Here is a 57,671-nt window from a genome sequence, read left to right as displayed (position 1 = left end):
GGCGCAGGGCGGGCAATACGCCGATCCGCTGGCGATGGCCACGCTGGGCAAGCTTTCCGAGGGCCAGCAAGTGACGCTGGGCGCCTATAACCGACCATGGAAATGACCGATATGTCGCTACCGTTGCAACTGGTGCTGGGGCCGCTGCTGTACTTCTGGCCGCGCGAGCAGGTGATGAACTTCTATGCCGAGGCCAGCAGCTGGCCGCTGCAAAGGCTGTATCTGGGTGAGGTGGTGTGCTCCCGCCGCCAGCAGCTGCGTACCCAGGACTGGATCGCGCTGGCCGCCGACATTGCCGCAACTGGCAAGCAGGCGGTGCTGTCCACTCAGGCGTTGCTGGAAAGCGAGTCCGACCTCAAGCGGCTGCGCAAGCTGATCGACAACGGCGCGGCGCTGGTCGAGGCCAACGATGCCGGCGCCGTGCATTTGCTACAGCAACGCGGCCTGCCGTTCGTCGCCGGCCCGTATCTGAACATCTACAACAGCGACACGCTGCGGCTGTACCGTCGCCTGGGGGCGCAACGCTGGGTGCCGCCGGTGGAAATGCCGGGCGATACCGTGCGACTGATTGCGGTGGCCAACCCGGACATCGAAACCGAAGTCTTTGCCTGGGGCCGGCTGCCGCTGGCGCTGTCCTCGCGCTGCTTCACCGCGCGTCACTACCAGCTCAACAAGGATGACTGCCAGTTCCGCTGCCTGGAACATCCGGACGGCCTGACGCTGGCGACGCGCGAATCGCAGGATTTCCTCGCCATCAACGGCATCCAGACCATGTCTGCCGGCTGCCACAGCTTGCTGGACGAGATCGCACAACTGCCGGCGCGCGGCGTGCAGGCGTTGCGCATCAGCCCGCAAAACCAGCACCTGGCCGCCGTGGTACAGGCCTTTGCCGCTGCCATCGCCGGCGAACAGCCGGTGGCGGATTTGTCCGCACTGGCGCCGGGGCCGCTGGTCAACGGCTACTGGCACGGCGAAGCCGGCATCGTTCTGAAGGAGGCCGCCCATGCCCGTGCCTGAACTGAAAGTACCGGCCACGCTGGCGCGCGTGCTGGGCAAGCTGCCGGCTACCCCGCCGGTGTGGGGCATGGTGCGCATGCTCAACCTGTTGGCCGCCCGCGGCATCCTGCCGGTCGATCACGGCCTGCTGGCCGGGCGCCAGTTCTGCATCCGCGTGCTGGATGCCGGTATCAGTCTGCACTTTGCCAGTGACGGCAGCCGCTTTGTCGCCAGCCACGCGGACACGCCGCCCGATCTGCTGCTGGCGGCCGATTTGGCCGACTTCGCCCGCCTGATGCTGCGCGAGGAAGATCCGGACACGCTGTTCTTCAACCGCCGCCTGCGCATCGAAGGCGACACCGAGCTGGGGCTGACGGTGAAAAACCTGCTCGACAGTGTGGACTGGCAGCACACCCCGCTGGCGCGATTCATGGCGGTGTAGGACTAGGGTGGGCAGACAGAAAAAGGTTGGCCGCAGTGATGCGGCCAACTTGGTCTGTGTGTGCGGATTAGCGCATTTTCAGGATGATTGCTACTCGCAGTATTTGAGATGGTTGATAAATTGATAAAGTTATTTGATTAATATGTTTTATATTGCGGATGCTGTTTTAGTGTTGACTCTGCTAGGGAGTTATTAAGATCAGTCTGGGTTTTTACTGTTTTTTAGGAGTGATATTTATTCCCTCGCAATCATCCCAGGAAATTTTGCAGTCCATTTTTTCATTGGGAAGAACCTCAAAGGTGTAGTAGATGTTTTTTCTACTGCCATCTAACTTCCCGCTCCATTTGAATGAGTAGTTTTTACCATTTTTGGTTAATGTTGGAACTTTGGAATTTCCATTTTCAGGATGGTTACCTCTGAAGTAGAATAGCTCAATCAATGTTTTGTATTTTTTATCAAATACATAAAAACTATAGTGGGTGCTGGTCTGGTCGTATTTGTCAGGAATATTTTCCGTTGTGTATTTCATGTAAATATAATCTTTGTTGCTGAAGAGTATTTCTATGAAGTTATTGTTTTTGTTCTTTGGTATTCCACTAACATCAAATCGATATGGTTTTCCGTTTTCGTTAATTTGTAGTTCAGCATCTTCGGAATATTCTTTGTCAGCAATGTTTATATATTTTTTCTCCTCTGGTGTGTATTTTCTCTTTGTTGAGACTAGTCTTCCTGTTATGTTTTCTTTTGAGTCAATCAGGACAGAATAGTCGCTATCAAGTGAAAATATTCTACTGCGCTCATTGTCGGCTTTTTTTTCATTGCTCTTTGCATATTCGTATGCTCGGCATGCTTGAGGCTCCTGGATTTTTTCGCATTCTTGCCGATAGTAACGTGTTTTCTCTGTTTCGGCTAATGTTGAATGCGGAAAAAATAATGTAAATGATACCAAGTAAATTAAGTTTTTCATATATTCCTAACGATTGTTGCAGTTATCAATAAGTGGAAGAGGGTCGAAACGGCCTGCTAGACCAAGGCCAGGAGCAATTTCTTTTCTAGCTTCAAAAGACTTTGTTGCACAAATCAGCCACAGGTCGAACTACCCCAATCCCCAGACGGACTTAGCCCATACGGACCGTTTGTGGCGTGCCCAAGGCAGTAAAGCAATTCAGAATCGCTGCACAGATTTGAAGTTCTGCAACGTGCCTATCAAAGTCTCGTGACTTGACGTGGTCCGCCAGTAATTTAAAGCAATGCATCTTCGTTTCGACCAAGCTACGCCGATGGTAGCCACTCCACTTTTTCCAGAGCGTGCGCCCCAGATACTTCACCGAGCGTAGTGACTCATTGCGAGCCTGATTGCCCCGTGAACGCCCTTTCCAGAATTGACCGTTTCGGCGAGGGGGAATGATGGCCGCAGCCCCACGCTCTGCGATCGCTGCGTGACACAGGCGTGTGTTATAAGCCGCGTCCGTCGTTACTGTCGCCAATTCCTCTGCCTCCAGAATCTGGGACAGCAGCTCCGGCAACATTGTGGCATCGCCGGTACGATAATCGGTCACTTCCATTGCCCGGATTTCCAGCGTTTGCGCATCAATCCCCAGATGCAACTTGTGCCACTGGCGGCGGTAATCAGCACCATGCTTTTTCACCTGCCACTCGCCTTCGCCCATCATCTTGATGCCGGTACTATCCACCAGGAGATGCAGGCAACCCTCCTTTTTCTGTACTGGAATGCGAACCAGCAGGTCTATTTGGCGGCGAGAAAGCGCACTGAAGTCAGGTGCCACCCAGTCGAGCCCGGCCAAACGCAGCAAGCTTTCGACCATGCCGGTGGTTTGGCGTAACGCGAGGCCCAAACTGCATTTGATGGTGAGACAGAACTAAATGGAGGCGTTTGAAAATGTTGGCAGGCGCCCCCGTTTAGCAGTGGTAGCCGCTAGCCAGTTCATAGCCTTGTCGAGTCAGAGAAGGAGTTGCCAGCGCTGCTTGAGGGACTGATTGTAGGTTTGCCAGTTGGTGGTTTGGTACCTGGGAGGGAGGGGGTTGCTCATGCCGTCATTCTACCGGATGGCCGCAAGCCCTGATTTGTGCAACAAAGCCGCAACAAAGCCGAGTGCGACGTGATTTTTCGAGGTACCCTTTATTGATTTCTAATCCGGACACTTTTGGTCAATCAACTTTGCGGTGTTATTGCCATCCTTGTTCAAATAGCTCAACTTGAGCCTTCCAACGGTTTGGAAATTACCCTTGATGGTAGAAAATATCACTGCGGACTGAGTGTAAAAACCGAATTTTGGATCGCTATATCTGGCCCGCCAATAATATTCGGCACCACCCTTATAGAAAATTGGTGCTAATGCAATACCCTTACCATCGTCTGTCGGCTTTAACACGCAGTATCTCTGTGCATCCAGCGCCAGCACGTCGTGGGTAGGCTTCGAGACACCATTTCCTTTCTGATAAAAAAAGCTGATGTTACATGGGCTACCACATGAAAAAGACACTTCGGCCAACCTAGTAGAGTGCCACTTGGCTCTGACAGTACAGGTCGGGATACCATTGAACAGGCTGATCTTGCCTATTTCAGTGTCAATCCAAGCAGAGCAACCATCATCTGTGCAAATATAACTTATGCTTTCTGTCTTGTCAGGTGAGCTAAGAATTACTTTCTCCGCAAAACATGATGCAGATATAGCATACAATACAAAAATAAAAATTGCCCTCATGACTTTTACGGCTCCTCATTTTCTTCTGCGTGAGCTTGAATAAGAGTGTTTTTATCTTTCTTTATAATCTCAATTTCCAGGCTGACATTCTTGCTGCTAGAGAGAGGGATAGTCCATCCGTTGATCTTGTAGGATACCCCGGACTCATCTATCTTATAACCCTTTCCATTTTTATCTTGAATTTTACTGAAAATTCTAGAGTACAACTCTTCTGGAGCTAAAAGGGCAAAGTATTCGGTCGTCCCAGTTTTTTTCTGGAGATTAATGCCGGCCATGACATCTTTTTCGTCCAGTTTGCACTTGTAAATTTCGCTGTAGTTGCCTCTTGGCTTGCCCCCATCAGATTTCACTGGCTTGCAGTTTTTTTCTGGATTAAGGGCAGCGACTTGCTGTTACTACCCACAAGGCTCTTTGGATTAGAAAGGAATGAATAAAGATTAACTTGGTGATCTGCTGCGACAACAAAATTTAGAGTAGTTGATGTAATGAACAAAATAAATTGCATCGCTTTTTTAATAATCTGCTGCATCCAGTGTGGCTGTTGGGTTAATAAAATCATCACGTCTCTTGAATGGCGGCGGATTTGTTGCACAAATAAGTTAAAGGCCGAACAACCCCAAACCCCAGGCGGGCTTATCCCGTACGGACCGTGTTCGCTGCTGAGCTTTGCTCTGACTTCGCCCGGCATGTCGTCGAACAGCAGCTCGTTGAACTGCCCGCCGTGGTGTTCCTTCGACTTGATGCCGGACAGCGTCTTGTTGCCCGGCAGCTTGCCGGCCCCGCTGAGGTCCGGCGTCGGGTGACTGCCGTTGTACAGCACGCCGGTAATCACCGGCCGGTCGATATCGCCTTCGATGAAGTCGACCAGCACTTCCTGGCCGATACGCGGGATGAACTGGTGGCCCCAGGCGGCACCGGCGCTGGGCGTCGAACTCGCTGCGGAACGGCGCATCGCTACTCTCGTCGCTGGCGGCCAACGTTGGCCGCAATGCCGCCGGCAGGTTGCGGCTCAGCTCGGCCGGCAGGTTGTTGCGCACCGCCAGCGTCTGGCGGGTGAGCACGAACTCGCGCTGCTCAGCATGCCTGACAGATGCCATCCTGATCGTCAGGGCTGGAGGCGAATTCTCTCAATAACCAATCCCACGGGCGCGATAAAGTTGCCGTTGTTAGCCGGCTCGAACTGTCCGATGATCATTACCCGCTTGCCGGTCATGCGGCCAACCAACTTTTCCAATTTTTCTGGCACGATTAACTGAGCGCTTTTTATCGGATCAACATCCGATGCTTCGATACCGTGATAATCGAGGACACAGGATTTTTTGTCCGGATAGAACAACCAGGCGGAAAGTCTGGCATCACCATCAGCGATGCTGTTGAAGTTAGGGGGGCCTGGATAGAACTTTTCCTTTATCACTCCCGTTAAGGGGGGGAGTGGACGCTGATAATCTTCACATGGTTTTTTTGCAGCCAAAACATGGGGGGTTTGAGTTGTTAAAATTAATACTATTGTGAAATGTTTTTTTAATTTATTTGAATGCATTTTAATGTCTTTGTTTGGTTGTGTGCGATCTATATTATCCATGATTTTGTAATGTTGCTATTTTGCGCTTGTTAATGGTTTTTTTGTTAATTCAATGGCGCAATCTAAATCGGTTGTTGAAATGTCGATATTTCTTATTAGTTTGTCATTTTTCTTGTAGAATTCTATTAGAACAGGTGAAGAGCCGCAGGCATCTTGAATGTGCTTAGGCAAAAGGAATATTATTTTTTGTACTTCTGTATTTGATTTTGGCCAAGCGCTGTATTCTATTTCTCTATTTTTCTTGCTTGTTATAAATTGTGGGGTTGAACTCATTGAAATGAGACAGAGTATATTTTTATTGGTTGATTTTTCTAGTATTTGCAAACCGTCGTCAATGGTGAATTTTTTTGATACTTTTAATGATTTTGATGAATTAATTAGTTGATTTATGTTGCAATTATTTTCTTGTGGAAACATTGTTTTTTGTATTAATTCAAAATCTTGCTTGCTTATGTTGTTGCTTGCTTTGGCATAAGTGGCGATGCTAATAATTAATGCTATTGTAAATAATGTGTGTTTTCTTGACATATAGGCTCAGGCTATCTGGTAGATGTTGAAGCTTTGAACATATCAATGCTGATGTTGTTGCAAAGCACGTCTAGTTTTATTTTTTCCCCTAGAGATTTAGCATTCTCTATTTCCTTTATGGCAAAATTATAATAGCTGGCAGGTACGAAATAACCTACTAGCTCATATCCTAAGCTATTTATATAAGTACCAAGGTGTTTATTTAAGGTGATGGAGTCGCCCTGATTTCCACCTAGCACCGCAAAATCGTTTTCTATGCCGTTGATGTTATGATAGGCAAGGCATACATGGCCTTGCCCTTTTTTCTTTGGGTTTGCATAAACAACTAATGCACCATAAATTGGCTTGTCTATTTTTTTGAATTTTTTACTCCATTTTGGAAACTGGGAAGATGCCGATTTCTCAAATTCATATTTGGATGATTTCAGACAAAAATTTACAAACGATGCGCACCATGCAGTTTCCAGGCTTGGAAAGTTAAGGCCTATCTCTTTGTGGTAATTGGTTTCTATAATGCCATTTACTTTTTTGTGGCGAGCTTTTTTGCTTTTTAATGCTTGTTGACTTTCAACATATCCGCCCCATTTTTTTGCTTCATCAATTGCTATCTCCATCCAGGGGGCGCATCTACTATCTGATGAAAGTAAAACAATGGGGGACCCAAGGCCATCTTTGCTTCTGGTGGGTTTGGTTTCTGTATTGGTTGTAGTACGTTTTTCAGTATTGGCGGGCTGTTGTGTCGTCTGTGGGGCTGAAGTTTTCTCCGTATCAGTTTGAGCGTTGTTTTTTGCAGGGATGTGTAATCGTAACCCTGGGTAAATACGGTTAGGATTTTTGATGTTATTGGCTTGTTGAATTGTAGGTACGCTGGATTTGAAGATTTTGGCAATATTGCTCAGTGTATCTCCCGGTTGTACTACATACTGGGCACTTGGTCGTGAGGTTTTTTGGCTGCTATTGTTAGGTTGGTGTGAGGCACTGCTGCCGTGAATTACCCATTGTTCCAATACCGCCAAGTAGTGTTTGGCTTCGGCTGTTGGATCGATGCTAAGGACTTTTTCCAAAGTTCCTTTGGTATTTTTCACCAGAATATCAATGGGGCCTGCTTCAGGTTTGTGTACAATCGGAGGAAGTCGACCGCTAGCCGTGGTTTTAGTTTCTTTTTGCTGGCCACCTTGCTGAATAATTGCTGGCTGGTTAGCAATAGGGCGCGAGCCATCAGAAAAGGTGACATTGGAAGCTGCAACTAGCCTCTCCTGTCTTGGCCCTTTGGATTGGTCGTTGTAGCCTTCGATACGAATAATGGCCTGCACCAAGCGCTCAAATTCACCGGCTTGTAGTGTGTTGATGACTTGATTTCGACTAAGTCCGCTAAACAGTTCAACTTGCTCAATATAGCGATTGGTGTTGTTCTCTTTTCGTGGGGCGTAAGCCTCTATAGCTTCGCTGATTCTCTTGTTGGAGTGTAAGCGATGTAGGTTATTTCTCAGCTCATTTACTCCGGTTTCGTAGTCCGGAAATATTAAGAAATAGCTGAGTGCGCCATCTTTGTTTTTGGCCTGTGCGAAACCTATATGTGTTTTTACTTTTTTTGGGGCCGGTAAACCTTGCGGGCTAATTGCAGGTCGTAGATTGCCTGGGTTGTTAAGTCTCCATGGCAAACTGCCGCCTGAGCGTATGAGAAAGTTACCTTGTTGGTCTGTGTAACTGGCAATTTTATTTTCTGTATCGTATTTTGCTTTCAACCATTTTGGCATTGTTATATCCTTATGGCTGTTTGAAAAATTCAATGACAACATCGTCTGGCAGAAAGTCGTCATCCGTTTCTGACGAGTTAGCGATGTCTAGTTCATCACTAAATAATTCGTCTTCTTGTTCCATTGTGAACTCATTATGGAGTATCGCTAGTTCTGAGACTTGCCATTTTCCATCACCAATAATCAGCTGGAGTTTGTCAGGCTCATCCAGCGTGATGCGCGGTAGTTTGCCATTTTTCGGAATCTTACCTGTGGCTACTACTTGGCCAAGAGTGTTGCGGATTTCGTAAGGTTTACCGACTACTCCCTGTACTTGTGCCATTTCATCAGAATGTTCGAATGCAAAGCGCAAACTGTGCTTGTTAGCGAACTCACTTGACGGAAGTAAGGGGGGGCTGATCGACAAGCTGTCTGGCCCACTCAGCTGATGCTCCACCCCCTTCACACTCACCGTACCCGGGCAGTGCACTTCGATATTGCCTCCGGCCAAGCGGATGTAGGCGCCGCCGCCGACGTTGAGCAGGATTTCCTCTTTCGCGGCGATGGTGATGCTGTCTTTACATGAGGTGACTGTCACATCCTTATCCGCCGTCAGCTCCATCGCATCGCTCTGCGCCTGCAACTGCACCTTGCCCTTGGCGGCGATCAGTTTGAGGCTGACCTTGTCCTTCACCCCGGCCACGAACAGGCTGATGTGCTGGCCGACGTTGTGCAGCCAGCGCCGGCCGCTGGTCTGGTTGAGGTCGCGCTGCGCCACCTGGTCGATATTGCTGCCTGCGGCCAACGTTAAGGAGTTGTCAGTGCTGGCGGCCAGACCGGCCGGCGCGGACAGGATCATCAGTGGTTGCCGCCCGGCCTGGGCTGATCCATTTCCCTGGGCCGCCGTTTTGCCGTCTTGGTCGGTATTGCTGCCGGCTTCCCACGCTTTCAGCGCCGCAACTTGGTGCTGCAGGTGGCCGTCGGCTTTGTTGCCGCCTTTGGCGTTGTCCGGCTTGATCTCGTCCGGGCCGGTTTCCAGCGTGTCGGCCAGTTGCGCCGTGGCGGTGTCGGCTAGACTTTGGGCGAGGCTGAGGGCGGCGTCGAGCTGGCTCTGCGCGCCGTCGCGCGCCAGTTGTTTGCCGCCTGCCGCAGCCTGCGTTTCGGTCGTCAGCAGCAGGCCGTGGCCGGCGCGGATCGCGCCGTGGCGGTCGGTGCGCAGCTCGAAGCCGTCGCCGCGCGGCGTGGCTTTGCCGTCCTGCCGCGGGTGGGCGAGGTAGCCCTGATTGAGCTGGGTGCTGCCGTGTTCGCTGCTGAGTTTGGCTCTGACTTCGTTTGGCGTGTCGTCGAACAGCAGCTCGTTGTACTGCCCGCCGTGGTGTTCCTTCGACTTGATGCCGGACAGCGTCTTGTTGCCCGGCAGCTTGCCGGCCCCGCTGAAGTCCGGCGTCGGGTGACTGCCGTTGTACAGCACGCCGGTAATCACCGGCCGGTCGATATCGCCTTCGATGAAGTCGACCAGCACTTCCTGGCCGATGCGCGGGATGAACTGGTGACCCCAGGCGGCACCGGCGCTGGGCATCGCCACCCGCAGCCAGCAGCTGGAGCGCTCGTCCAGATTCGCCCCGCTGTCCGGATGCTCGTCCGGCCGCTGCCAGTGGAACTGCACCTTGATGCGGCCGTTGGCATCGGTATGGACTTCTTCTCCCTCCGGCCCGACCACGGTGGCGGTCTGCGCGCCGCGGGCGGTGGGTTTGGCGTGGGTCGCGTCGGCATAGACCGGGGTCAGCGGGATGCCGCGGCGCTGGGCGTCGAACTCGCTGCGGAACGGCGCAGCGCTACTCTCGCCGCTGGCGGCCAACGTTGGCCGCAACGCCGCCGGCAGGTTGCGCGCCAGCTCGGCCGGCAGGTTGTTGCGCACCGCCAGTGTCTGGCGGGTGAGCACGAATTCGCGCTGCTCGGCGCCGTCGCCGTCATGTGCCGGGTGGCCGTCGAGACGGAACCATTGCCCGGCGGTGAGGCCGCGTACCACTCCGGCACCGGAGAAGGTCTTGGCCTGGGCATCGTGCGCCTGCTGGCGCAGCCGCGCGTAGTGGCCGAGCTGGTCGGCATCGCTGGCGTAGTAGGCGCCGGGGGCATCATAGCTTTGCAGGCTGGACTGCAGCCGGGCGCCATCCTGGCCCTGGTCGACGGCGCTGTCGTCAGCACTGTGGCCGGTAGCCACCGGCTGGTAGTCGTAAGTCGCCAGCGCCACGCTGCCGCTGACCACCTGGCGGCGGCCCTCCCAGCGGGTGAGGCCATCCTCTTCCTCGGTGGCATCGCTGCGATGGAAGCGCACGCGTTCGACGTTGGCCGCCGGCAGCGCATACGGATCGTCAAAGGCCAGCAGCTTGACCTGCGGCGTCTCGCCGTCGAGGTGCTCGTAGCGCCAGCTCAGCCCTTCCTCGCGCAGCAGGCGGGTGATGAAGGCGTAATCAGATTCGCGGTATTGCAGGCAGTAGCTGCGCACCGGCAGCGGGCAGGACAGCACGAAGTCCAGGCTCTGCACCGCAGCGAACACCGGGTTGGCCGCCGCGTGCTCGGCAAAGATCTGCCGCACGATGGCATCGACCGACAGGTCCTGGAACACGCGCGAGGTCTGGCGCAGGCGCAGCAGCGCGAACGGCGGCTCGATGCTCAGCGCGTATTTGGCGAAACCACCATCGCTGCCCAGGGTATCGGCAGCACTGACCACGCCGCAGCGCAGGCTCTCGCTGCCATCGGCGCCGGCAATGCCCAGCCGCACCGGCAGGCCGAGCAGCGACTTCAGTTCGATGCTGTCACTGGCGGACAGGCACTCTATCCGGAAGCGATAGCTGTCGGCCAACGCCTCTTCGCCGGACAGCGCCAGCGGCAGCAGTGCCTCGCCCCAGCGGCTGCCATCGCCCAGCTGCAGGGTGAGCAGACGCTGGTCCTGGTTGAAGGCGGCGGCGAAGCTGGCGAGCAGGTCGGGAAAGGACATGGCAATTCGCAACGCATAAATGACGGGCGCGTATTGTATGTCAATGGGCTAGTCTGGCAAAGCACAATGCTATTGGCAAATTGTAACTGCCGGTAAGGCTACAGCTTCTAGCTGGCGAATCATTGGACGGGGAGAACGATGCTCACTTCCAGCCCGCCACCATCACGCGGCCGGGCGCTGATTTGGCCGCCGTGCGACTCTATTGCGCGGCGGGCGATGGCGAGGCCAAGGCCGAAGCCGCTGCTGTCGTGGCCATCCTCGTCGATACGCAGGAACGGCTCGAACATGTCCTGCAGCGCATGCTGCGGCACGCCGGGGCCGCGATCGGCGACGGTAATCTGCAGAGCAGCGGCACTGCTGTGGGCCCGGATGTCTACCCGCGTGCCCTCGGCGGTGTATTTCACCGCGTTGCGGATTACGTTCTCGAAGGCGCGGTACAGCAGTTCGGCGCCGACCTCGGCGACGAATTCGCCGTCACTACTGAAGCTGACATCGCGGCCCAGCGCCTGCGCCTCGAACTGCGCGTCGTCGGCGATGGCGGCCAGCAGCTCCACTAGGTCAACCCGCTCGCGCGAGACGCTGCCGGAGCCGGCCTCCAACCGCGCCAGCGTCAGCAGCTCGCCGACCAGCGTGTCCACCCGTTCCACTTCGCGCTCGATGCGTTCCAGCGTGCTGTCCAGTCGTGCCGGATCCGGTCGCTGCCGCGCCAGGCCGATGGCGGCCTGCAGCCGCGCCAGCGGCGAGCGCAGCTCGTGCGATACGTCGTGCAGCAGGCGGCGCTGGGCACCGACCAGTTGCTGCAGCTGCTGCGCCATGCCGTCGAACTCGCCGGCAAGGTCGTTGATTTCGTCGTGGCCGCGCCCCAACCGCCGGCCGAGGCGGGTGTCCAGCCGGCCAGCGGCCAGTTCGCGAAACGCCCAGCGTAGCTGGCGTATCGGCTTGGCGGCACGCCACGCCAGCAGCGCACTGCACAGCAGGCTGATCAGCAGGGCGGTGGTAATCGGCAGCAGCGCCGGAGGCGGTTTGATGTGGGCATCGCGCAGCATGTTTGCCAGATCGTCGCTGCGCACGAACAGCAGGTAGCTGCTTCCGTTGGCCGCCTGGATGCGGCGGCTGAACGGCTGGCCGCTGGCGGCACGCTGTTTGGCGTCGCCGATGATGGCGGCGGGCAGCGCGCGGCCCAGCAGCTCGCTGTCACTGGCATCGAGTACATAAGTCGCGGGCAGCGGGTCATGCTGCGGCCAAGCTTGCAGCAGCTGGCGCGCGCTGCGGCTGTCCTGCTTGGCCAGCGCGGTGGCAAGGCCGCCGAAGACCAGCTCCAGTTTTTCGGCTTCGAAGCTGCGCTCGGCCTGCGGCATCGCCCAGCGCCACAGCGAGGTGGCGCCGATGATGCTGCCCACCGTCACGGCGATGAACAGCAGCAGGATCAGGAAACACTTCCAGAACAGGCGGCCCATGTTCAATCCCCGTCGCGGATCAGCTGGTAGCCCTGGCCGCGCACCGTCTGGATCCAGCTGCGGCCATCGCTGCCGGCGGCCAGCTTCTGGCGGATGCTGCTGATGTGCACGTCGATGCTGCGGTCAAAGCGCGCCAGTGGTCGGCCCAGTGCCAGTTCGGATAGTTGCTGTTTGCTGACGATCTGGCCGGCGTGGCGTGCCAGCAGTTCCAGCAGGCGGAATTCGCTGCCGGTTAGTTCCAGCGGCTGGCCGTAGCAGTGTGCGGCCAACCTTGCCGGCCACAGCTGCAGCGCGCCCACCTGCAGGCTGCTGTCGCCGCTTGCCGGCCCGGCCGGCGTGTCGGCGGCCTGGCCGCGGCGCAGGATGGCGCGCAGCCGCGCCACCAGCTCGCGCGGGGTGCAGGGTTTCGGCACGTAATCGTCGGCGCCCAGTTCCAGCCCCAGAATGCGGTCGATGTCGTCACCGCGCGCTGTCAGCATCAGCACCGGCAGCCGGCTGTGGGCGCGGATCTGGCGCAGCGCTTCCACGCCATTCAGCCGCGGCATCATCACGTCCAGCACCACGATGTCGTAGTCGCCGCTGAGTGCTTCCTGCACGCCGCTGGCGCCGTCGTGTACCCGGCGGGTGGCAAAGCCTTCCTGCTCCAGGTACTCGGCCAGCATGGCGCTGAGCTCCACATCGTCGTCTACCAGTAATACCTTGTTCATGCTGCCTGTCTTCCCGCCATCAACGCCGTGATGATAGCCGCTGCCAGCGGCGCTGTCGGGCGGCTTTACACGTCTTTACCTGACGGCGGCTTCTTTACTTATCTTTACCTTGGCTTAACCGCGCTTTACCCGCCAGGCAGCGAACATTCTGGCTATCTGTTTCGCGTGGGGATTCCTCGCATGTCATTCCGACTTTCCCTCTTGCCGGTGTTGCTGGGGCTGGCGCTGAGCGGTTGTGCCACCGTGGGGCCGGACTACCAGACTCCAGCCGTGCGCATGGATGCCCAGTGGCAGGCGGCCTTGCCGCACGGCGGCAGCACCACGGCGCTGCTGGACTGGTGGCAGAGCTTTAACGACCCGACGCTATCGAGCCTGCTAAAGGCGGCCGAGGCCGATAGCCCGACGCTGGACAAGGCGCTGGCGGCAATTGCCAGCGCCCGCGCCAGCGATAGCGAGGCCAACCTGTCCGGTCTGCCGACGCTGACTGCCAGCGCCAGCGATAGCCGCAGTGGCAGCAAGGGCGGCAGCGTGTCGCGTGTCAGCAGTGCCGCACTGGATGCCAGCTGGGAGATCGACCTGTTCGGCGGCGTGCGCCGCAGCCAGCAGGCTAGCGCCGCCAGCCTGGCCGCCAGCGAGGCGGACTGGCATGACGCGCGGGTGTCGCTGGCTGCCGAAGTGGCGACCGAGTACGTGAGCTACCGCGCCTGCCAGCTGCAGCTGGCCGATTATCAAGACAGCTACCGCTCGCAGCAGCAGACCGCCAGCGCCACCGCCGCCTCGTTGCAGGCCGGCTTCAGCGCGCCGGCGGACGGCGCGCTGATCGATGCCGGTCTGGCCAGCGCCCACAGCACCCTGCTGGCGCAGCAGGCGGAGTGCGCTATCGGCATCAAGTCGCTGGTGGCGCTGACCGGGCTGTCCGAACCGCAGCTGCGCAACACGCTGGCCGCCACCCCGGCGACGATCCCGCAGCCGGCCAGCCTGCAGGTGAGCACCTTGCCGGTGCAATTGCTGAGCCAGCGCCCGGATCTGGTGTCTGCCGAGCGCAGCCTGGCCGCCGCCAGCGCCAAGATCGGCGTGGCCGAGGCCAACCGTTATCCGCGGCTGTCGCTGAGCGGCAGCCTGAGCAGCAGCATGAGCCGAGGCAGCGGCAACAGCCAGGGCTGGTCGTTCGGCCCGTCGCTGAGCCTGCCGCTTTTCGATGGCGGCGCCACCCGCGCCGCGGTGGATACCGCCCGCGCCAACTACCAGAGCGCACTGGCCAGCTACCGGAGCGCGGTGCGCAGCGCGGTGCAGGAAACCGAGCAGGCGCTGGTGCGGCTGGAGAGCGCCACGCAGCGCGAAAGCAGCGTGGCGGCCAGTGCGGCCAACTACCGGCGCTATTTTGCCGCTACCGAACAGCAGTGGCAGGCCGGCAGCGTCAGCCTGCTGGACCTGGAAACGGCACGCCGTAACGCGCTGTCGGCCGAGCAGTCATTGATTACCGTGCAGCGCGACCGCGTGCTGTACGGCATTTCGCTTTACAAGGCGCTGGGGGGCGGCTGGCAAGCCGGCAGCTCCGTGGCCGCCAAGGGAGGATCCGCATGACCCGCAAACAGACCCTGACTCTGGCCGTGGCCGTTGCCCTGGCGCTGGCCGCTGGCGGCTGGCTGCTATGGCCGGCCAAGCCGGCAGCGGCAGCCAGCCAGCCGGCAGCCGCCGATCGCGCCGCGCTGACTGTCACGGTAGTAACGCCGCAGCAGCAACGTTGGCCGCAACGGCTGCAGCTGAACGGCGCACTGGCAGCGTGGCAGGAGGCCACCATCAGCGCCGAAACCGGCGGCCTGCGCATCACCGCGCTGCATGCCGATGTCGGCAGCCAGGTGAAGCGCGGCCAACTACTGGCCGAGCTGTTCAGCGCCGGCGTGGCCGCCGATGTGCGTCAGGCCGAAGCGGCCCTGGCCGAGGCGCAGGTGACGCTGGCCGGTGCCCGCTCCGACCTGGCGCGTGCCCGCGCGGTGAAAGACAGCGGTGCGCTGTCGGCACAGAAAATCGAGCAATACGCGCTGGCGGTGGATACCGCCGTGGCCGGGGTGAAATCGGCCGAGGCCAAGCTGGCCAGCGCCCGCATCACCCTGGCGCAGACCCGCATCGTGGCGGTAGACGATGGCGTGATCACCAAACGCACTGCCACGCTGGGCAGCGTGGTGTCGTCCGGTAGCGAACTGTTCAGCCTGCAGCGCCAGAGCCGGGTGGAGTGGCGCGCCGAAGTGGCGGCGCAGCAGCTGGCGCTGGTCAAAGCAGGGCAGCAGGCCGTGCTGACGCTGAGCGACGGCCGCGAGGTCACGGGCAAGGTCCGCCAGCTGGCGCCGGCACTGGACAGCAGCACGCGGCTGGCGCTGGCCTATGTCGATGTGGCGGCGGGCAGTCCGGCACGCGCCGGCATGTATGCCAGCGGCAGCATCCTGCTGGGTGACACCGCGGCACTGACGGTGCCGGCCAGTGCGGTGGTGGTGCGCGACGGCCACAGCTATGTGTTCGTGGTGGATAGCCACGCGGTGGTGACCCAGCGCGAGGTCAAGGTTGGCCGCAGACAGGCGCAGCGGGTAGAGCTGCTATCCGGGGTGAAAACCGGCGAGCAGCTGGTGCAAAGCGGCGGCGGCTTCCTGAATGACGGCGACAGCGTGCGTGTGGTCAGCAGCAAGGAGGCGGCATGAATTTCTCCGCCTGGTCAATCCGCAACCCGGTGCCGGCCATCCTGCTGTTCGTGGTGCTGAGCGCCGCCGGCCTGTTTGGCCTGCACAAGCTGGGCATCCAGAACTTTCCGGACATGGATTTCCCCACCATTACCATCAGCGCTTCGCTGGAGGGCGCGGCGCCGTCGCAGCTGGAAACCGAGGTCGCCCGCAAGATCGAGGACGAGGTGGCCACGCTGGGCGGTATCGAGCACATCACCACCACCATTACCGATGGTAGCGTCAGCATCAGCGTGGAATTCGCGCTGGAGAAAAACAGCGAGGAAGCGCTGAACCAGGTGCGCAACGCAGTGGACAGCGTCAAGGGCGAGCTGCCGGCGGACATGGAAACGCCGACGGTGTCCAAGGTGACCACCAGCGGCAGCGCCATCATCACCTATAGCGTGGCGGCGCCGAGCATGAGCGAGGAGTCGCTGTCGTGGTTTGTCGATAACGAGGTCAACAAGGCGCTGCTGTCCACCAGCGGCGTCGGCAAGGTGGAGCGTGTCGGCGGTGTGGACCGTGAGGTGCTGGTAGCGCTGGACCCGGTGCGGCTGAATGCGCTGGGGGTGAGTGTGTCCACTGTCGCCAGCCAGCTGACTGCGGTGCAGAAAGATGCCTCTGGTGGCCAGGGGCGGCTGTCCGGTGCCAACCAGTCGCTGCGCACGCTGGGCGCGGTGGGCAGCGTGGACGAGATTGCCGCGCTGTCGATTCCGCTGGGCGACGGCCGCCACGTGCGGCTGGACCAGCTGGCGACCGTCAGCGATGCCCATGCCGAACGCACTACCTATGCCATGCTGGATGGCAAGCCGGTGATCGGCTTCCAGGTCACCCGCGCCAAGGGCGAGAGCGAAGTGGCGGTGGTGGAGCGGGTGCGTGCTACCGTGGCGCAGCTGCAGGCGCGCTATCCGCGCGTGCAGTTCACCGAGGCTTACAACACCGTGGAGTCGATCGCCGACAACTACCAGGGCTCGATGCACCTGCTGCTGGAAGGCGCGGTGCTGGCGGTGCTGGTGGTGTGGTGGTTCCTGCGTGACACCCGCGCCACGCTGGTGTCGGCGACCGCCTTGCCGCTGTCCATCATTCCCACCTTCGGCATGATGTACTACTGGGATTTCAGCCTGAACACGCTGACGCTGCTGTCACTGGCGCTGGTGATCGGCATCCTGGTGGACGATGCCATCGTCGAGGTGGAAAACATCGTGCGCCACCTGCGCATGGGCAAGACGCCGAAGCAGGCGGCGACGGAGGCGGCCGACGAGATCGGCCTGGCGGTGGTGGCTACTACGCTGACGCTGGTGGCGGTGTTCCTGCCCACCGCCTTCATGAGCGGCATCACCGGGCGCTTCTTCCGCCAGTTCGGCATGACCGCCGCCGTGGCAGTGTTGGCCTCGCTGCTGGTGGCACGGCTGCTGACGCCGATGATGGCGGCCTACCTGCTGAAAGCGCATCCGGAGCGGGCCGAGGACGGCAAGCTGATGACCCGCTATCTGGGCTGGGTGCGCTGGTGTCTGGCGCACCGCAAGACCACGGTAGCGGCGGCGACGGTGTTCTTTATCGCCTCGCTGAGCCTGGTGCCGCTGTTGCCGACCGGCTTCGTGCCGGCCAGCGATCTGGCGCGTACCAGCGTGACCATCACTCTGCCGCCGGGCAGCACACTACAGCAGACGCGTGCCATCTCCGCCGCCGCCCAGCAGCGCATGGCCGGGGTGCAGGGCGTGCGCCATGTATTCAGCTCGGTCGGTACCGCCACCAGCGGTGGTGGCCCCGGTGCCACCAGCAGCAACGACAGCAATACCGCCACCCTGACTGTGACGCTGACGCCGCGCGGCGAGCGCCGCGAGAAGCAGGCGGCGATCGAAGGCCGTATCCGCGCGGCGCTGAAAACCTTGCCGGGGGCGCGTATCAGCGTCGGCGGCGGCAACACCGGCGAGAAACTGGAGGTGACGCTGGTGGGCGACGATGCCACGGTGCTGACCAGTGCCGCGCAGGCGGTAGAACGGCAGATCCGCGGCCTGAAGGGCATTGGCTCGGTGGTGTCCGATGCCAGCCAGCAGCAGCAGGAAATCCAGATTACGCCGGACAACGCCCGCGCCGCCGAGCTGGGGGTGACCAGCAGCGAACTGGCCTCCACCGTGCGCATGGCAACCTACGGTGACTACTCCAGCAGCCTCGCCAAGCTCAATCTGCCGCAGCGGCAGGTGGACGTGCGGGTGCGGCTGGACGATGCCAGCCGCCAGAACCTGGACGCCATCAGCCAGCTGCGGGTGGCGGGCAGCAACGGTAACGTGCCGCTGTCCAGTGTCGCCAGCATCGGCATGGGTAGCGGCCCCAGCCAGATCAACCGGCTGGATCGCATGCGGCAGGTCACCATCGACGTGGAGCTGGGCGGGCGCAGCATGGGCGAAGTGCAGCAGGAAGTGAATGCCTTGCCGGCGCTGAAAGCCCTGCCGGCAGGGGTGAAGCAGCGTGCCGCCGGCGACGCCGAACGCATGGCCGAGCTGTTCGGCAGCTTCGGCGGCGCCATGGCGGTGGGCGTGCTGTGCATCTACGTGGTGCTGGTGCTGCTGTTCCATGACTTCCTGCAGCCGGTCACCATTCTGGCGGCGCTGCCGCTGAGCGTCGGCGGTGCCTTCCTGGCACTGCTGCTGACCGGCAACAGCTTCTCGATGCCGTCGATCATCGGCCTGCTGATGCTGATGGGGGTGGTGACCAAGAACTCCATCCTGCTGGTGGAATATGCGGTGATGGCGCGGCGCGAACACGACATGAGCCGTTTCGAGGCGCTGATCGATGCCTGCCACAAGCGGGCGCGGCCGATCCTGATGACCACCATTGCCATGGGCGCTGGCATGCTGCCGATCGCGCTGGGGCTGGGCGCCGACCCGAGCTTTCGCGCACCGATGGCGATCGCGGTGATCGGCGGGCTGCTGACCTCCACCACGCTGAGCCTGCTGGTGGTGCCGGTGGTGTTCACCTATATCGACGATCTGCTGCAGTGGTTCAAGCACCAGCTGCGTCGTCGTGTGCAGTCGCATTAAATCGGGCCGGCACCAAGTGCCGGCTGGCATGCTGCGGCCAACCCTGTCGGCCATCATCACATTGGACTGTCCCGGATTCTGGATGAAGGAGCTGGACACCAAGCAATAGTCAACGGGTGCCGCTGACAAGCCTAGAACTGTTGGTGATTGTAAACAGGGCACCGGCAGTTCTTGGAAGGATGTTTTCGTAGCAATGCCAACGCTAACAACTAGTGGGGCAGTCCAATCATAGGGCAGGATTGCCTACAGGAGCCGGGGCAGTCCAAACCCAATAAGGATTGCTACCGCGAGGATGGGATACACCAGCAGTGCGCTGTGTTCGTACAAATGCAACCTGGCCAGACAGTAGAAAAGATGCGCGAGCTGATTGAAGCTTGTGCAAATTCACTACGTGGAAGTTCGATCTTAGACCATAAAAACGCGGTAAAAGTTACTGGTGGACACCGGCTTCAGCGCTCCAGAATAGAACTACTTCGGGGCTTGAAGCACCTGTGCGGATACCTGACGAAATGTTCCCAGAAGCCGAGCCCCAAGCTGTTGGACAGGCTGGTGAAGGAATACGGCCTGTCTCATCGCCCCCGCCGTTTCGGTGGAACCCGTGTCGAAGACTTGGAGCACTACCGCACAGCAATGACTGCAAGCCATTGTCCGTGGAACTGGGGAAGTGGCCTACACACTTATTTATCCCTGCGGGCAGAAAAGCCCCTTGGAGGAAAGGAAATGGTATGGTCGAGTACATTAGCCACTATGGCGCAGGGTACCAACCTAGCGTTGGTGTCCTGCTGTTGGTAGCAGGGCCGACTCTCTACGTCGTTTTAATCCTGTAAGCCTACTCCCCGTGAAAACGGGGAGTGCCGGCTGCTTCGATGCATAGTGGTCGGTAGCCATGAGGGCATGGTGACCAACTAGCGGCTTTTTTATTTCACTATTCGATTCGACAAAGCTCACCGTTGATATTTTTCGAATGGTTAACTACCTGGGCGAAGTTCTTTGGCTGTAGGTCTGCTATAGCTAGCGTTCATTCTTTCCAGCCAAAATGGTAGCTTCGAGAGGTTAAGCAGACTTCGCCATGACTACGAACCCCGAAGCAATTCAGTGTCAGGGGTGACTCAAGACCAGAGGGGCATTGAGGAAAAATTTATATCAATCTTACAATGGTCTTACAGCACGGCACCGCGAAAAAACCACCTGGAAATTAAGTGCCTTAAGCGATTGATTTTTATGGTGCCGGTAAGAGGAGTCGAACCCCCGACCTTCGCATTACGAATGCGCTGCTCTACCAACTGAGCTATACCGGCACACTGCTCGGCATTCGGCCGAAGCGCCAGTGATTATAGCGGCAGCATCCGGCTTTGAAAATACGGCTGGATATTGCCTGTGCGGGCTGCTGGCCCTATCGTGAAAGCACCTTCTGCCTGTGTTGATGCTTGCCATGAAAATTGCTGTTGCCGATTGTCTGTCGTTGTTGCATGCCTGCGGCGATGCCGCGCTGGCGACCCAGGCGCTGTCGCTGCCGGGTTATCCGTTTGTGACCGCAGTACCGTTTGCCATCGGGGCCGATCATGCTCCGTGGCTGCTGATGAGCGACCTGGCGGAACATTGCCGCAATGCGCGTGCCGACGGCCGCGTGAGCATGCTGTTGCAGCGCGCCGCCGGTGCCGAGGTGTTGGCCGCCGAGCGCATGACGCTGCTGGGTGATCTGCAGCCGCAGGCGCCGGATGAGGCAACCCTGGCGCGCTTGTTGCGTTACTGCCCGGACTACGCGGGCTACCTGGCGCTTGGCGACTTCCATTTCTTTCGTTTGCAGCCGCGCCGCGTGCGTTTTATCGGCGGCTTTGGCCGCATGGGCTGGGGAGAAGAGGTGGGCTGGCAGGCTGTAGCACAGTTACCCGCCGGGCTGGAGGGGGATCTGCTGGCCGAGCTGCAGCCGGCAACCACCCTGCAATTGATTGCTGTCGATCTGTACGGGCTGGATTGCCGGCAGGGCGACAAGCGGCTGCGGCTGGACTTTGCCGCCACAGCCGCCATCGCCGAGCTGGCGGCGGTGGCGCGCGCCACATTGCAGGCCCGGCAGCAGCCAGACGAGAACTAGCCTTAGCGCCGGCTTTGCGGCCAACCTTGGCTGTAATCCGGCCGGGAGAACACCATGTCCGATCTGCAGACCGTGCTCTGCGTCGAGGGCGACGATACCACCCGCCAACTGTTGTGCGAGGAGTTGCAGTCTGCCGGTTATCGCGTGCTGGAAGCGGATAACGGCCGAAGCGCACTGTCGCTGATCCGCAGCGAGCGGCCGGAGCTGGTCGTCAGCGATGCGCTACTGGCGCAAATGGATGGCTTTGCCTTGCTGGAAGCGGTACGCAGCGATGCCGCCATCGCCGATACCCCGTTCATCCTGCTGACAGCTACCGATGACGCGCCACTGCCGCAGCGTGGCCAGATGCCGGGGGCCGAGCATTGCCTCGACAAACCGGTCGACCTGGATTTGCTGCTGTCCGCCGTCGCCATGCACATCCGGCATCAGCGGCATGCGGTTGCCACGCCATCCGCGCCGGCCGTACTCAACCGGATGCAGCTGCAGTCCAGCCTGCAGGCCGAGCAGCGCGCACGCCGGTCGGTGCGGGTAACGTTGTTGAAGCTGGACAGCTATCTGGCGCTGTCGATGCGTTTGCGGCCACAGGAGCTGCAGCAGTTGCAGCAGGCGCTGACTGTCCGCCTTCAACCGCTGGCGGAGCAGGGGCTGGTGTATAGCTGGTCCGATGGCTGCTGGGCCTTGATCGAGCAACCGTATCTGGGTGATGGCGATTTTGACCAGCTGCAGCAGCGTTACAGCATCGCGCTCGGCAGCATCAGTCTCAATTACACCACCAGCGTGTTGCGGCTGCAGATCGACTGGGCGCAGGTCGAGCATTACCGGCTGGATGGCAGCACTTTGCTGGAGGCGTGCGCGCTGCATCTGAACTTCGCGAGTGCCGGCAACCCGCGGCGGCTGCTGCAATTGCAGGCGGCGGACTATGCCGCGCTGCAGGCAGCGCGCTATGCCGAACACCATCTGGACGATGTGATCCGCAACGGCGAGCTGGAGCTGCTGTTCCAGCCGCGAGTGGACCTGGCCGATGGCCGCATCGTGGGGGCCGAGGCCTTGCTGCGCTGGCCCGGGGCCAGCGTCGGCGCCTTGTCGCCCGGCTTCTTTGTGCCGGTGGCCGAGCGCATGGGGCTGGCGGCGGAGCTGGACCGCTGGGTGATCAGCCAGATGCTGGCGGCGGCGCGGCAGCTGGCGGATTTGCAGCCGGATTTCGTGCTGTCGTTCAACCTGTCCGGCCAGAGCCTGGATGCCGATGTGCCGGACTACCTGTACCAGTTGCTGCTGCCGCAGCCGGCACTGGCCGGCAATATCGAGATCGAGGTCACGGAAACCTCGATGGCGAATCTCAATGCCACGGTGGAGCAGGCGATTGCCCGCCTGCGGGAAATGGGCACGCGGCTGGCGGTGGACGATTTCGGCGTCGGCTATGCCTCGCTGTCGTATCTGAAACGGCTGCAGGCTGGCGTCATCAAGATCGAGCGCAGCTTCATTACCGACATCGCGCGCCGTGGCATCGATGCGCAGATCGTGCAGGGGCTGGTGGGGCTGGCGCAGGCGCTGGGCTGCAGTGTGGTGGCGGAAGGGGTGGAAACCGCCGAGCAGGCGGCGTGCGTGCGCGAGCTTGGCTGCCAGTTTGCGCAGGGTTACCACTTTTACCGGCCGATGCTGCTGGACGAACTGCTGCAAAGGTTGGCCGCACCCTGATGCGGCCAACCTTGAAGTGAAAAAACCGCAGCCGTAGCTGCGGTTTTTCGCTGTTTGCTGACGGGCCTTACTGGGCCTGGGCAGCTTCCAGGGTGATGTTCAGGGTCACGTCGTCGCTGATGGCCGGTACGAAGGTTTTCATGCCGAAGTCGGAGCGCTTGATGGTGGCAACCGCGTTGGCACCCCAGGTTTCCACGCCGGTCATCGGGTTCTTGCCCTTGCTGACGCGAGCCAGGGTGAGGGTAACCGGCTTGGTCACGCCCAGCAGGGTCAGGTTGCCCTGGACGCTGGCCGGCTTGTCGCCCTTGAATACCACGGCAGTAGACTTGTAGGTCAGGGTCGGGAACTTGGCCACGTTGAAGAACGCTTCGCTCTTCAGGTGGGTGTCACGGTCGCCGAAGAAAGTCTGCAGCGAATTGGCGTCGATGGTGACATCCACGCTGCCTTTCTTGGCGGCTTCGTCCACTACCAGCTGGCCGTTTACCTTGGTGAAGGTGCCATGTTGCAGCGACAGGCCCAGGTGGTTGACTTCGTAGGCAGCGAAGGTGTGGGTCGGGTCAACCGAGTAGTTGACCGGCGCGGCAACGGCAGCACCAGCGGTGGCAAACAGGGCAGCAAACAGGGCGGTACGGATCATCGGGTTTCTCCAGTGGGTAAGGGTCATCATGCGTTGTTCAGCACAAGGCGGAACTTGAGATCTACGGTATCGGCGACGGTGCTGGTATCACTCCAGCTGCCTTCGCCGATCTTGAAAGCGAGCCGCGACAGCGGAATGGCGCCATCCACGGTCATCAATTTGCCTTGCGTCGTGACCTGGAACGGCGCGCTGATATCGCGGGTGATGCCCTTGAGCGTCAGCTTGCCGTTAACCTGGAAGCGGTTATTGCCCAGCGGCTTGATGCTGCTGGACACGAAGCGCGCCTGCGGAAACTGGGCGCTGTTGAACCAGTCCTTCTTGCGTGCTTCGGCATTGGCTTCTGCCGTCGGCAGGCTGATGCTGCCGATGTCGATGCTGATGTCGGCCTTGCCGGCATCCGGCTGCGCCGGGTTGAACGACACGTTGGCCGCAAACTTCTTGAAGCTGCCGGAGACCGGTACGCCCATCTGCTTCATGGTGAAAACCATCTGGCTCTTGGCGGCGTCAACCGGCTGGGCAAAAGCGGGGGCGGCCAGCAGCGGCAGCAGCAGTAGTGTGTGTTTCATCAGTCGGGTTCCTGTGGGGGGATCAGCGGCGCAGGCTCATGCGTTCGAGCAGGCCATCCTTGTCGATGAACTGGTGTTTCAGCGCGGCCAGCACATGGGCAACCACGACGATAACCAGCACGTTGTTCAGCAGGCCGTGACCGGCCTTGAGTTGTTCCGCCAGCGCAGGGTTGGCCGCAATCAGGTCCGGCAGCGGCAGTACGCCGAACAGCACCACCGGAAAACCGTAAGCCGAGCTCATCAGCCAGCCGGACAGCGGAATCGCCAGCATCAGCAGATAAAGGGCGGCATGGCCGATGTGGGCCATGGCGCGCGCTGCTGCCCCCATGCCGGCGGGCAGGGCCGGCGCTTTCCTGGCCAGGCGCACTACTACGCGCAATGCCAGCAGGGCCAGCAGGCTGATGCCCAGCCATTTGTGGTAGCTGATCAGCTGGAATTTTGCCGGCGACAGCGGCAGGTCCGCGAGATAGTTGCCGAACAGGAAGGCGCCGATCATCAGGGCAGCCATCAGCCAGTGCAGCAGGGTTTGCAAGGTACTGTAGCGGGCGGGGGTGTTGCTCATTCAGGATTCCTGTTGGTTATCAAGGGCGGTACGCAGCCGGTGCAGCAGGGCAGCTGCCTCGGCCAGTTCCGCATCGCTCATATGGTCAAACGCCGAACTCAGGTCGCCGGCCACATCCGGAAATGCCTGCCGGAACAGGGCATCGCCGGCCGCGGTCAGCGCTACAAACAGGCTGCGGCGGTCGTTGGCATCCACGGTGCGGCTGATCAGCTCTTTTTCCAGCAAGCGGTCCAGCACACCGGTAAGGGTGCCTTTGGTGATCAGCGTCTTTTCCGATAGCGTCTTGCAGCTCATCCCCGGGGTGTTGCCCAGGGTGGCGATCACATCGAACTGGGCATGGGTCAGACCATGCCGGCGGATGCGGTCGTTGGAGCGCTGTTCGAACGCCTGGTAGGCGCGTACCAGCTCGCGGATCAGGTCGCGGGTACGCGGCACCATGGGGGCTTGCGACATATGGGCACCTGAGCGGTGGATTAGTTCCGGCCAGAATAGTTCTGGTTCGAACTAATGGCAATCGAGCTTTTTTGAGATGCTTGTTCAGAAATACAGAACAAGTGTTTTCTGCCGAGCGCCGATCCGTGTGCGGGACAGAGGCGGGTGTGGCAGCGGCTGCCACGGCGGGGAATGGATAAAAAAACGGAGCGCGCTGCGCTCCGTTTTATGTTGGGTGGCGGTTCAGCCGGCCTTGTTGTCGGCGGGTGGGGCCGTGCGCTGGGCACGCTCTTCGCGCGGGGTGATGCCGAAGTGGCCGCGGTAGGTGCTGGAAAAATGCGGGCCGCTGGAGAAGCCGCAGGCAAGGCCGATCTGCACGATGGATTTGCTGGTCTGCTGCAGCAACTGGCGCGCGCGGTTCAGGCGCAGTTCCAGATAGTATTTGGAGGGCACGGTGCCGAGGTACTGCTTGAACAGCCGTTCCAGCTGGCGGCGCGATACGCCGACATAGTAGGCGATGTCGTCGGTGGTCAGCGGCTCCTCGATATTGGCTTCCATCAGGCTGACCGCCTCGGTGAGCTTGGGCTGGCTGCCGCCGATACGGGTGGCCAGCGGAATGCGCTGCCGCTCGGTGCCCGGGCGCAGGCGCTCCATGCTGAACACTTCCGACAGCTGGGCCGCGAATTCGTGGCCAAGGTTGGCCGCAACCAGCCCCATCATGAAATCGTAAGTCGCGGCGCCGCCGGCACTGCTCATGCGGTTGCCGTCCATTTCATACAGGTTGGACGAGACGATGACGTCCGGAAACTCTTCCGACAGGCGGTTGATTTCCTGCCAGTGGATGGGGGCGCGATGGCCATTGAGCAGGCCGGCGCGGGCCAGCCAGTAGCTGCCGCAGCCGATGCCGATCAGCGCGGTGTGTTCGGTGAGCTGGCTGCCGATGGCCTTGGACAGCTCCTCGCCCGCCACCTCCAGTCCCACCTCGTCGGCCAGCACCACCAGTGCGTCCAGCTTCGGCGCATGCGCCAGCGGCAGGTCTACCGGCATCTTCAGGCCGTTGCTCATGGTGACCATTTCCCCGGACAGCGACAGCGGCAGGAATTCGTAGACACGACGCTCGGCCAGCTGGTTGGCACGGGTCAGCACTTCGGTGGCGATGCCGAAGTCGGCCAGCGATGCATTGGGCAGCAGCAGGAAGCCAAAGCGTACGGGTTTATTGCTGGAGGTAGTGGTGACCATATCCGGTAGCTGGGAACGTTGGCGCGGAAGGCTAAAGGCAGCGCATTGTGTCGTGATCGCGGCTGGCAGGCAACCGCAAACCGGCGTGTTGCCACTTTATGTATCGCGGTGGCGCAATAACGAAAGAGCCATGCTGACTTTGTAGCCAGCATGGCTCTGTCAAATCAAGGCAGGAAGCGGGTTATTTCAGGCTGCCGGACAAGAATTGCTGCAGGCGCTCGCTCTTCGGTGCGACCAGCACCTCCTTCGGATTGCCCTGTTCCTCGATACGGCCCTGATGCAGGAAGATCACGTGGTTGGATACCTCGCGGGCAAAGCCCATTTCGTGGGTCACCACCACCATGGTGCGGCCTTCCTTGGCCAGGTCCTGCATCACGCGCAGCACTTCGCCCACCAGCTCCGGGTCCAGTGCCGAGGTCGGTTCGTCGAACAGCATCACTTCCGGTTCCATCGCCAGCGCGCGGGCGATGGCGACACGCTGCTGCTGGCCGCCGGACATGTGCGACGGGTACTTGTCTTCCACGCCTTTGAGGCCAACCTTTTCCAGGTACTTGCGCGCACGGGCGATGGCTTCATCCTTCGATATGCCCAGTACGTGTACCGGTGCCTCGATGATGTTTTCCAGCACGGTCATGTGCGCCCACAGGTTGAAGTGCTGGAACACCATGGCCAGCTTGGTGCGGATGCGTGCCAGCTGTTTCGGGTCTGCTGCCTTCAGCGCGCCGTTGCGCTTGTCGGTGATCAGGCCCAGCGGCTCGCCGGTAACGGCGATGGTGCCGCTATTGGGTTGTTCCAGCATGTTGATGCAGCGCAGGAAGGTACTCTTGCCGGAGCCGGAAGAGCCGATGATGCTGATCACGTCGCCGGCGTGGGCGGTCAGCGATACCCCCTTGAGGACTTCGTGGCTGCCGTAGCTTTTGTGCAGATCGCTGACTTGCAGCTTGATGTTGCCGCCGTTGGCGGTTGAGTTCTGGTTCTGGTTCATGCTGAGAGCAACTTTCCGGATTTGAAGGCGTCAGCGCTGGCCACTTTGGCCACCCACTGTCCCGCGGTAAGGTAATGACGGCTTTCCGTGGCATACAGCATGCCGGCGCGGTTTGCGCGCACGGCTGAGACACGGTCGTTGATCGGGTCGATCACATCGGCGATGTGGTCTCCCGGCTGCACCAGGCAGCCGGCGGCCAGGTAGTAGTGCACCACGCCCGCGTGCGGCGCCAGCAGGTTTTCCGACCCGGCCAGCGGTGTGGCCGGGTAGCGCAGTGCCGGCAGGGCGGGGGCATCGCCACGGATCACGCCGCGATAGGTCAGGAAGGCGAGGATGGCGTCGGCGTCCTGGCGGGCAAAGTCATGGCTGACATCGGCCTGGCCGCGCAGTTCGACGGTCACCGACAGGCAGGCCATGTCGATGGCAGCAGCACTGCCGGCGGCCTTGGCCAGATCGCGCAATTGCCACCACAGCTGGCTGCAGGCTTCGTCGAACGGGTTGTCGCCCGAGTCTTCGGCCAGCAGGGTGGCGGCGGCGTCCAGATAGCGTGCCAGCGGCTCGCACTGTTCCCACAGCGGCGTGCCGGTGTACAGGTGCAGCGCGGCGGCGCAGTCGCAGTGCAGGTCCAGCACCACGTCGGCATCGCAGGCCAGCAGCATCAGCTGCTGGCGCAATGCGGCCAACTCCGAGGCCGGCTGGATGGCAGCAACTTTCTGCAGCAACAGCTGGCGGACGCGGCGGGTGTTGGCCGCGGCATCGCTACCCAGTTCGTGCTGCAGCTCGGCGAAGATCTCGCCGGCAAACGCCGGATAGTGGCGGTTGAAGTTCTGCCCGGAATGCAGCTCGAAGCGGCCCAGTGCCACACCGTTGAGGTTCTGGTCGAGGCCAATCGGATTAGCCACCGGCACCAGCACCACCTCGCCGGCCAGACGGCCTTCTGCCTCCAGCGCGGCAAGGCGTTGCTTGAGGTGCCAGGCCGTCATCATGCCCGGCAGCTCGTCGGCATGCAGGCTGGCCTGGATGTATACCTTCTGGCCACTGCCGGCCTTGCCGAAGTGGAAGCTGCTGAGGCTGCGGCTGGTACCCAGGCTGCCGCCGGCAAGCGGATGATCAATGCGTTGCATTGCGACCCCCTTAGTGCTTGCGCGGAGCCAGGTAGGCGAGCCAGCGGCCTTCCGCCTTCTTGAACAGCCACACGAAACCGAAGGTCATCACCAGGTAGATGCCGGCGGCGGTGAGGAACGGCTCGAACGGCATATAGGTGTCGCTGAACACGCGGCGGGCCACGCCGGTAACGTCGGCCAGGGTCACCAGACCGGCGACCGAGGTGGACTGCATCATCATCACCACTTCGTTGCTGTAGGCCGGCAGCGCGCGGCGCAGCGCCGACGGCACCACGATGCGGCGCATCATCAGCCACTTGCTCATGCCCATGGCCTTGGCGGCCTCGATCTCGCCGTGGTTGGTGTTGCGGATCTGGCCGGCAATGATCTCGGTGGTGTAGGCGGCTGTGTTCAGGGTGAAGGCCAGGATGGCGCAGGCATAAGCCTCACGCAGGTATTGCCATGCCCAGCTATCGCGTACCCAGTCGAATTGCGACAGGCCGTAGTAGATGATGAACAGTTGCACCAGCAGCGGGGTGCCGCGGAACACATAGGTATACAGCCAGACGGCGGTGGACAGTACCTTGTTGCGCGACACGCGCATCAGCGACAGCGGAATGGACAGCGCCAGACCGGCCAGCAGCGACCAGAACAGCAGTTCCAGTGTCAGTTGCAGGCCCTCGCTGGTGGACAGTATCGGGGCGCCATCGGTACCGCCGAAGAAGGCCGGCAGTTTTTCGATAATCAGGTTTACGTCGATCACAGTTCAGTCTCCCGTACGCCGCTGGAGTAACGCTTTTCCAGTTTCTTCAGAGCAAAGTCGGACACGCTGGTGATGGCCAGGAACACGGCACCCACCACGGCGTAGACGGTAAACGGCTCCTGGGTGATGGATTTGGCGGTGTCGGCACGGTACATCACGTCATTGAGGCCAATGACCGATACCAGTGCGGTGGATTTCACCAGCACCAGCCAGTTGTTGGAGAAGCTGGGCAGTGCAAAGCGCACCATCTGCGGGAAGGTGATGCGGCAGAACACGCGCAGCGGGCTCATGCCGTAGGCGAGGCCGGCTTCCATCTGGCCTTTCGGCACCGCCATGATGGCGCCGCGGAAGGTTTCGGTCATGTAGGCGCCGAAGATGAAGCCGATGGTCATCACGCCGGCAAAGAAGGAATTGATTTCCGGTGCCGGCCAGCCCATGTAGGTACAGAAATCGTTGATCATCATCTGCACGCCGAAGAACAGCAGCAGCATCCACACCAGATCGGGCACGCCGCGAACCACGGTGGAATACAGCTCGGCCAGCCATACCAGCGGCTTGGACGGTGCCATCTTGAACATGGCGCCGATCAGGCCAAGCACCACGGATACTGCCAGCGAGGCAACGGCGACCTGAACGGTCAGCAGCGTGCCTTCCAGAATACTGGGGAGGTAACCCTGTAAAAACATTGCATTACTCCGTAAATCTGCCTTGCGGCCGGGTGGGGCGGCGGCCAACGTAAAAGGTTGGCCGCAAGCGCGGACGGCTTACTTGCCGTAGATATCGAAGCTGAAATACTTCTTCTGGATCTTGTCGTAGCTGCCGTCGGCACGGATTTGCTTCAGCGCGGTGTTGAGGCGGGCCAGCAGTGCCTTGTCGCTCTTGCGCACGGCGATGCCGGCGCCGATGCCGAAGTATTTCGGATCGTTGTAGTCCGGGCCTACCAGCGCAAAGCCCTTGCCGTTCGGGGTCTTGACGAAGTCGACGTCACCGACGGCGGCGTCAACGAAGGCGGCATCGACACGGCCGGCTTTCAGGTCGAGGAAGGATTCCGGTGCCTTGCCATAAGGAACCAGCTTGGCGCCCAGCTTGGTAAAGTGGTCGCGCGCGTACTTTTCCTGGATAGAGGAGCGCAGTACGCCGATTTTCTTGTCTTTGAACCAGGCGTCATTGACCTGGGTGCCGCTCTTGCCAACCAGGCGGCTGGCCATGTTGTAGTACTTGTCGGAGAAGTCCACCGCCTTCTGGCGTTCCGGAGTGATGTTCATCGAGGCGATCACCGCGTCGAACTTGCGTGCCTGCAATGCCGGGATGATGCCGTCAAAATCCTGCGGTACCACTTCACAGGTGGCCTTCATGGCCTGGCACAGTGCCTGGGCAATGTCCGGATCGAAACCGGTCATCTTGCCATCGGCTCCTTGCTTGGAAAACGGCGGGTAGCTGGCGTCGGTCGCGAAACGCAGGGTTTCGGCGTGGGCGGCTACGCTCAGGGCAAGCGAGGCCGCGCCCAGCAGCAGCAAGGGGTTCTTCATGGATTTTTTCCGTCACAGGGGGGGTTTTTATTATCAAAACCCCGCCCTCAGGAGCGGGCGGGGTCGAGCGTGCCGGCTTAGTTGCCGTACACGTTAAAGTTGAAGTACTTGTCCTGTACTTTCTTGTAGCTGCCGTCCTTGCGGATCTGGGCGATGGCCTGGTTCAGGCGTTCACGCAGTGCGTTGTTGCCTTTTTTCACCGCAATGCCGGCACCATAGCCGAAGTATTTGGATTCGCTGTATTCCGGACCGACGAAGGCGAAGCCCTTGCCCTGTGCGGACTTCAGGAAGTCGGTTTCGCCGACCACGGAGTCAACAAACATGCCGTCGATACGGCCGGATTTCAGATCCAGGAAGCCTTCAGGAGCCTTGCCGTAGGACACCACGGTGGCACCATTCTTGCCCCAGAAATCCTTGGCGAATTTTTCCTGGGTGGAGGCGCGCAGTACGCCGACCTTCTTGCCCTTGAAGGCGTTCTGGTCAACGGCCGTGCCGGCCTTGGCGATGATGCGGCTCGGGGTGTTGTAGTACTTGTTGGTGAAGTCCACGGCCTTCTTGCGCTCGTCGGTGATCGACATGGAGGACAGGATGGCATCGAACTTGTTGGCGTTCAGGGCGGGGATCAGGCCATCCCAGTCCTGCGGCACGATTTCGCAGGTGGCTTTCATGGCAGTGCATAGCGCATAGGCGATATCCACGTCGAAGCCCTGCAGCTTGCCATCGGCGCCTTGCTTGGCGAACGGCGGGTAGTTGCCGTCGATGCCGAAACGGACGGTGTCGGCTTGCGCGCTGAATGCGATGGAGGATAGGGCCAGGCTGGCCAGGATGAATGCTTTTTTCATGCTATCTCTAACTCTCTCTTGAAGTTCGTAATCCCGCGTGGAGATCCGGTGTGCCTGCCGCGTTGCCGCCTGCAGCCCGCTTATCCAGCCCGTTCGGGCCTTCCCTTGTAATGTTGTTATTTTGCGATCCCCTCGTGGCGGGGGACGGCGAAATCTTGGCATGCAACGAAAGCAGGCACAATGCAGCGCCAGGGCTTGTGACCCTGTTTGCAGGAAGGCGCGCATTCTACTGATTTTTTTTATTTTGTGGAAATGTGTCTATATTCAATGGCTTGCGTTTATTTTTTGTGCGTGTGGCAAATGGGCGTTGCATGAGTATTTTGTAATTTGCCGTCGCATTGCTATAAGGCAAAAAGCGCAACCACTGTCAAATGCAAAACATTTATGGATTCATGATTGTGCGGCGCATTTATTGAATGTGTACGTCAGTGTCGCAATACGGAAATCCCTTGCTGGTGGGGGCTCTTACAATGCCGCCACACAACACCTGTGTCCCCGAGAACAACTACGAGAAGCAACATGTCGCTTACCAAAAAGACCGAAACCGTTGGGCTGGTCGCTGACATCCTGGCAGTGGCTGAACAGAAACTCTCCTCCACCGAGGCTGCACGCCTTGGCACCTTTATTCCCCTGTACTTCGAAGAAACCGAGCAGGAAGACCTGAAGAGTTTCTCCCCGCTGGACCTGTTTGGTGCGGCCATGGCGCATTTCGAGTTTGCCCAGAAGCGTGCCGCCGGTCAGGTCAAGGCGCGTATCTACAACCCGGATTTCGAACGGGACGGCTGGCAGAGCACCCACAGCGTGATCGAGATTGTTAACGACGACATGCCGTTCCTGATCGACTCGCTGTCCATGCTGCTGGGTCGTCACAACCTGAATCTGCATTTGCTGGTGCATCCGGTACTGTCTATCGGCCGCGATACCAAGGGCGAGATTGTCGAGCTGAAACGTACCGAAGACCGCAGCCTGCCGCTGGAATCCTTCATTCACGTTCAGGTGGACCGCGTCAGCGACCCGGCGAAACTGAAGGCCCTGCAGGAAGATCTGGACAATGTGCTGGCTAACCTGCGCCAGGTGGTGGATGACGAGCCGCAAATGCGCGCAACGTTGGCCGCAGTGCGTGCCGAGGTGGCCAAGATTGACGGCAAGCGTGCCGAGGAAGTGAAGGAGTCGATTGCATTCCTCGACTGGATGGCGGCCAACCATTTCATTTTCATGGGTTACTGCGACTACGACCTGGTGAAGCGCGACGGCAAGGACAGCCTGAAGATCGTGAAGGATTCCGGTCTGGGCTTCCTGAAAAACCAGGGCAACAAGGAGTATTCGGAGAGCTTCGAGGCGCTGCCGCAAGAGTTGCGCGAACTGGCGCACCAGCCGCACCTGCTGATCCTGAATAAATCGCAGTCGCGCTCGGTGCTGCACCGTCCGGCCTATATGGACTTTGTCGGCATCAAGCGTTTCAACAGCAAGGGCGAGGTCATCGGTGAGCGCCGCTTCCTGGGCCTGTACACTGCCAGCGCTTACCAGCATTCCCCGAAAGACATCCCGATCCTGCGCCAGAAAGTGGCCCACGTTGTTGCCGCTTGCGACTACGTGGACAACAGCTACAAGGCCAAGACCCTCGGCTTCGTGCTGGAAAGCTACCCGCGCGACGAGCTGTTTGAAATTCCGGCCGACGTGCTGACGCCGATTGCCGAAGGCATCGTCAGCCTGCAGGAGCGTCCGCGTGTGCGCCTGTTTACCCGTGCCGACCGCTACCATCGCTATGTCAGCTGCCTGGTATTCGTGCCGCGCGACAGCTTCAATACCGAAATCCGCCTGAAGATCGAAAAAGTGCTGATGGCTGCCTTCAATGGCGCCTCCGCCGAATTCAGCGTGCAGATCAGCGACAGCACCCTGGCGCGTGTGCACTACATCATCCGCACCCAGGGCGGCCACCTGCCGCAGTTCCGTGAAGACGAGCTGGAAGCCGATATCGCCCGCGTGGTACGCGGCTGGGAAGAAGAACTGCACCAGCAGCTGATCGAAGCCCACGGCGAAGAAAAAGGCAACCTGCTGTACAACCGTTACCGTGGCGCGTTCCCGGTGGCGTACCGCGAAGAGTTCGCCGCCCGTAACGCGGTGCTGGACATCCAGCTGATCGAAGAGACCGCCGAGCAGCACGGTCTGGCGATGAAACTGTATCGCTCGTTCAATCGTGGCCACGGCTACAACCTGAAACTGTTCCGCTCCGGCCAGCCGCTGGGTCTGTCCGCCAGCCTGCCGATCCTGGAAAACATGGGTGTACAGGTGCGTGACGAACATCCGTACCTGGTGGAGCGTAACGGCGAAACCATCTGGATCAGCGACTTCGGTCTGGAGCTGGGTGCCCATGCCGAGGCGATGCAGGATGAGGCAGTGCAGAAGAATTTCCAGGCGCTGCTGGCCCGTGTGTTTGCCAAGGATTGCGAAAACGACGGCTTCAACCGTCTGGCCGTGGTGGCCGGTCTTGACTGGCGTGAAATCACCCTGGTGCGTGCGCTGGCCAAGTATCTGCGTCAGGGCGGTCTGACCTTCAGCCAGGCCTATATCGAAAACTGCGTGGCCCATTACCCGGATATCACCCGCAATCTGGTGAAACTGTTCGTTGCCCGTCTGCATCCGTCCGCATTTGACGATGCCGCCGCCGCCAAACTGCAGGACACCCTGAAGGAACAGCTGGACAAGGTGGCCAACCTGGATGAAGACCGTATCCTGAACGGCTTCCTGCAGGTGATCCTGGCGACTCGTCGTACCAACTTCTGGCAGAAGGGCCCGGACGGCGAGTTCAAGTCCTACGCTTCCTTCAAGCTGGATTCCAACCAGATTTCCTTCCTGCCGCAGCCGCGCCCGATGTTCGAAATCTGGGTATACAGCCCGCGCGTGGAAGGCGTGCATCTGCGCGGTTCCAAGGTGGCGCGTGGTGGTCTGCGCTGGTCCGACCGTATGGAAGACTTCCGTACCGAGGTACTGGGTCTGGTGAAGGCGCAGATGGTGAAGAACTCGGTGATCGTGCCGATGGGTTCCAAGGGTGGCTTCGTCGGCAAGCAACTGCCGGCACCGAGCGACCGCGAAGCCTTCATGGCCGAAGGTATCGCCAGCTACAAGACCTTTATCTCCGCACTGCTGGATGTAACCGATAACCTGGTGAATGGCCAGGTGGTTCCGCCGCTGGATGTCCGCCGTCTGGACCCGGATGATCCGTATCTGGTGGTGGCTGCCGACAAGGGCACCGCGACCTTCTCCGATATCGCCAACAGTATTTCCGAAGCCTACAACTTCTGGCTGGGTGATGCGTTTGCCTCCGGCGGTTCTGCCGGTTACGACCACAAAGGCATGGGCATTACTGCCCGCGGTGCCTGGGAATCGGTGAAGCGCCACTTCCGCCATCTGGGCGTCAACACCCAGGAGCAGGACTTCAGCGTGGTGGGTATCGGTGATATGGCAGGTGACGTATTCGGTAACGGCATGCTGCTGTCCGAACACATCTGCCTGAAGGCCGCATTCAACCACCTGCACATCTTCCTGGATCCGAACCCGAATGCTGCCGTCAGCTTCGCCGAGCGCGCACGCCTGTTCAATCTGCCGCGTTCCAGCTGGACTGACTACAACCGCGAACTGATTTCGCAGGGTGGTGGCATTTTCGAACGCTCCGCCAAGTCCATCCCGCTGTCGCCGGAAGTGAAGGCCTGGCTGGAAACCGACAAGGACAGCATGGCGCCGAACGAGCTGATCCACGAGCTGCTGAAGGCCAAGGTTGATCTGCTGTACAACGGCGGTATCGGTACCTATATCAAGGCATCTACCCAGAGCCATGCCGATGCCCGCGACCGTGCCAACGACCCGGTACGGGTCAATGGCAACGAGCTGCAGGCGCGTGTGGTTGCCGAAGGCGGCAACCTGACTTGCACCCAGCTGGGTCGAGTCGAGTTTGCACTGGCTGGCGGCCGCATCTGCACCGATGCCATCGATAACTCCGCCGGTGTCGACTGCTCCGACCACGAAGTGAACATCAAGATTCTGGTGGGTGCGGTGATGCAGGCGGGTGACATGACGCTGAAGCAGCGTAATGACCTGCTGGCGGAGATGACCGAAGAAGTGGGCGAGCTGGTACTGCGCAACAACTACCTGCAAACCCAGGTGCTGGCGATCAACCGCAGCCATGCTGCCTCCATGCTGAGCGCGCATTCCCGCATGATCAGCCACATGGAAAAAACCGGCGAGCTGAACCGCGAGATCGAGTACCTGCCGTCTGATACCCAGATCAACGAGCGCCGTCTGGCGCGCCAGGGTCTGACTTCGCCGGAAGTGGCGGTACTGCTGGCCTACGGCAAGATTTCGCTGGATCAGGCCATCCTGGCAACCGACGTGCCGGATGATCCCGACTTCCTGCCGGTACTGGTCAACTACTTCCCGAAACCGCTGCAGCAGCGTTTCGGCGAGCAGATGCAGCGTCACCACCTGAAGCGCGAGATCATCTCCAACCAGCTGGCGAACCAGATCATCAACCGCATGGGCGTGACCTTCGTGTTCCGCCTGCAGGAAGAGTCCTCGTTCTCCGCCGCCGACATCACCCGCGCGTTCTGGGTCGCCAGCCGCGTATTCGATGCCGAGCGCCTGTGGGGCCAGATCGAGCAGCTGGACAACCAGGTGTCTGCCGATCTGCAGGTAGAAATGATGGTGATGGTACGCACCCTGATCGAGCGCGCCGTGCGTTGGGTACTGCGTAACCGTCGTCCGATCGGTTCCGTGAGCGAGGCTGTTGCCCAGTACGGTGCCAAGGTGCAGGGTCTGCTGCAGCAGCTGCCGCAGCTGATCAGTGCCGCTGACTACCCGCAGGTAGCGCGTCTGGAGCAGCGCCTGAACCAGCCGAACGTTCCGGCCGAGCTGGCCAGTGTGCTGGCCCGCCTCGAACTGGCGGTACCGCTAATGGACATCATCGAGATCGCCGGCGACAGCGAATTGCCGCTGGACGTGATTGCGGCCAACTACCTGCAGCTGGGCCGCAGCTTGCAACTGGACTGGCTGCGCAGCGCCATCACCCAATTGCCGCGTGACAACCGCTGGCAATCGCTGGCGCGCTCGGCGCTGCGTGACGATCTGTATCGCCAGCACCGCGAGCTGACGCGCCGTGCGCTGGCTGCTGGCAGCGACAGCGCCTTCGTTAACGCCTGGGTTGCCCAGCGTGCCGACGATGTCGAAGCCTGCCAGCAGATGTTTGCCGAGCTGCAGTCGTTCGAGTCGCTGGATCTGGCCATGCTGTCTGCCGGTATGCGCGAGCTGAACAACCATCTGCTGGGCTAAGCCCTGAAGTTTTAGCAGTACTCCCTTAAGCCCATCAATGTGCCTCTGGATCAGGCGGCACAGGCGGGCGGAAGTGCTGCCAGCGATAGTGCCTTTTTGTCCGACTTTACCCGTACCAGCATGAATACCGTCGATACGGTAGAGGTTGACCCGGTGGCTGAGGCAGAGGTTTATCTGGCTTATGGCCGCGATCAGCAAGCCGAGGACATTCTGCGTGACGCGCTGGCCAAGGATCCCACCCGCCACGAAGCCCGTCTCAAGTTGATGGAGGTTTATGCCGCACGACAGGACAAGGCTGCACTGGAAACCCATGCCAAGGAGCTGCATGCGGTAACCGGTGGGCAAGGTGGGGTTTGGGCTAAAGCTTCTGCGTTGGGGCGTTCGGTTGATCCGGAGAATCCGCTCTACGTAGATGTAAATGCGGCGGCGGCGGCACCGACAGTTGAAGTGGCTGCGTCGAATGCCAGCGTCGATCTGGACAAGGAGCTGATGGGGGATTTTGAAGCGCCAGTGGCTCCTGCCGCGGTTGCCACCGCTCCCGTTGACGATATTGAGGCCGCGCTGCTGGATGCGCCGACTCCTGCTGTCGAGGCGGCTCCCGAAGCCGCGGCAGATTTGGAGGCGTTACTGCACGAACCGGAGCCGACTGAAGAAGTAGCCCCCCAACCAGCGGCGGCTGCCGCCGACAATAGTCACATGCTGGATTTCGACTTCAACCTCGACACTATGTTGCCGTCTGACGCGGCTACCAGTGAGGCGGCATCACCTGAGCCTGCACCAGCAAATGAAGATGCTTTGGCTTCGTTTGATTTTGATCTGTCAGCATTGGATGAGCCGGTTGTCGTGCCGGCGCCAGCAGTAGAGCCGGTTGAGGCCGTGTCTACGGCAGGGCTGGATGTCAGTGATGATCCGCTGTCCACCAAGCTGGATCTGGCTCGGGTATATCTCGATATGGGCGATAAGGAAGGTGCCCGCGAAGTGCTGGAAGAGCTGGTCAAGGAAGCCCAGGGTTCGCTCAAAGCCGAAGCCGAGGCCATGCTGGATAGTCTGTAAAATTTCTAATGGCGGCATGGCCTTGCCCTTGCCGCCACTTTCAATGATTTTGTATCGACAGGGGATGGCTGCGTGCGATTAAAGGCGCTGTCTGTTGCGTTGGCTTTGGGGTTACTGGCGCCAGGTGCCCATGCTGGTCTGGGAGAGGTGCGCGTGCTCTCCGCAGCCGGTGAGCCATTCCTTGCCGAAATCCCGCTTGTCGATGAACCGGGGTTGGCCGCGCCTTATGCTTCGCTGGCTTCTGCCCAGCAATACCCGTTTCTGGAGAGTTTTTCCGCCAAAGCTTTTCAGCTCAAGATCGTAACGCTGGAAGAGCACCCAGGGCAGTATGTCGTGCGCGTCATGGGGCCGGTGATGGCGCCAGAGGAGGTGCTGGATTTTGCGTTGGAGCTGGCCTGGGCTTCTGGTCGCGAGGTGCGTGCCTATCATGCCGAGGCCCATGTCCCACAGGGTGGGGTAGCAGGTGCGGCTTCGGCCGTTGCCTCCCAGGCTTCTGCACATGAAACCAGCGCACCGTCTGCCAATTACCTGGCCTTTGGCGAGGCACATCTGCTGTCGTCTAGTGGCATGCCGTTACTGGCCGAAATTGCCTTGCAGGGGCAGTGGCCGGCAGGGCTACAAGATGACGATTTTGTCATCCGGCTTGGCAAAGGGCTGGAGGGGGATCGTGTCAGCATTCATTACCACCAGGCCGGCGGGCACCAGTGGCTGACATTGCAGGGCCAGCAGCTCATCGTCGGGCCGGATTTGAAGTTTGCGCTGGGTACACATGCCAACGGCCTGCTGGTTGAACGCAGCTTTCATCTGACACTAGCTAACGCAGCCGCCAGAACCAAGGCCGCTACGGAGCTGCCAAAACCTGCGCTTGGCACGCGCTATCAGGTCCGGGCTGGTGACACCCTGTCGGGTATCGTGTCGAGCCTGGCGGGGGGGCGGCTGCGGCGTAACGAGCTGGCTTTGCAGCTGGTTCACGACAATCCGCATGCTTTTGTAAATGGTGATCCAAATAAACTGTTGGCGGGTGCCTGGTTGCGGTTGCCGCCACATGTTCCTACGCGGCCAAGCGTTACCGTAGTAACGAGTAGCAAAACTGCAGTAAAAGCCGAGCCGGTGCACGCCGTCGATGCCTCGGCCAGTGCCGGCGAGCATGCGAAGCAGGAGGCTGACCGGCAGCGTATCCAGCACCTGCATCAGGCGCAGCAGCGCATTGCCCAGCTTGAAGCCGAAATCCGCCGAATTGCCGCGATGGATCGTGAACCAGCCAAACAACCCAAGGTGCTGGCTTCCAGTCCTGCCGAGGTTGCTCGCAAGGATGAGGATCTGCTGGCCGCGCTTGATGACTGGGTGTTGACCGGAATAGGCGGGGCTTCGGTCATGAGCCTGCTTGCTTGGGCGGTGTGGCACCGCCGGAAGCGGCAGTTGCGCGAATCGTTGACGGCAAAACCGACCAAGTGGACCCCGGAAGCACCCGATGTGGCAAAAGATGTGCCTGAAACGCGGATGTCGCCAGCGCTTGGTAACGACGCCATTGCCAGTGAAGCGGCTGCTGGCGAGAGCTTGGCCTTGAATATTGACGCGCCTGTCCCCGTCCAGGTTGAGTCGTTGCCAGAAACAGAGACGGCGGTGGTGGAGCAGGCGCAACCGATGTCGGCAGCGGATGTGCTGGCAGAAGTGGATGTCTTGCTGGTTTACGGGCGCCGCGAGCAGGCGGAGCAGCTTTTGCGTACCGCGCTCAGGCAAGAGCCACAGGCGGAAGCGATACGCTACAAGTTGCTGCAGTTGCTGGCGCAGACCGGTGCGACCGAGCCGTTCGAGGCGGAAGCGCTGGATGTATTGGCCATGACCGGCCCGGAAGGCGGGTTATGGCAGCGGGTACAGCAGCTGGGCGCCAGCTTTGATGGCGGCAACCCCTTGTACCGCTCTGCGGTGGTGGAGGAGTTGCCCGTGGTGACGCCACCGGCTGCGGAAGAAGCTATCCGCCAGCCTGTGCGCGAGCCGGTGCGTCAGGTGGTACGCAAGGTCAGCGGTAATGAAATGGTGCCGCCTTCCGCGCTGGCGGATAACGATGATGAAGCCGCGGCACTGGCTCGTTTGTACCGGGAGATGGGGGATAGCGAAATGGCCGATGCCTTGCTGAAAGGTGATGGCGGCTGATGTCGCGACCTGCTACTTTGCATCCGCTGACTTGCTGCTTGCTGATTTTTGCTGTCGCGCTTTACCTGATGTTATTGCCGCTGGCCGGCTACCTGGCGCTGCTGGTACTGATGTTTGGCTGGCGTCCCGGGCGGCGCGAGCTGGTTCAGGCATTGCGCCGCATGCGCTGGCTGCTGCTGGCCATGCTGCTGCTGGCAGCCTGGACCTTGCCGGGTGCGCCGCTGTTCTCCTCCCGTTTCGCTCCCAGTATTCCCGGATTGTTTGCCGGCGCCCACCAGGCGTTGGCCGTGCTGTTGCTGGCCTTGCTGGCGCGTGGTGTGTGGCTTTGGCTGGGAACGCCAGGACTGCTGGCGGCAAGCTGGCCGCTGGACGCGCTGTTTGCCCGTGCCGGCATGCCGCGCGGGCGTCTGGCCTTGCGTCTTGCGCTGACTGTGCAATACGCCAACCACCTGCTCGAACAGCCGGAAAAGCCGCGTCTGACACAATTGCTGCCGTATTTGCAGGCGCCGCAATTCGCACAAGCAAGGCCCGATAAGGTACAGTTGCCTCTTTATCCATGGAGCAAGTGGGACGGCGCGTTGCTGGTGTGCCTCCTGTTGGCGGTTGTAATGAGAATGGTGGCATGAGGATTGCGCTGGGTCTGGAGTACGACGGGCGCGCATTTGCCGGCTGGCAGAGCCAGCCGCACGGCAATACCGTGCAGGATGCGCTGAACCGCGCGATTTCGACCATTGCCGGGCAACCGGTAACAACGTTGGCCGCGGGGCGAACCGATGCCGGTGTGCATGCCTTGCAGCAGGTGGTGCATTTCGAGAGCGACGCAGTGCGGCCGCTCAATGCCTGGGTGCGCGGTGTCAACGCCCACTTGCCGGCGAGCGTGGCTGTGACCTGGGCGCGCGAGGTGCCGGAGAGTTTCCATGCCCGCTTTTCCGCTTTCTCCCGTTCTTACCGCTATCTCTTGCTTACCGATCCGGTGCGCCCGGCGCTGACCGCCGGCCGTATCGGCTGGTATCACCAGGCACTGGATGTGGCTGCCATGCGCAATGCCGCGCAATGCCTGCTGGGACAGCACGATTTTTCCAGCTTTCGCGCCAGCGAGTGTCAGGCCAAATCGCCGAACAAGCACCTGCAACAGCTGGATATTCAGGCCGTGGACGGTGTAATCAGCTTCGATCTGATGGCCGATGCCTTCCTGCATCACATGGTGCGCAATATCGTTGGCGCGCTACTGTACGTCGGCAAGGGCAGCCTCGATGCGGCGGGTATGCAGGCATTGCTGGCCGCCCGCGACCGTACCAAGGCGCCGCCTACCTTCATGCCGGATGGGCTGTACCTGACCGGTGTCGGTTATCCTGCCGAATTCGATTTGCCGTCGCACGCCGCACCGTCGCGGCTGACGCTATGGAGATAGCATGAGCGTGCGTATCAAGATTTTCGGTTTTACCCGTCCGGAAGATGCACAGGCGGCGGCCAACCTTGGCGCCGATGCCATCGGTCTGGTGTTCTATGCCAACAGCCCGCGCCATGTCGGTATTGAACAGGCGCAGGCCATCATTGCCGCGCTGCCGCCGTTCGTCAGTGTGGTGGCATTGTTCGTCAATGCCAGCCGCGAGGAAGTGGCAAACGTGCTGGCGCACTGCGCCATTGATATCCTGCAGTTTCACGGCGAGGAAAGCGCGGAATTCTGCCGCAGCTTCCAGCGCCCGTACCTGAAGGCGGTGCGGGTACAGCCGGATACCGACCTGCAAGCGTTGGCCGCACAGTATCATGATGCCCGCGGTCTGCTGACCGATGCCTTCGTGGAAGGCGCACATGGCGGTACCGGCAAGACTTTCGACTGGACATTGATTCCGCCGCAGCTGTCGCTGCCGCTGATCCTGTCAGGCGGACTCGACGAACACAATGTGGCCGATGCAGTAGCGCGTGTCAGTCCCGCCGCGGTGGATGTTTCCAGCGGCGTGGAAAGCGGCAAGGGCATCAAGAGTCCTGCGCGTATGGCCGATTTTATTGCTGCGGTTCGCAGCGCACAGCATTCAATGCCGCCGGTGTAAACCGGTACACATCCCACTATCAGGAGCATGCCATGAGCCAATACGACTTCCCCGATGCACGCGGCCACTTCGGTCCGTTCGGTGGCGTCTACGTTGCCGAAACCTTGATGGCTGCCTTGGACGAGCTGAAAGCCGAGTACGCCCGTGCCAAGGCAGACCCGGCTTTCTGGCAGGAATTCAATTACGAGCTGAAGCACTTCGTCGGCCGTCCCAGCCCGGTTTACCACGCCAAGCGCTGGTCCGAGCTGCTGGGCGGGGCGCAGGTCTACCTCAAGCGCGAGGACCTCAACCACACCGGTGCGCACAAGATCAACAACGCCATCGGTCAGGCACTGCTGGCCCGCCGTATGGGCAAGAAGCGCGTGATTGCGGAAACCGGCGCCGGCCAGCATGGCGTGGCGACCGCCACCGTGGCGGCGCGCTACGGCATGGAGTGCGTGGTGTACATGGGCGCCGAAGACATCAAGCGCCAGGCACCCAATGTGTTCCGCATGAAGCTGCTGGGCGCCACCGTGGTGCCGGTGGAGTCCGGCTCCAAGACGCTGAAAGATGCGCTCAACGAAGCGATGCGCGACTGGGTCACCAATATCGACAGCACCTTCTACATTCTGGGTACAGCCGCCGGTCCGCATCCGTATCCGATGCTGGTACGCGATTTCGTCTCGGTGATTGGCGAGGAAGCCAAGGTACAGATGCCGGAAATGATCGGTCGCCAGCCGGATGTGGTGATGGCTTGTGTCGGTGGCGGTTCCAATGCCATCGGCACCTTCTATCCGTATATCGATGTGCCGGGCGTGCGTCTGCTGGGCGTGGAGCCGGCCGGCGACGGTCTGGAAACCGGCCGCCATGCCGCACCGCTGGCATCGAATGCGCCGGTGGGGGTGTTGCATGGTTCGCGCAGCTACCTGATGCAGGACGAGAACGGCCAGATCATCGAGACCCATTCCATTTCCGCCGGTCTGGATTACCCGGGCGTGGGGCCGGAACACTCGTGGCTGAAGGACAGCGGCCGCGCCGACTACGTGGCGGTAACCGATGCGGAGGCGCTGGCGGCCTTCCATGACTGCTGCCGTCTGGAAGGCATCATTCCGGCGCTGGAGTCCAGCCACGCACTGGCGCAGGCGGTGAAGCTGGCGCCGACCATGGCCAAGGACCAGGCCATCCTGGTGACGTTGTCCGGCCGTGGCGACAAGGACATCAACACTGTTGCCGGCCTGATGGGGCTGACGCTGTAATCACGCAAGGGTTGGCCGCTGCCTGCGGCCAACCCTTGGCACTGCTCATTCGCGGGCCGCGCCGGATGCCGGCCCAGCAAGGAAAACTGCCATGAACCGTATTGCTGCCACCTTTGCCCGCCTGAAAGCCGCCGGCGAAAAGGCCATGATTCCGTTTATTACCGCCGGTGATCCGCACCCGAACCTGACCGTGGATTTGATGCACGGCCTGGTGGATGGCGGCGCCGACATCATCGAACTGGGTATCCCGTTCTCCGACCCGATGGCCGATGGCCCGGTGATCCAGCGCGCCAGCGAGCGTGCGCTGGTACACAAGGTGGGTCTGCGCGACGTACTGGCGATGGTGAAGACCTTCCGCCAGAGCAACCAGACCACGCCGGTGGTGCTGATGGGTTACCTCAACCCGGTGCATGTCATCGGCTATCCGCAATTTGCCCGTCTGGCGGCCGATGCCGGCGTGGATGGCGTGCTGACCGTGGATTGCCCGCCGGAAGAAGCGGTCGAATTGTCTGCGGCGCTGGAAGCGGTAAACCTCGATCCGGTATTCCTGATTGCGCCGACCACGCCGGAAGCACGGGTGCGTGAAATTGCCCGTCTGGCACGCGGTTATGTCTACTACGTGTCATTAAAAGGGGTTACCGGTGCCGGAAATCTGGACATTGGCGACGTAGCGCGTAAAATTGCCGCCCTTAGACAATTCATTGAAGTACCGATCGGTGTCGGCTTTGGCATTCGCGATGCCGAAACCACCCGCGCCATTGCCGGCACTGCCGATGCCGTGGTGGTGGGTAGCCGTCTGGTACAGGAAATCGAGTCGGCTACACCAGAAACTGCCAGAGAGCAGTTGACCCGTCTGGTAGCTACATTGAAAGCTGCCACCCGTTAGGAACACGCTGGATACCCGTGCCAGCAACGCTGCGGCCAACCTGTTGTTGGCCGCAGTATTTGATTCAAGGAGTCAGCATGAGCTGGTTGAACAAACTCCTGCCGCCGAAAATCAAGCGCGATACTCGCACTGTGAAATCGTCGGCGGTACCGGAGGGGCTGTGGAGCAAGTGCCCGGCCTGTGAGGCGGTGCTGTATCACACCGATCTCCAAAGCAACCTGCAGGTCTGCCCCAAGTGTGACTATCACCACGCGATCGATGCGCGCGCGCGCATCGATATGCTGCTGGATGAAGAAGGTCGCCGCGAGATCGGCGCCGATGTCAAACCGGTAGACATTCTGAAGTTCAAAGACAGCAAGCGCTATCCGGATCGCCTTACTGCCGCTCAGGCCAGTACCGGCGAGGATGATGCGCTGGTGGTGATGCAGGGCAGCATCCACAACCTGCCGGCCGTGGTGGCCGCCTTCGAATTCCGCTTCATCGGCGGTTCGATGGGCTCGGTAGTGGGCGAGCGCTTCGTGCGCGGCGTCCAGGCTGCGGTAGAAGCGCGCGCGCCGTTCATCTGCGTGGCGGCTTCCGGTGGTGCCCGTATGCAGGAAGGGCTGAACTCGCTGATGCAGATGGCCAAGACCTCGGCCGCGCTGCAGCTGCTGAGCGACTACCAGCTGCCGTTCATCTCCATCCTCACCGATCCGACCATGGGTGGTGTGTCGGCCTCGTTCGCTTTCCTCGGTGACGTGGTAATCGGCGAGCCGGGTGCGCTGATCGGCTTTGCCGGCCCGCGCGTGATCGAGCAGACCGTGCGCGAAACCCTGCCGGAAGGCTTCCAGCGTTCCGAGTTCCTGATGGAAAAGGGTGCCATCGACATGATCGTCGATCGCCGCGAGCTGAAAATGCGCGTCGCCACGCTGCTGGCCATGCTGCAGAAAGAACCGACCGTAGCCGCCTGATCCGGCGCCGGGAGAGAAAAAAGCCAGTCTGCGGACTGGCTTTTTGTTTGGTTGCGGCCAACGTTGGGTGCGGTTGCCGGCTAGGCCCACACTACGCCGGCAGTGAGAATATCCTCGGCTCGCTCCAGGGCGGTGGTCAGATCCGGCTGGATATTGCGCACGCCCATCTCCTGCGCCAGGTTGGCATTGCTGATCATGCGCGTCACCTCGTTGCCGGCGCCACAAATCACCAGCGTGCGCTGTTGGGCCCGCAGCCGCTGGTTGAGCGCGGACAGCGCCAGCAAGCCGGAAGTGTCCAGCAACACCAGGCGATGCAGTTGTAGTACCACCACGCGCACGGTGCTGGGCTGGTTGGCGATTTTCTCCACCGCATCGGCGGCGCCAAAGAACAGCGCGCCTTCCACCCGGTAGGCGACACAGCCGTCCGGTACCGTCTTGCCGGCAATGGAGTGCCGCTCGAACAGGTAGGCATGCTCCGGCTGCAGCTGCTGCACGCTGGTGCTGGCTGCCATGCGGCGGATGAACAGCACGGCGGCAATCAGGAGGCCTATTTCCACCGCGATGGTCAGGTCGAAGATCACCGTCAGCGTGCAGGTGACCATCAGGATCGCCGTATCCTGCTTGGGAAATTTGGCCGCCTTGCTAATATCCCAGTCGCCCATTTTCAGCGCCACGGCCACCAGGATGGCGGCCAGTGCCGCCAGCGGAATGTAGGTGGCCAGCGGGGCGGCAATCAGGATGATCAGCAGTAGCAGGATGGCGTGCACGATGCCGGCAATCGGCGTCTGGCCGCCGTTACCGATATTGGTGGCGGTACGGGCGATGGCACCGGTGGCCGGGATGCCGCCAAAGAACGGCACCACCATATTGGCGATGCCCTGGGCGACCAGCTCCTGGTTGGCATTGTGGCGGTCGCCGGTCAGGCTGTCGGCCACCACCGCGCATAGCAATGATTCGATGGCGCCGAGCAGGGCGATGGTGAACGCCGGCCCCAGTAGTTCCGACAGATGCTGCGGATCGAACGACAGGCCATGAAACGCTGGTAGCCCCTGCGGAATGCCTCCGAACTTGCTGCCGATGGTGGCCAGTGGCAGATCGAACAAGCTGACCGTCAGCGTGGCCAGGATCAGCGCCAGGAACGGGCTGGGCAGGCGGCTGTTGAAGCGCTTGGGCCACAGCAGGATCAGCGCCAGCGATGCGGTGGAGATGATCAGTGTCAGCGGGTCGAACTGCGGCAGGGTGTTGCGCAGCGTTGCAATGATGGCAAAGAAGCCGGCCGGCATCTTGTCTACCGGCAGGCCGAAGAAGTCCTTCAGCTGGCTCAGAAAGATCAGCACCGCAATGCCGTTGGTAAAGCCGGTGATCAGCGGCATCGGAAAGAACTTGATGACCTGTCCCAGCCGCAGCAGCCCCATCAGTACCAGCATGACACCGGCCATGAAGGTGCAGATGATGAGGTTGGCTACCCCGTACTTGATGACGATGCCGTAGATGATGACGATAAAGGCCCCGGTAGGGCCGGTGACGCTCAGCCGGGTGCCGCCAAGCAGCGAGGCGAGCAGGCCGCCGATCACGGCGGTAAAGATGCCGGCCTGCGGCGTGACACCGGAGGCAATGGCAAACGCCATCGCCAGGGGCAGTGCAACAATTCCGACGGTGATGCCGGCCATCAGATCCTGCCGGAACACGGCCCGGTTGTAGTGTCGCAGGGAGTCCAGCAACTGCGGGCGGAAGGCGGATAGCGGCGGCATGGCGGGCTTTTGTTCGAGTTTTCCTGCTTGAAGACTACTGAACAAAACCGTGGCTATTCAAGGGTTATTTTTGGCTAACGCTTGCTGCCCGTCATGCGCGTAAGCGGTTACATGCGTATGGCAAACAGTAGCGCGCAGATCAGCAGGCTGCACAGCGTCACCGGCACGCCGACACGGGCATGCCGTCGCCAGTCGATATGTACGCCGTGACGGGCGGCGGCATCCACCACCAGTATGTTGGCGATGCTGCCGACAATCAGCAGGTTGCCGGCCAGCGTGCTGACCAGCGCCATCATGCTGCCGGATTGCGGGTGTGCCGCCAGCGGCAGCAACAACATCACCGCCGGAACATTGGAAATGGTGTTGGACAGCACAAACGTGGTGCCGAACAGCGTCCACGGTTCGCCAAGCTGGAAGCCGTGTGCCGCCAGCCAGCGGACCGCCTCGGCTGGCAGGCCGGTCGATTGCAGCGCGTGGTTGACCACGAACAGCCCGGCAAACAGCACCAGCACCTCCCAATCCACCAGCCCCAGCATGCGGGTAGAGTGCAGCTTGCGGCTCATCAGCAGCAGGCCGGCGCCGGTCAGCGCCACGTGTTCTTGCGGTAGCGGTGAGAACAGGAACAGCGCCATCAGCACCGCGGCAATGGCGAGCCCCTTGCCGGTCTGCCACAGATCGGGGGGCGTTTCGTCCGTGTCTGCTACCTGCACTGTGGCCTCGTCGGCCTGGCCGTGCTGCCACCGGCCTTGCGTCTGCCAGGCGATGATGCCCCAGCAGGCCAGCAGGCCCAGCAATACCGGCAACGCCGCGGTGGCAAGGTAGTCGCCAAAGGCAAGCTTCAGCGTCTGGCCGATCAGGATGTTCTGCGGGTTGCCGATCAGCGTGGCCGCAGAGCCGATGTTGGCCGCACAAGCCAGTCCCAGCAGGAAGGGTACCGGGTCGAGCCGGCGCTGCAGGCAGGCCTGTACCAGCACCGGGGCGACGGCTAGGCAGACAATGTCATTACTGAATACCGCAGACAGCGCGCCGGCCATCAGGATCAGTACGCCCAGCAGGCGGGCTGGCGACAGCGGCAAGTTGGCGAGGCCACGCGTTGCCCAGCTGTAGAAACCGCCCAGCCGCATTTGCGCCGAGATCACCATGAAGGAAAACAGCAGGATGATGGTGGGCAGGTGCACGGCGGCCACCGCGTCCTGCAGGCTGATGGCGTCCAGGCTGATCAGCGCGATGGCACCCAGCAGGGCGACACCGGTGCGGTCCAGTTGCAGAAAGGGCAGGCCGCCCAGAATCATGCCCAGATAGACAATGACAAAGATGCTGAGGATGGTGAGGGTCATGTAAGTGCCGCAGTCGTTGTTGCGATGGGCCGGCAATGTGCCGACCTGGATGTCGGGCGGTGGGGTTAGTGATCCAGCGCCAGTTTGGCGCCAAAGCCGATGAAGGCGACGCCCAGCAGGCGGTCCATGCCGCGGCGTACTGCCGGTGCCTGCAGCCAGCCGCTGGCGCGATTGGCCAGCAGCACCAGCAGCGAGAACCAGATCACTCCTTCCAGCGCGTGGATCAGCGCCATGGCGAGGCTCATCCACAACACGCTGTCCTGCGGCTGCAGGAACTGCGGCAGAAAGGTGAGGTAGAACAGCCCGACCTTGGGGTTGAGCAGATTGGTCAGCACGCCGCGCCAGAGCCAGTTGCCGCCACGCGGGCTATCGCTATCAGGGTTGGCCGCATCATCGCTGCGGCGGCGCAGCAGCTGTATTCCCAGCCACAGCAGCCAGCCGGCGCCCACGATGCGCAGCAGCAGATAGGCGCTGGCAGAGGTTTGCAGCAACGCCCCCAGACCACAGGCCACGATGACGCCCCAGGCCAGTACGCCGCAACAGATCCCGATGCCGGCTGCCAGCGCGGCGCGGCGGTTTTCGTTGATGGCGGTGCGCAGCACCAGCGCGGTATCCAGACCGGGGGTGATCGTCAGCAGGGCGGCGGTGGCGCTGAACAGCAGTAGCGATGACAGCATGGCGTGGCTCCTGGGGGGGCGGTAATGATAACGGCTGTTGCGGCCAACGTCAGATGACAAGGTTGGCCGCACAGAGTAGTGAGATGAAAAACGGCAAGCCGCAGCTTGCCGCCTTATTTGGTCAGACGGTGGACCGGACTACCACAGCACCTTCACCGTGTTATCGCCCAGCCAGTCTTGTAGCGTCACCAGCAGGCTGTCATCCAGCCGCACCCCCCATTCCGGCGGCAGCATCAGGTCGCCTTTGGCCTTGTCGTTCTGGTAGCTGATGCGCACCGGGCAGCCGGCTTCCTCGCTGCGGTAGGGGGTCAGGATGTTGCGCAGCGAATTCACGTCGTGGCGGGATTTCATCTGGATCGCCAGGCTGCGCGCGTAGCGGCTGCGCGCCTCGCCCAGCTCGTACAGCTGGTCGGCGATGATGCGCAGGCCACCGGAGAACTTGTCCTCGCTGACCTTGCCTTCCACCACCAGCACGATGTCGTCCTTCAGCTTGGTGCGGTTGAGGTCCACCGCTTCGGCAAACAGGCTGACTTCTAGCTTGGCGGTGCCATCGTCCAGTTGCACGAAGGCCATCTTGCCGCGGTTGCCCACCTTGGTGCGGATGCCGGTGACAAAGCCGGCCAGCAGCTGCGGCTCGCGCTTGGGGCTGAGGCGGTTCAGCGGTGTCTTGATGAAGCCGCGCACTTCCTTCTCGTAGGCGGAGAACGGGTGGCCGGACAGGTAGTAGCCGATGGCGATCTTTTCTTCCGCCAGCTGCACTGCCGGCGTCCACGGCTTGCAGTCCACCATCTCCACACTGGGGGCCACGTCGTCGCCGAACATGTCGAACAGCCCGCCCTGGCTGGCGTTGGCCGCCTCCTGGTCGGCAGCGCCCATGGCGAGGCCAACGTTGGCGAACAGCTTGGCGCGGTTGCTGTCGATGCTGTCGAAGGCGCCGGCGCGGATCAGTGCCTCGATCACCCGCTTGTTGACCAGTTTCTTGTCGGTGCGCGAGCAAAAGTCGAACAGGCTGGTGAATTTACCGCTTTCGTTGCGCACCGCCACGATGTGATCCACCGCCGCCTCGCCGGTGCCCTTGATGGCGCCCAGCGCGTAGCGGATATGTTTGCGGTCCACCGGCACGAAGCGGTAGAAGCTCTCGTTCACGTCCGGCGGCAGGAATTTCAGCCCGTTCTTGCTATCGATACTGTCGTCGTAGAACACCTTCAGCTGGTCGGTGTTGTCCAGTTCCGACGACATGGTGGCGGCCATGAACGCAGCGGTGTGATGCGCCTTCAGCCAGGCCGTCTGGTACGACACCACCGCGTAGGCGGCGGTGTGCGACTTGTTGAAGCCGTACTCGGCGAACTTGGCCATTAGGTCGAACAGCATCTCGGCCAGCGCCGGGTCGTAGCCTTTTTCCTTGGCGCCAGCGGCAATCTTGCCGCGGTGCTCGGCCATCTCTTCCGGCTTCTTCTTGCCCATCGCGCGGCGCAGCATGTCGGCGCCGCCCAGGGTGTAGCCGCCGATGATCTGCGAGATCTGCATCACCTGTTCCTGATACACGATCACGCCGTAAGTCGGGTCGAGACAGGCCTGCAAATCCGGATGGAAGTAGTCCACCTCCTGCTTGCCCGCCTTACGCAGGATGAAGTCATCCACCATACCGGAGCCCAGCGGGCCCGGGCGGTACAGCGCCAGCACCGCGATGATGTCTTCGAACCGGTCGGGCTTCAGCTTTTCCAGTAGCCGCTTCATGCCGTCCGATTCCAGCTGGAACACGCCGGTGGTGTTGGCTTGCTGCAGTACCTTGTAGGCGGCCGGGTCGGTAAATTCCAGCAGGTTGATGTCGGTGGTGAAGCTCGGGTCCAGCGCTTTAATGTAGCGCACCGCCAGGTCGATAATGGTCAGGTTACGCAGGCCCAGAAAGTCGAACTTCACCAGCCCGACCTGTTCCACGTCGTCCTTGTCCAGCATCGATACCGGCACCGCATCCTCGCCGCTGGCCTGGTACACCGGGCAGAAGTCGGTGATCTTGCCCGGTGCGATCAACACGCCACCGGCGTGCATGCCGATGCCACGGGTAAGGCCTTCCAGCTTTTTGGCCAGTTCCCACAGCTCGCGCAACTCCTCCTCGTTTTCCAGCCGCTCGCGCAGCACCGGCTCCATTTCCACCGCGTCGTCCAGCGAGTACTGTTTGCCGGGCGCGGCCGGAATCAGCTTGGACACGCCGTCACAGAACATGTACGGCAGGTCCAGCACGCGGCCAACGTCGCGTACCACCGCCTTGGCGGCCATGGTGCCGAAGGTGGCGATCTGGCTTACCGCCTCGGCGCCGTAGGCCTGGCGCACGTACTCGATCACGCGGTAGCGGTTGTCCTGGCAGAAGTCGATGTCGAAGTCGGGCATCGACACCCGTTCCGGGTTCAGGAAGCGCTCGAACAGCAGCGCGTAGGCCAGCGGGTCGATATCGGTAATGCCGATGCTGTAGGCCACCAGCGAGCCGGCGCCGGAGCCGCGGCCCGGGCCGACCGGGCAGCCGTTGTTCTTCGCCCAGTTGATGAAGTCGGCCACGATCAGGAAGTAGCCGGGGAAGCCCATGTCGATGATGGTCTTGCACTCGATGGCCAGCCGCTCGTCGTAGCGCGGGCGCTCGGCGGCGCGGACTTCCGGATCCGGGTACAGTTTCTCCAGCCGCTTTTCCAGCCCTTCCTTGGACAGGTGTACCAGATAGTCATCCAGCGTCATGCCGTCCGGGGTCGGGAACTGCGGCAGGTAGTTCTTGCCCAGCTGCACGGTGATGTTGCAGCGCTTGGCGATTTCCACCGTGTTCTGCAGTGCCTCGGGGATGTCGGCAAAGCGCGCCAGCATCTCCTCGGTGGACATGAAGTACTGGCATTCGGCAAAGTCCTTCGGCCGGCGCTTGTCGGACAGGGTGTAGCCCTCGGCAATACACACCCGCGCCTCGTGGGCCTTGAAGTCGTCGGGCTCCATGAACTGGATCGGGTGGGTGGCCACTACCGGCAGACCGGTGTCGCCGGCCAGGCACAGCGTGCCTTGCACCACGTTTTCCAGCTGCGGGTTATCCAGACGTTGCACTTCCAGGTAGAAGCCGCCCGGGAACAGCCGCGACCAGTGCTCGGCGCGGCTGCGCGCTTCATCGAGGTTGCCATTGGCAATGGCGATGCCGACATCGCCCAGATGGGCGCCGGACAGGCACAGCAGGTTGCTGTTGTCACCGTTCTCCAGCCAGCTGCGCTTGATCTCGGCGCGGCCGCGGTGCTGGTTGTGGGTGTAGGCCTCGGCCAGTAGTTCGCACAGGCGACCGTAGCCGGCGCGATTTTTGACAACCAGCAATAGGCGGCTGGGTTTATCCGCGTCGGTTTCGTTCTCTACCCAGATGTCGCAAGACACGATGGGCTTGATGCCCTTGCCACGGCAGGCCTTGTAAAACTTGACCATGCCGAAGATGTTCATCAGGTCCGACATGCCCAGTGCCGGCATGCCGTCTTTGACGGCGCGTTTTACCGCGTCATCGAGGCGGACGATACCGTCGCTGACAGAGAATTCGGAATGGAGGCGGAGGTGGACAAAGCGGGGTGCATTCATCCCGCCATTGTAACGGGCGCGTGCGCGGGCGTCATGACAAGGTTGGCCGCAGGCCCGTGCGGCCAACCTTGGTAGTTACAGGTCTTTGGGCTTCATCGCGGCCAGGGCGGCCTTCTGCATTTCCAGGGTCTTGATCTGCATCGACAGCATGCCCAGGTTCATGGTGAGCCAGGTTTCCACTACCCGCAGCTCGGCAATCTTGCGCTCTACCTCTTCTTCCGTCATCGGCGGCAGAAAGGGCTGTGCGCCCGGCGGGGTGGCGGATTGCAGCAGCTGGCGGAACATGGCAAACGGATCGGCAGGATTGAATTCGGCGCTCATGGTGGTCTCCGGAGTAGCCGGCGCGGCCGGCATGATGGCTTCATCTTAGCGCATCGTGCTTTGTGCGCGGGGCATGAATTATCGATACAGGTTGTGCTGTACTGGTCAGTCACGAGGGGCGCATGTCCGTGTGTTAAGTGATTGCTATGTCTCGCTTGAAGCCTGTTCTTCTTTCTCCCGGCGGATTAGCTCCAGCAAGCCCGGAAACCGTAGCTCGATCTCGCCATACCGTAGTTGTGCCATGCGGCTGTTGCCGCGATCCACCTGTCGGATGAGGCCAGCCTCGCGCAGGACGCGAAAATGGTGCGAACGGGTAGCTTTGCTTAGCTGTAATCCAAACGATGTGCAGTGGCGTTCGGCGCCAGCCTCATCCTCCAGCAGCTGCTTGATAACCCTGCGGCGAGCGGGGTCGGCCAAGGCAGCCAGTACTTTTCCCAGCTCAATTTCTTCCAGCTCAGGATGACCTTGTTCATCTGGCATAGTGTTTTCCATGTGTTTGACATTGTCATTGGTGGCGCTGTATAAACAAAGGTTCGTAAAACATAGAACCATCGAAAAAATACGAACCTAGTGGCAATGATGGCACCGGCGCGCGAAAAATCAAAGGCACGCGAGCTTGGCTGGTAACGGCTGGCTTCAGCACGAAGGTCCAGCTTGGCATTTCTAGGCGAGTGCTGCACTGCTGGTAGATGGATCAACACCAAGGAAACCTCAAAATCTGATGAACTACACCTTTTCTGACAAGGGCCTGCTGGCGGTCATCATGCTTGCCATTTTTGTCGTTCCTGGCTCGATTTCGGGTACGGCAGTGGCGCTGCCGACCATCGGGCTGGAGACTCATGCCTCGCTTGCTCATCTGCAATGGGTTGTAAATGCCTTCAATCTGACGTTCGCCTGCTTTACCCTGGTCTGGGGAGCGCTGGCTGACGCATTCGGTCGCAAGCGGTGCTTTCTCATTGGCGCCGCGCTCTATTCACTTGCTTCGTTGCTATCCGGTCTGGTGGCGGTTCCGCTGTTGCTTGATCTGGCGCGTGGACTGGCGGGTATCGGTGCTGCAGCAATTTTCTCGTGCGGGATCGCAATCCTGTCCACCCACTTCGCCGGTGGGGCGCGCATGCGTGCATTTGCCGTCTTTGGCACGGTTGCCGGCCTGGGCGTCAGCTTGGGACCGACAATTTCCGGACTGATACTCGAAAACTTCGGATGGCGGGCTATTTTCTGGGGGCATGCCACGGCCTTGGCGCTGGTGCTGCTGGGTGCGTCGTTCATACCTCACGATGCCCGGCATCGTCCGGCATCGGCGCCGTTCGATGTGGCTGGCGCGGTATTGTTCATTCTCGCGCTACTGGCGCTGATGACAGCTATTGTGCAGGGGGCGCAGTGGGGATGGGAGAGTCGCGGGGTGATGGTATTGCTTGTCGTATCAGGAGCGCTCCTCGCTGTTTTCTGCTGGCAAGAGCATCGGCTTGCCCGGCCCATGCTTGAGCTGTCATTGCTGCGTAATCGGGAATTTGTCGGTATGGCGCTGGTGACGGTGGCGGCTTCGTTCGGATTTGTAACCCTGCTTACCTATCTGCCCGGTTATCTCGGTGGCGTGCTACGCCAGGCTCCAGGCCAGATTGGTCTGACCATGTTGTTGCTGACCTTGCCGATGCTGTTGTGTCCATTGCTAGCCGGCAGATTGGTGCGGCTGGGCATCTCGCCTAACCGGATTTTGCATGGCAGCATGTTCTGCCTGCTTGCCGGTGTCGTCATGCTTGCCGCCGAAAGCCATGCTAATGCGCCTTTATGGCAGCTGGCAGTGCCATTGCTGCTGGTAGGGAGCGGCATGGGTTTATCTGCCGGACTGGTGGATGGCTTGGCGCTGAAGGCAGTACCGGCAGAGCAGGCCGGTATGGCGGCTGGTTTGCTCAACACTTTTCGTCTGGGGAGCGAGGCCATTGCGGTGGCGCTTTATGGCTCGCTGTTGGCGACATTACTTTCCGAGCGGCTGCGCATTCCACTGGCGCTGTTCACGGAGGATACGTCACGACTGCACGGCTGGATTGAGCATGCGGCTGCCGGCAATTTAGGCGCTTCTGTATATGCGGTGGGGGCTGACAAGGCTGCACAGTTGCAGAACTTGTTGGTGGCTGGCTATGACGGCGCCTTTCACGGTGTGTTGTGGGTGCTTGCCTGTATTCTCATTGTTCTGACGTTCCTGAGCATCTGGCTGACACGCAAACATAACGAACAGGGCGAGGTGCTCCCTTCTCCGCAGTAACATGCGGCCCGCTGTACTGTATCGTGGGTATGAAGGGAAAAGAAAATCGGCCACAGTTTGCACTGTGGCCGATGGCATTGCAGCATGCTGGCGTTGCAGCATGCTGGCGTTGCAGCGTCCATCACGGCTGGAGATGTCTCTCCATGCATGCCATGGACACTTGGGGCACCAACTTAGTTGTGTGCCTGCGCATCCACGGCAGCCAGGGCTACCATGTTGATGATGCGGCGTACCGAGGAGATCGGGGTCAGGATATGCACCGGCTTGGCCATGCCCATCAGGATCGGGCCGATGGTCACGCCGTCGGAGGCGGATACACGCAGCAGGTTGTAGCTGATGTTGGCCGCTTCCACGTTCGGCATCACCAGCAGGTTGGCCGCGCCTTTCAGCGTGCTTTCCGGCATGGCTTGCTGGCGGATGCTTTCCACCAGGGCGGCATCACCCTGCATCTCGCCGTCGATTTCCAGTTCCGGATGGGCTTCCTGTACCAGTTCCAGCGCGTCACGCATCTTGCAGGCGCTTTCCGAGTTCCAGGTACCGAAGCTGGAGTTGGACAGCAGCGCTACTTTCGGCTGGATGCCGAAGCGGCGGATGGACTCGGCTGCCATCTCGGTGATGGCGGCCAGTTGCTGTGCATCCGGGTTGGCGTTGACGTAGGTGTCGGCAATGAAGATGTTGCCGGACGGCAGGATCAGCGCGTTCATCGCGCCGGCTACCTTGTCTTCGCGGGCGTAACCGATCACGTTTTCGATGATGTCGAAGTGCTGGCGGTACGGGCCGTAGGTGCCGCAGATCAGCGCGTCGGCTTCGCCGCGACGCACCATCAGCGCGCCGATCAGGGTGGTATTGCCGATCACGCGGCGACGGGCCTGCTCCTGCGATACGCCCTTGCGCTTCATCAGCTGGTAGTAGTCTTTCCAGTACTCTGCGTAGCGCGGATCGGATTCGTTGTTGACCAGCTCGAAGTCCTTGCCGATTTCCAGCTTCAGGCCCAGCTTCTTGATGCGCTTCTCGATCACCGCCGGACGGCCGATCAGGATCGGGAAGGCCAGACCCTGGGCAGCGATTTCCTGGGTGGCGTGCAGTACGCGCTCGTCTTCACCTTCGGCCATCACTACGCGTTTCAGCGCTTTCTTGGCCTGGGAGAACACCGGCTTCATGAACAGGTTGGTCTTGTAGACGAACTGGGCCAGCTGGTCGACGTAGGCGTCGAAGTCCTTGATCGGACGGGTAGCAACGCCGGAGTCCATCGCGGCCTTGGCCACGGCCGGCGCGATTTTCACGATCAGGCGCGGGTCGAACGGCTTCGGAATCACATATTCCGGACCGAAGGACAGTTCCTGGTCACCGTAAGCGGTGGCCACCACATCGTTCTGTTCTGCCATCGCCAGGTCGGCAATGGCGCGCACGGTAGCCAGCTTCATCTCTTCGTTGATGGTGGTGGCACCCACGTCCAGTGCGCCACGGAAGATGAACGGGAAGCACAGTACGTTGTTGACCTGGTTCGGGAAGTCGGAACGGCCGGTACCGATGATGGCATCCGGGCGGACTTCTTTTACCAGCGGCGGCAGGATTTCCGGTTCCGGGTTGGCCATGGCCAGAATCACCGGATGGGCGGCCATGGATTTCACCATCTCCTGGCTCACCAGTTTCGGGCCGGACAGACCCATGAAGATGTCGGCGCCCACCATGGCATCCGCCAGCTTGCGCTGACCGTTGTCCGGGATGGCGAAGCGTTTCTTCGATTCGTCCATCTTGTCGTCGCGGTCCTGGTAAATCACACCCTTGGAGTCGCAAACGGTGATGTTCTCGCGCTTCACGCCCAGCGCCACCAGCAGCTCCAGGCAGGCAATGGCGGCGGCGCCGGCGCCGGAGGCCACTACGCGCACGCTGCCGATGTCCTTGTTCACCAGGCGCAGCGAGTTCAGTACTGCAGCGGCGGCCACGATGGCGGTGCCGTGCTGGTCATCGTGGAACACCGGAATGTTCATGCGTTCGCGGCACTTCTTCTCGATGTAGAAGCACTCCGGCGCCTTGATGTCTTCCAGGTTGATGCCGCCGAAGGTCGGCTCCATCGCGCAGATGATGTCGACCAGTTTGTCAGGGTCGTTCTCGTTCAGCTCGATGTCGAATACGTCGACGCCGGCGAATTTCTTGAACAGTACGCCTTTACCTTCCATCACCGGCTTGCCGGCCAGCGGGCCGATATTGCCCAGGCCCAGCACGGCGGTACCGTTGGTCACCACGGCAACCAGGTTGCCGCGGGCGGTGTATTTGTAGGCGTTAAGCGGGTCTTCCACGATCGCGTCGCAAGGAGCGGCTACGCCCGGCGAGTAGGCAAGTGCCAGGTCGCGCTGGGTGGCCAGCGGCTTGGTAGGGGCGACCTGGATCTTGCCCGGCTGCGGGAACTGGTGGAACTCGAGTGCGGCTTGGCGCAGTTGCTCGTCCATTCTGTTGGCTCCTGATTGTTATTTCAGAGGGTGTGGAGAGGGTAGGCATTATAGGGCGAACCCTTGGATTGGGCTATGACCGTGTCGGACAAAAAACGCGACGGGATTTCCCCGTCGCGTCGCGTGTGATGCGGCCAACGTTTACATCATGCCCAGCGTGCGGGGCAGCCACAGCGAGATGGCCGGTACATAGGTCACCAGTACCAGGAAGGCCAGCATGGTGAGCAGCCACGGCCAGACCGCCACGGTCAGTTCGGTAATGCC

General features: G+C 60.6%; 45 protein-coding genes, 1 tRNA gene and 2 pseudogenes (1 of these 48 running past the window's edge). 18 read left to right on the top strand and 30 right to left on the bottom strand.

All coding sequences use genetic code 11. The features are described 5' to 3' along the window. The 3 genes in view from ubiU to ubiT are tightly spaced (each overlapping or abutting the next) and all read left to right on the top strand, a layout consistent with a single transcriptional unit that may run on beyond the window. Positions 1-106, top strand: the 3' end of a protein-coding gene (gene ubiU, locus HU218_RS05765; protein ID WP_174873986.1) for a ubiquinone anaerobic biosynthesis protein UbiU. The gene continues 893 nt to the left of window position 1, outside the view; 106 of the gene's 999 nt are visible here — the last part of the coding sequence; its start codon lies beyond the left edge, outside the window; the stop codon is at positions 104-106. Then, positions 97-1,017 (top strand): U32 family peptidase, encoded by a 921-nt coding sequence (locus tag HU218_RS05760; protein WP_246210729.1) that lies wholly within the window; start codon positions 97-99, stop codon positions 1,015-1,017. Before ubiU ends, HU218_RS05760 begins: the two co-directional genes overlap by 10 nt. Next, positions 1,004-1,438: a ubiquinone anaerobic biosynthesis accessory factor UbiT gene (ubiT, locus tag HU218_RS05755; RefSeq protein WP_174873984.1), complete on the top strand. Its 435-nt coding sequence runs from the start codon at positions 1,004-1,006 to the stop codon at positions 1,436-1,438. Before HU218_RS05760 ends, ubiT begins: the two co-directional genes overlap by 14 nt. Before the next feature lie 211 nt (positions 1,439-1,649). On the opposite strand, the gene HU218_RS05750 is transcribed toward ubiT, so the two are convergent. From HU218_RS05750 to HU218_RS05700, 11 genes and pseudogenes are all read right to left on the bottom strand, one after another. Further along, the gene (locus tag HU218_RS05750; RefSeq protein WP_174873983.1) at positions 1,650-2,405 is read right to left on the bottom strand and encodes a hypothetical protein; all 756 of its coding nucleotides are present in this window, start codon (positions 2,403-2,405) and stop codon (positions 1,650-1,652) included. A 151-nt stretch (positions 2,406-2,556) separates the two neighbouring features. Then, positions 2,557-3,489, bottom strand: a pseudogene (locus HU218_RS05745) (IS5 family transposase). A gap of 99 nt (positions 3,490-3,588) precedes the next feature. Then, positions 3,589-4,164 carry a hypothetical protein gene (locus HU218_RS05740; protein ID WP_174873982.1) on the bottom strand — a complete coding sequence of 192 codons (576 nt, stop codon included), beginning with the start codon at positions 4,162-4,164 and terminating at the stop codon, positions 3,589-3,591. Positions 4,165-4,169: 5 nt separating this feature from the next. Next, the gene (locus HU218_RS05735; protein WP_174873981.1) at positions 4,170-4,439 is read right to left on the bottom strand and encodes a hypothetical protein; all 270 of its coding nucleotides are present in this window, start codon (positions 4,437-4,439) and stop codon (positions 4,170-4,172) included. Between the two features lie 371 nt (positions 4,440-4,810). Then, positions 4,811-5,089, bottom strand: a pseudogene (locus HU218_RS17170) (phage baseplate assembly protein V); the annotation flags it as partial. A gap of 180 nt (positions 5,090-5,269) precedes the next feature. Beyond that, the gene (locus HU218_RS05725; protein ID WP_174873980.1) at positions 5,270-5,746 is read right to left on the bottom strand and encodes a hypothetical protein; all 477 of its coding nucleotides are present in this window, start codon (positions 5,744-5,746) and stop codon (positions 5,270-5,272) included. Positions 5,747-5,761: 15 nt separating this feature from the next. After that, positions 5,762-6,274 carry a hypothetical protein gene (locus tag HU218_RS05720; RefSeq protein WP_174873979.1) on the bottom strand — a complete coding sequence of 171 codons (513 nt, stop codon included), beginning with the start codon at positions 6,272-6,274 and terminating at the stop codon, positions 5,762-5,764. 11 nt (positions 6,275-6,285) lie between these two features. Further along, positions 6,286-8,031, bottom strand: a complete 1,746-nt coding sequence (locus HU218_RS05715) for a LysM peptidoglycan-binding domain-containing protein (RefSeq protein WP_174873978.1) — start codon at positions 8,029-8,031, stop codon at positions 6,286-6,288. A gap of 10 nt (positions 8,032-8,041) precedes the next feature. Further along, on the bottom strand, positions 8,042-11,008 hold the full coding sequence (locus HU218_RS05710; protein WP_174873977.1) for a type VI secretion system Vgr family protein: 2,967 nt from the start codon (positions 11,006-11,008) through the stop codon (positions 8,042-8,044). Positions 11,009-11,127: 119 nt separating this feature from the next. Beyond that, positions 11,128-12,465 (bottom strand): HAMP domain-containing sensor histidine kinase, encoded by a 1,338-nt coding sequence (locus tag HU218_RS05705; RefSeq protein ID WP_174873976.1) that lies wholly within the window; start codon positions 12,463-12,465, stop codon positions 11,128-11,130. A 2-nt stretch (positions 12,466-12,467) separates the two neighbouring features. Next, a complete protein-coding gene (locus HU218_RS05700) occupies positions 12,468-13,172 on the bottom strand; it encodes a response regulator (protein ID WP_174873975.1) in 705 nt (234 codons plus the stop codon). 180 nt (positions 13,173-13,352) lie between these two features. Between HU218_RS05700 and HU218_RS05695 the strand changes: the two genes are divergently transcribed. The 3 genes from HU218_RS05695 to HU218_RS05685 are packed head-to-tail and all read left to right on the top strand — an operon-like array spanning position 13,353 to position 18,924. Beyond that, complete coding sequence (locus HU218_RS05695) at positions 13,353-14,756, top strand: efflux transporter outer membrane subunit (RefSeq protein ID WP_174873974.1); 1,404 nt, start codon at positions 13,353-13,355, stop codon at positions 14,754-14,756. Then, entirely contained in the window at positions 14,753-15,865 is a 1,113-nt protein-coding gene (locus HU218_RS05690) for an efflux RND transporter periplasmic adaptor subunit (RefSeq protein ID WP_174873973.1), read from the top strand. Before HU218_RS05695 ends, HU218_RS05690 begins: the two co-directional genes overlap by 4 nt. Then, positions 15,862-18,924, top strand: a complete 3,063-nt coding sequence (locus tag HU218_RS05685; protein WP_174873972.1) for an efflux RND transporter permease subunit — start codon at positions 15,862-15,864, stop codon at positions 18,922-18,924. The genes HU218_RS05690 and HU218_RS05685 overlap by 4 nt, the downstream gene beginning before the upstream one ends. A gap of 1,222 nt (positions 18,925-20,146) precedes the next feature. Here the strand turns inward: HU218_RS05685 and HU218_RS05680 are convergent. Continuing rightward, positions 20,147-20,222, bottom strand: a tRNA-Thr gene (locus HU218_RS05680). Between the two features lie 134 nt (positions 20,223-20,356). On the opposite strand from HU218_RS05680, the gene HU218_RS05675 reads away from it, so the two are divergent. After that, complete coding sequence (locus tag HU218_RS05675; RefSeq protein ID WP_174873971.1) at positions 20,357-21,016, top strand: HugZ family pyridoxamine 5'-phosphate oxidase; 660 nt, start codon at positions 20,357-20,359, stop codon at positions 21,014-21,016. 54 nt (positions 21,017-21,070) lie between these two features. Beyond that, on the top strand, positions 21,071-22,711 hold the full coding sequence (locus HU218_RS05670) for an EAL domain-containing protein (protein WP_174873970.1): 1,641 nt from the start codon (positions 21,071-21,073) through the stop codon (positions 22,709-22,711). A gap of 67 nt (positions 22,712-22,778) precedes the next feature. Here the strand turns inward: HU218_RS05670 and HU218_RS05665 are convergent, their stop codons facing one another. The 11 genes from HU218_RS05665 to HU218_RS05615 all read right to left on the bottom strand — a co-directional run bounded on the left by HU218_RS05665 (position 22,779) and on the right by HU218_RS05615 (position 31,369). After that, complete coding sequence (locus HU218_RS05665; RefSeq protein ID WP_174873969.1) at positions 22,779-23,348, bottom strand: YceI family protein; 570 nt, start codon at positions 23,346-23,348, stop codon at positions 22,779-22,781. Positions 23,349-23,374: 26 nt separating this feature from the next. Further along, a complete protein-coding gene (locus HU218_RS05660; RefSeq protein WP_174873968.1) occupies positions 23,375-23,914 on the bottom strand; it encodes a YceI family protein in 540 nt (179 codons plus the stop codon). 22 nt (positions 23,915-23,936) lie between these two features. After that, the gene (locus HU218_RS05655; protein ID WP_174873967.1) at positions 23,937-24,476 is read right to left on the bottom strand and encodes a cytochrome b; all 540 of its coding nucleotides are present in this window, start codon (positions 24,474-24,476) and stop codon (positions 23,937-23,939) included. Beyond that, the gene (locus tag HU218_RS05650) at positions 24,477-24,929 is read right to left on the bottom strand and encodes a MarR family winged helix-turn-helix transcriptional regulator (protein ID WP_246210728.1); all 453 of its coding nucleotides are present in this window, start codon (positions 24,927-24,929) and stop codon (positions 24,477-24,479) included. It abuts the gene before it with no gap. A gap of 222 nt (positions 24,930-25,151) precedes the next feature. Then, positions 25,152-26,147, bottom strand: coding sequence for a GlxA family transcriptional regulator (locus HU218_RS05645; RefSeq protein ID WP_174873966.1), 996 nt, complete (start codon positions 26,145-26,147; stop codon positions 25,152-25,154). Positions 26,148-26,328: 181 nt separating this feature from the next. Continuing rightward, positions 26,329-27,132 (bottom strand): ABC transporter ATP-binding protein, encoded by an 804-nt coding sequence (locus tag HU218_RS05640; protein ID WP_174873965.1) that lies wholly within the window; start codon positions 27,130-27,132, stop codon positions 26,329-26,331. Then, positions 27,129-28,256, bottom strand: a complete 1,128-nt coding sequence (locus HU218_RS05635; RefSeq protein ID WP_174873964.1) for a succinylglutamate desuccinylase/aspartoacylase family protein — start codon at positions 28,254-28,256, stop codon at positions 27,129-27,131. The genes HU218_RS05640 and HU218_RS05635 overlap by 4 nt, the downstream gene beginning before the upstream one ends. A gap of 10 nt (positions 28,257-28,266) precedes the next feature. Continuing rightward, the gene (locus HU218_RS05630) at positions 28,267-28,998 is read right to left on the bottom strand and encodes an ABC transporter permease (protein WP_174873963.1); all 732 of its coding nucleotides are present in this window, start codon (positions 28,996-28,998) and stop codon (positions 28,267-28,269) included. Next, positions 28,995-29,684 carry an ABC transporter permease gene (locus HU218_RS05625; protein ID WP_174873962.1) on the bottom strand — a complete coding sequence of 230 codons (690 nt, stop codon included), beginning with the start codon at positions 29,682-29,684 and terminating at the stop codon, positions 28,995-28,997. The genes HU218_RS05630 and HU218_RS05625 overlap by 4 nt, the downstream gene beginning before the upstream one ends. A 78-nt stretch (positions 29,685-29,762) precedes the next feature. Beyond that, positions 29,763-30,527, bottom strand: a complete 765-nt coding sequence (locus HU218_RS05620) for an ABC transporter substrate-binding protein (RefSeq protein ID WP_174873961.1) — start codon at positions 30,525-30,527, stop codon at positions 29,763-29,765. A 77-nt stretch (positions 30,528-30,604) separates the two neighbouring features. After that, positions 30,605-31,369: an ABC transporter substrate-binding protein gene (locus tag HU218_RS05615; RefSeq protein ID WP_174873960.1), complete on the bottom strand. Its 765-nt coding sequence runs from the start codon at positions 31,367-31,369 to the stop codon at positions 30,605-30,607. Positions 31,370-31,888: 519 nt separating this feature from the next. Here HU218_RS05615 and HU218_RS05610 point away from each other — a divergent pair. The 9 genes from HU218_RS05610 (at position 31,889) to accD (ending at position 45,020) form a co-directional block, all read left to right on the top strand. Next, positions 31,889-36,691 carry an NAD-glutamate dehydrogenase gene (locus HU218_RS05610; RefSeq protein WP_174873959.1) on the top strand — a complete coding sequence of 1,601 codons (4,803 nt, stop codon included), beginning with the start codon at positions 31,889-31,891 and terminating at the stop codon, positions 36,689-36,691. Between the two features lie 120 nt (positions 36,692-36,811). Then, positions 36,812-37,744 carry a motility hub landmark protein FimV gene (locus HU218_RS05605; RefSeq protein ID WP_174873958.1) on the top strand — a complete coding sequence of 311 codons (933 nt, stop codon included), beginning with the start codon at positions 36,812-36,814 and terminating at the stop codon, positions 37,742-37,744. 72 nt (positions 37,745-37,816) lie between these two features. Further along, positions 37,817-39,898: a type IV pilus assembly protein FimV gene (locus HU218_RS05600; protein ID WP_217450727.1), complete on the top strand. Its 2,082-nt coding sequence runs from the start codon at positions 37,817-37,819 to the stop codon at positions 39,896-39,898. Next, positions 39,898-40,524, top strand: coding sequence for a hypothetical protein (locus HU218_RS05595; RefSeq protein WP_174873956.1), 627 nt, complete (start codon positions 39,898-39,900; stop codon positions 40,522-40,524). Before HU218_RS05600 ends, HU218_RS05595 begins: the two co-directional genes overlap by 1 nt. Beyond that, positions 40,521-41,309, top strand: a complete 789-nt coding sequence (gene truA / locus HU218_RS05590; RefSeq protein WP_174873955.1) for a tRNA pseudouridine(38-40) synthase TruA — start codon at positions 40,521-40,523, stop codon at positions 41,307-41,309. The genes HU218_RS05595 and truA overlap by 4 nt, the downstream gene beginning before the upstream one ends. A gap of 1 nt (position 41,310) precedes the next feature. Further along, positions 41,311-41,949 (top strand): phosphoribosylanthranilate isomerase, encoded by a 639-nt coding sequence (locus tag HU218_RS05585; RefSeq protein WP_174873954.1) that lies wholly within the window; start codon positions 41,311-41,313, stop codon positions 41,947-41,949. 32 nt (positions 41,950-41,981) lie between these two features. Continuing rightward, on the top strand, positions 41,982-43,184 hold the full coding sequence (gene trpB, locus HU218_RS05580) for a tryptophan synthase subunit beta (protein ID WP_174873953.1): 1,203 nt from the start codon (positions 41,982-41,984) through the stop codon (positions 43,182-43,184). Positions 43,185-43,275: 91 nt separating this feature from the next. Continuing rightward, positions 43,276-44,070, top strand: a complete 795-nt coding sequence (gene trpA / locus HU218_RS05575; RefSeq protein WP_174873952.1) for a tryptophan synthase subunit alpha — start codon at positions 43,276-43,278, stop codon at positions 44,068-44,070. A 77-nt stretch (positions 44,071-44,147) separates the two neighbouring features. Beyond that, positions 44,148-45,020, top strand: coding sequence for an acetyl-CoA carboxylase, carboxyltransferase subunit beta (gene accD / locus HU218_RS05570; protein ID WP_174873951.1), 873 nt, complete (start codon positions 44,148-44,150; stop codon positions 45,018-45,020). Between the two features lie 80 nt (positions 45,021-45,100). Here accD and HU218_RS05565 read toward each other — a convergent pair whose 3' ends face one another. The 6 genes from HU218_RS05565 to HU218_RS05540 form a co-directional block, all read right to left on the bottom strand. After that, positions 45,101-46,771 carry a SulP family inorganic anion transporter gene (locus HU218_RS05565; protein ID WP_174873950.1) on the bottom strand — a complete coding sequence of 557 codons (1,671 nt, stop codon included), beginning with the start codon at positions 46,769-46,771 and terminating at the stop codon, positions 45,101-45,103. A 107-nt stretch (positions 46,772-46,878) separates the two neighbouring features. Next, a complete protein-coding gene (locus tag HU218_RS05560; RefSeq protein ID WP_174873949.1) occupies positions 46,879-48,108 on the bottom strand; it encodes an anion transporter in 1,230 nt (409 codons plus the stop codon). Positions 48,109-48,173: 65 nt separating this feature from the next. After that, the gene (locus HU218_RS05555; protein WP_174873948.1) at positions 48,174-48,785 is read right to left on the bottom strand and encodes a LysE family translocator; all 612 of its coding nucleotides are present in this window, start codon (positions 48,783-48,785) and stop codon (positions 48,174-48,176) included. Positions 48,786-48,923: 138 nt separating this feature from the next. After that, positions 48,924-52,373, bottom strand: coding sequence for a DNA polymerase III subunit alpha (gene dnaE, locus HU218_RS05550; protein WP_174873947.1), 3,450 nt, complete (start codon positions 52,371-52,373; stop codon positions 48,924-48,926). Positions 52,374-52,448: 75 nt separating this feature from the next. Beyond that, the gene (locus HU218_RS05545; protein ID WP_174873946.1) at positions 52,449-52,694 is read right to left on the bottom strand and encodes a PhaM family polyhydroxyalkanoate granule multifunctional regulatory protein; all 246 of its coding nucleotides are present in this window, start codon (positions 52,692-52,694) and stop codon (positions 52,449-52,451) included. 144 nt (positions 52,695-52,838) lie between these two features. After that, a complete protein-coding gene (locus HU218_RS05540) occupies positions 52,839-53,186 on the bottom strand; it encodes an ArsR/SmtB family transcription factor (RefSeq protein WP_217450726.1) in 348 nt (115 codons plus the stop codon). Positions 53,187-53,415: 229 nt separating this feature from the next. On the opposite strand from HU218_RS05540, the gene HU218_RS05535 reads away from it, so the two are divergent. After that, positions 53,416-54,957 carry an MFS transporter gene (locus HU218_RS05535; protein WP_174873945.1) on the top strand — a complete coding sequence of 514 codons (1,542 nt, stop codon included), beginning with the start codon at positions 53,416-53,418 and terminating at the stop codon, positions 54,955-54,957. 173 nt (positions 54,958-55,130) lie between these two features. On the opposite strand, the gene HU218_RS05530 is transcribed toward HU218_RS05535, so the two are convergent. Next, positions 55,131-57,407 (bottom strand): NADP-dependent malic enzyme, encoded by a 2,277-nt coding sequence (locus tag HU218_RS05530; protein WP_174873944.1) that lies wholly within the window; start codon positions 57,405-57,407, stop codon positions 55,131-55,133. Positions 57,408-57,671: the final 264 nt, after the last annotated feature.

The organism is Vogesella oryzae (assembly GCF_902829295.1).
GTDB lineage: Bacteria > Pseudomonadota > Gammaproteobacteria > Burkholderiales > Chromobacteriaceae > Vogesella > Vogesella oryzae.
The sequence above is the reverse complement of the archived record's forward strand: the minus strand, read 5'-3'. Positions and strand labels throughout refer to the sequence as shown.

Excerpts from the sequence above, each read along its gene's own strand:
- HU218_RS05625 (WP_174873962.1), bottom strand. The coding sequence starts at position 29,684 with ATGTTTTTACAGGGTTACCTCCCCAGTATTCTGGAAGGCACGCTGCTG.
- HU218_RS05650 (WP_246210728.1), bottom strand. The coding sequence starts at position 24,929 with ATGTCGCAAGCCCCCATGGTGCCGCGTACCCGCGACCTGATCCGCGAG.
- HU218_RS05660 (WP_174873968.1), bottom strand. The coding sequence starts at position 23,914 with ATGAAACACACACTACTGCTGCTGCCGCTGCTGGCCGCCCCCGCTTTT.
- HU218_RS05655 (WP_174873967.1), bottom strand. The coding sequence starts at position 24,476 with ATGAGCAACACCCCCGCCCGCTACAGTACCTTGCAAACCCTGCTGCAC.
- HU218_RS05640 (WP_174873965.1), bottom strand. The coding sequence starts at position 27,132 with ATGAACCAGAACCAGAACTCAACCGCCAACGGCGGCAACATCAAGCTG.
- HU218_RS05685 (WP_174873972.1), top strand. The coding sequence starts at position 15,862 with ATGAATTTCTCCGCCTGGTCAATCCGCAACCCGGTGCCGGCCATCCTG.
- HU218_RS05605 (WP_174873958.1), top strand. The coding sequence starts at position 36,812 with ATGAATACCGTCGATACGGTAGAGGTTGACCCGGTGGCTGAGGCAGAG.
- dnaE (WP_174873947.1), bottom strand. The coding sequence starts at position 52,373 with ATGAATGCACCCCGCTTTGTCCACCTCCGCCTCCATTCCGAATTCTCT.
- HU218_RS05670 (WP_174873970.1), top strand. The coding sequence starts at position 21,071 with ATGTCCGATCTGCAGACCGTGCTCTGCGTCGAGGGCGACGATACCACC.
- trpA (WP_174873952.1), top strand. The coding sequence starts at position 43,276 with ATGAACCGTATTGCTGCCACCTTTGCCCGCCTGAAAGCCGCCGGCGAA.
- HU218_RS05760 (WP_246210729.1), top strand. The coding sequence starts at position 97 with ATGGAAATGACCGATATGTCGCTACCGTTGCAACTGGTGCTGGGGCCG.
- HU218_RS05585 (WP_174873954.1), top strand. The coding sequence starts at position 41,311 with ATGAGCGTGCGTATCAAGATTTTCGGTTTTACCCGTCCGGAAGATGCA.
- HU218_RS05535 (WP_174873945.1), top strand. The coding sequence starts at position 53,416 with ATGAACTACACCTTTTCTGACAAGGGCCTGCTGGCGGTCATCATGCTT.
- HU218_RS05725 (WP_174873980.1), bottom strand. The coding sequence starts at position 5,746 with ATGGATAATATAGATCGCACACAACCAAACAAAGACATTAAAATGCAT.
- HU218_RS05565 (WP_174873950.1), bottom strand. The coding sequence starts at position 46,771 with ATGCCGCCGCTATCCGCCTTCCGCCCGCAGTTGCTGGACTCCCTGCGA.
- HU218_RS05540 (WP_217450726.1), bottom strand. The coding sequence starts at position 53,186 with ATGGAAAACACTATGCCAGATGAACAAGGTCATCCTGAGCTGGAAGAA.
- HU218_RS05620 (WP_174873961.1), bottom strand. The coding sequence starts at position 30,527 with ATGAAGAACCCCTTGCTGCTGCTGGGCGCGGCCTCGCTTGCCCTGAGC.
- HU218_RS05530 (WP_174873944.1), bottom strand. The coding sequence starts at position 57,407 with ATGGACGAGCAACTGCGCCAAGCCGCACTCGAGTTCCACCAGTTCCCG.
- HU218_RS05635 (WP_174873964.1), bottom strand. The coding sequence starts at position 28,256 with ATGCAACGCATTGATCATCCGCTTGCCGGCGGCAGCCTGGGTACCAGC.
- HU218_RS05750 (WP_174873983.1), bottom strand. The coding sequence starts at position 2,405 with ATGAAAAACTTAATTTACTTGGTATCATTTACATTATTTTTTCCGCAT.
- HU218_RS05700 (WP_174873975.1), bottom strand. The coding sequence starts at position 13,172 with ATGAACAAGGTATTACTGGTAGACGACGATGTGGAGCTCAGCGCCATG.
- HU218_RS05740 (WP_174873982.1), bottom strand. The coding sequence starts at position 4,164 with ATGAGGGCAATTTTTATTTTTGTATTGTATGCTATATCTGCATCATGT.
- HU218_RS05560 (WP_174873949.1), bottom strand. The coding sequence starts at position 48,108 with ATGACCCTCACCATCCTCAGCATCTTTGTCATTGTCTATCTGGGCATG.
- HU218_RS05695 (WP_174873974.1), top strand. The coding sequence starts at position 13,353 with ATGTCATTCCGACTTTCCCTCTTGCCGGTGTTGCTGGGGCTGGCGCTG.
- HU218_RS05545 (WP_174873946.1), bottom strand. The coding sequence starts at position 52,694 with ATGAGCGCCGAATTCAATCCTGCCGATCCGTTTGCCATGTTCCGCCAG.
- HU218_RS05610 (WP_174873959.1), top strand. The coding sequence starts at position 31,889 with ATGTCGCTTACCAAAAAGACCGAAACCGTTGGGCTGGTCGCTGACATC.
- HU218_RS05615 (WP_174873960.1), bottom strand. The coding sequence starts at position 31,369 with ATGAAAAAAGCATTCATCCTGGCCAGCCTGGCCCTATCCTCCATCGCA.
- HU218_RS05715 (WP_174873978.1), bottom strand. The coding sequence starts at position 8,031 with ATGCCAAAATGGTTGAAAGCAAAATACGATACAGAAAATAAAATTGCC.
- ubiT (WP_174873984.1), top strand. The coding sequence starts at position 1,004 with ATGCCCGTGCCTGAACTGAAAGTACCGGCCACGCTGGCGCGCGTGCTG.
- HU218_RS05690 (WP_174873973.1), top strand. The coding sequence starts at position 14,753 with ATGACCCGCAAACAGACCCTGACTCTGGCCGTGGCCGTTGCCCTGGCG.
- HU218_RS05595 (WP_174873956.1), top strand. The coding sequence starts at position 39,898 with ATGTCGCGACCTGCTACTTTGCATCCGCTGACTTGCTGCTTGCTGATT.
- trpB (WP_174873953.1), top strand. The coding sequence starts at position 41,982 with ATGAGCCAATACGACTTCCCCGATGCACGCGGCCACTTCGGTCCGTTC.
- HU218_RS05675 (WP_174873971.1), top strand. The coding sequence starts at position 20,357 with ATGAAAATTGCTGTTGCCGATTGTCTGTCGTTGTTGCATGCCTGCGGC.
- HU218_RS05720 (WP_174873979.1), bottom strand. The coding sequence starts at position 6,274 with ATGTCAAGAAAACACACATTATTTACAATAGCATTAATTATTAGCATC.
- HU218_RS05555 (WP_174873948.1), bottom strand. The coding sequence starts at position 48,785 with ATGCTGTCATCGCTACTGCTGTTCAGCGCCACCGCCGCCCTGCTGACG.
- HU218_RS05710 (WP_174873977.1), bottom strand. The coding sequence starts at position 11,008 with ATGTCCTTTCCCGACCTGCTCGCCAGCTTCGCCGCCGCCTTCAACCAG.
- HU218_RS05665 (WP_174873969.1), bottom strand. The coding sequence starts at position 23,348 with ATGATCCGTACCGCCCTGTTTGCTGCCCTGTTTGCCACCGCTGGTGCT.
- HU218_RS05645 (WP_174873966.1), bottom strand. The coding sequence starts at position 26,147 with ATGGTCACCACTACCTCCAGCAATAAACCCGTACGCTTTGGCTTCCTG.
- HU218_RS05705 (WP_174873976.1), bottom strand. The coding sequence starts at position 12,465 with ATGGGCCGCCTGTTCTGGAAGTGTTTCCTGATCCTGCTGCTGTTCATC.
- accD (WP_174873951.1), top strand. The coding sequence starts at position 44,148 with ATGAGCTGGTTGAACAAACTCCTGCCGCCGAAAATCAAGCGCGATACT.
- truA (WP_174873955.1), top strand. The coding sequence starts at position 40,521 with ATGAGGATTGCGCTGGGTCTGGAGTACGACGGGCGCGCATTTGCCGGC.
- HU218_RS05735 (WP_174873981.1), bottom strand. The coding sequence starts at position 4,439 with ATGGCCGGCATTAATCTCCAGAAAAAAACTGGGACGACCGAATACTTT.